This window comes from Colwellia sp. BRX8-7 (assembly GCF_014077275.1).
Taxonomy (GTDB): domain Bacteria; phylum Pseudomonadota; class Gammaproteobacteria; order Enterobacterales; family Alteromonadaceae; genus Colwellia_A.
This window is the reverse complement of the sequence record NZ_JACGVP010000001.1, coordinates 288,357-346,027: the sequence shown is the minus strand read 5'-3', so window position 1 is coordinate 346,027 and position 57,671 is coordinate 288,357. Positions and strand designations below refer to the sequence as shown.

The 57,671-nt window shown below is 37.3% G+C and carries 51 protein-coding genes (1 of these 51 only partly in view); 33 read left to right on the top strand and 18 right to left on the bottom strand.

Translation table 11 applies throughout. The features are described from left to right. Window positions 1-437: 437 nt before the first annotated feature. The gene (locus H4J57_RS01475) at window positions 438-1,166 is read right to left on the bottom strand and encodes a cytochrome b/b6 domain-containing protein (protein ID WP_182241726.1); all 729 of its coding nucleotides are present in this window, start codon (window positions 1,164-1,166) and stop codon (window positions 438-440) included. 355 nt (window positions 1,167-1,521) lie between these two features. On the opposite strand from H4J57_RS01475, the gene H4J57_RS01470 reads away from it, so the two are divergent. From H4J57_RS01470 to H4J57_RS01450, 5 genes are all read left to right on the top strand, one after another. Next, complete coding sequence (locus H4J57_RS01470) at window positions 1,522-1,749, top strand: glutaredoxin family protein (protein WP_070374757.1); 228 nt, start codon at window positions 1,522-1,524, stop codon at window positions 1,747-1,749. 119 nt (window positions 1,750-1,868) lie between these two features. Next, a complete protein-coding gene (locus H4J57_RS01465) occupies window positions 1,869-3,764 on the top strand; it encodes a tetratricopeptide repeat-containing diguanylate cyclase (protein ID WP_182241725.1) in 1,896 nt (631 codons plus the stop codon). A gap of 16 nt (window positions 3,765-3,780) precedes the next feature. Further along, a complete protein-coding gene (locus H4J57_RS01460; RefSeq protein WP_182221119.1) occupies window positions 3,781-4,920 on the top strand; it encodes a hypothetical protein in 1,140 nt (379 codons plus the stop codon). Between the two features lie 18 nt (window positions 4,921-4,938). Beyond that, on the top strand, window positions 4,939-7,062 hold the full coding sequence (ovoA, locus tag H4J57_RS01455; RefSeq protein ID WP_182241724.1) for a 5-histidylcysteine sulfoxide synthase: 2,124 nt from the start codon (window positions 4,939-4,941) through the stop codon (window positions 7,060-7,062). Beyond that, on the top strand, window positions 7,008-8,270 hold the full coding sequence (locus H4J57_RS01450; protein WP_182241723.1) for a pyridoxal phosphate-dependent aminotransferase: 1,263 nt from the start codon (window positions 7,008-7,010) through the stop codon (window positions 8,268-8,270). The genes ovoA and H4J57_RS01450 overlap by 55 nt, the downstream gene beginning before the upstream one ends. Window positions 8,271-8,499: 229 nt before the next feature. Here the strand turns inward: H4J57_RS01450 and trhA are convergent, their stop codons facing one another. Both trhA and H4J57_RS01440 read right to left on the bottom strand, forming a co-directional pair. Further along, the gene (trhA, locus tag H4J57_RS01445) at window positions 8,500-9,135 is read right to left on the bottom strand and encodes a PAQR family membrane homeostasis protein TrhA (RefSeq protein WP_182213353.1); all 636 of its coding nucleotides are present in this window, start codon (window positions 9,133-9,135) and stop codon (window positions 8,500-8,502) included. Between the two features lie 220 nt (window positions 9,136-9,355). Then, the gene (locus tag H4J57_RS01440; RefSeq protein WP_070374752.1) at window positions 9,356-9,574 is read right to left on the bottom strand and encodes an EF-hand domain-containing protein; all 219 of its coding nucleotides are present in this window, start codon (window positions 9,572-9,574) and stop codon (window positions 9,356-9,358) included. Between the two features lie 203 nt (window positions 9,575-9,777). On the opposite strand from H4J57_RS01440, the gene H4J57_RS01435 reads away from it, so the two are divergent. From H4J57_RS01435 to H4J57_RS01420, 4 genes are all read left to right on the top strand, one after another. After that, the gene (locus H4J57_RS01435) at window positions 9,778-10,128 is read left to right on the top strand and encodes a RidA family protein (RefSeq protein ID WP_182213355.1); all 351 of its coding nucleotides are present in this window, start codon (window positions 9,778-9,780) and stop codon (window positions 10,126-10,128) included. A gap of 162 nt (window positions 10,129-10,290) precedes the next feature. After that, window positions 10,291-11,427 (top strand): hypothetical protein, encoded by a 1,137-nt coding sequence (locus H4J57_RS01430; RefSeq protein ID WP_182213357.1) that lies wholly within the window; start codon window positions 10,291-10,293, stop codon window positions 11,425-11,427. Window positions 11,428-11,437: 10 nt separating this feature from the next. Beyond that, the gene (locus tag H4J57_RS01425) at window positions 11,438-11,854 is read left to right on the top strand and encodes a phosphate ABC transporter substrate-binding protein (protein ID WP_259364804.1); all 417 of its coding nucleotides are present in this window, start codon (window positions 11,438-11,440) and stop codon (window positions 11,852-11,854) included. Window positions 11,855-11,950: 96 nt separating this feature from the next. Next, complete coding sequence (locus tag H4J57_RS01420) at window positions 11,951-13,891, top strand: ATP-dependent DNA helicase RecQ (protein WP_182241722.1); 1,941 nt, start codon at window positions 11,951-11,953, stop codon at window positions 13,889-13,891. A 79-nt stretch (window positions 13,892-13,970) separates the two neighbouring features. Here H4J57_RS01420 and H4J57_RS01415 read toward each other — a convergent pair whose 3' ends face one another. Together H4J57_RS01415 and ygfZ are read right to left on the bottom strand one after the other, a co-directional pair. Next, window positions 13,971-14,462 carry a peptidylprolyl isomerase gene (locus H4J57_RS01415; RefSeq protein ID WP_070374747.1) on the bottom strand — a complete coding sequence of 164 codons (492 nt, stop codon included), beginning with the start codon at window positions 14,460-14,462 and terminating at the stop codon, window positions 13,971-13,973. A gap of 36 nt (window positions 14,463-14,498) precedes the next feature. Further along, complete coding sequence (ygfZ, locus tag H4J57_RS01410; RefSeq protein ID WP_182213361.1) at window positions 14,499-15,485, bottom strand: tRNA-modifying protein YgfZ; 987 nt, start codon at window positions 15,483-15,485, stop codon at window positions 14,499-14,501. Between the two features lie 171 nt (window positions 15,486-15,656). On the opposite strand from ygfZ, the gene H4J57_RS01405 reads away from it, so the two are divergent. Next, a complete protein-coding gene (locus H4J57_RS01405) occupies window positions 15,657-15,908 on the top strand; it encodes a succinate dehydrogenase assembly factor 2 (RefSeq protein ID WP_070374745.1) in 252 nt (83 codons plus the stop codon). A 37-nt stretch (window positions 15,909-15,945) separates the two neighbouring features. Beyond that, window positions 15,946-16,242: a hypothetical protein gene (locus H4J57_RS01400; RefSeq protein WP_182213363.1), complete on the top strand. Its 297-nt coding sequence runs from the start codon at window positions 15,946-15,948 to the stop codon at window positions 16,240-16,242. Between the two features lie 39 nt (window positions 16,243-16,281). On the opposite strand, the gene nadB is transcribed toward H4J57_RS01400, so the two are convergent. Continuing rightward, window positions 16,282-17,880, bottom strand: a complete 1,599-nt coding sequence (nadB, locus tag H4J57_RS01395; protein ID WP_182213364.1) for an L-aspartate oxidase — start codon at window positions 17,878-17,880, stop codon at window positions 16,282-16,284. Between the two features lie 237 nt (window positions 17,881-18,117). Here nadB and rpoE point away from each other — a divergent pair, with 237 nt between their 5' ends. From rpoE to H4J57_RS01315, 16 genes are all read left to right on the top strand, one after another. Beyond that, the gene (rpoE, locus tag H4J57_RS01390; protein WP_182213366.1) at window positions 18,118-18,696 is read left to right on the top strand and encodes an RNA polymerase sigma factor RpoE; all 579 of its coding nucleotides are present in this window, start codon (window positions 18,118-18,120) and stop codon (window positions 18,694-18,696) included. A gap of 82 nt (window positions 18,697-18,778) precedes the next feature. Beyond that, on the top strand, window positions 18,779-19,399 hold the full coding sequence (locus H4J57_RS01385; RefSeq protein WP_182213368.1) for a sigma-E factor negative regulatory protein: 621 nt from the start codon (window positions 18,779-18,781) through the stop codon (window positions 19,397-19,399). After that, window positions 19,399-20,361 (top strand): MucB/RseB C-terminal domain-containing protein, encoded by a 963-nt coding sequence (locus H4J57_RS01380; RefSeq protein WP_182213370.1) that lies wholly within the window; start codon window positions 19,399-19,401, stop codon window positions 20,359-20,361. Before H4J57_RS01385 ends, H4J57_RS01380 begins: the two co-directional genes overlap by 1 nt. Beyond that, window positions 20,358-20,867 carry a SoxR reducing system RseC family protein gene (locus H4J57_RS01375; protein ID WP_182213372.1) on the top strand — a complete coding sequence of 170 codons (510 nt, stop codon included), beginning with the start codon at window positions 20,358-20,360 and terminating at the stop codon, window positions 20,865-20,867. The genes H4J57_RS01380 and H4J57_RS01375 overlap by 4 nt, the downstream gene beginning before the upstream one ends. Before the next feature lie 257 nt (window positions 20,868-21,124). Continuing rightward, complete coding sequence (gene lepA, locus H4J57_RS01370) at window positions 21,125-22,915, top strand: translation elongation factor 4 (RefSeq protein ID WP_182213373.1); 1,791 nt, start codon at window positions 21,125-21,127, stop codon at window positions 22,913-22,915. 10 nt (window positions 22,916-22,925) lie between these two features. After that, the gene (lepB, locus tag H4J57_RS01365; protein WP_182229990.1) at window positions 22,926-23,846 is read left to right on the top strand and encodes a signal peptidase I; all 921 of its coding nucleotides are present in this window, start codon (window positions 22,926-22,928) and stop codon (window positions 23,844-23,846) included. Between the two features lie 2 nt (window positions 23,847-23,848). Beyond that, complete coding sequence (gene rnc, locus H4J57_RS01360) at window positions 23,849-24,538, top strand: ribonuclease III (protein ID WP_182213377.1); 690 nt, start codon at window positions 23,849-23,851, stop codon at window positions 24,536-24,538. 17 nt (window positions 24,539-24,555) lie between these two features. Next, window positions 24,556-25,467 carry a GTPase Era gene (gene era, locus H4J57_RS01355; RefSeq protein ID WP_070374735.1) on the top strand — a complete coding sequence of 304 codons (912 nt, stop codon included), beginning with the start codon at window positions 24,556-24,558 and terminating at the stop codon, window positions 25,465-25,467. Window positions 25,468-25,496: 29 nt separating this feature from the next. After that, window positions 25,497-26,183 (top strand): DNA repair protein RecO, encoded by a 687-nt coding sequence (recO, locus tag H4J57_RS01350; RefSeq protein ID WP_182213379.1) that lies wholly within the window; start codon window positions 25,497-25,499, stop codon window positions 26,181-26,183. A gap of 17 nt (window positions 26,184-26,200) precedes the next feature. Continuing rightward, the gene (pdxJ, locus tag H4J57_RS01345) at window positions 26,201-26,932 is read left to right on the top strand and encodes a pyridoxine 5'-phosphate synthase (protein WP_182213381.1); all 732 of its coding nucleotides are present in this window, start codon (window positions 26,201-26,203) and stop codon (window positions 26,930-26,932) included. 124 nt (window positions 26,933-27,056) lie between these two features. Beyond that, window positions 27,057-27,437: a holo-ACP synthase gene (acpS, locus tag H4J57_RS01340; RefSeq protein WP_070374732.1), complete on the top strand. Its 381-nt coding sequence runs from the start codon at window positions 27,057-27,059 to the stop codon at window positions 27,435-27,437. 120 nt (window positions 27,438-27,557) lie between these two features. Beyond that, the gene (locus H4J57_RS01335) at window positions 27,558-27,803 is read left to right on the top strand and encodes a hypothetical protein (RefSeq protein ID WP_182213382.1); all 246 of its coding nucleotides are present in this window, start codon (window positions 27,558-27,560) and stop codon (window positions 27,801-27,803) included. Window positions 27,804-28,117: 314 nt separating this feature from the next. Beyond that, a complete protein-coding gene (acs, locus tag H4J57_RS01330) occupies window positions 28,118-30,064 on the top strand; it encodes an acetate--CoA ligase (RefSeq protein ID WP_182213384.1) in 1,947 nt (648 codons plus the stop codon). Window positions 30,065-30,561: 497 nt separating this feature from the next. Next, window positions 30,562-31,671 (top strand): 3-deoxy-7-phosphoheptulonate synthase, encoded by a 1,110-nt coding sequence (locus H4J57_RS01325; protein ID WP_182213385.1) that lies wholly within the window; start codon window positions 30,562-30,564, stop codon window positions 31,669-31,671. Window positions 31,672-31,702: 31 nt separating this feature from the next. Then, complete coding sequence (tyrA, locus tag H4J57_RS01320; RefSeq protein WP_259366759.1) at window positions 31,703-32,854, top strand: bifunctional chorismate mutase/prephenate dehydrogenase; 1,152 nt, start codon at window positions 31,703-31,705, stop codon at window positions 32,852-32,854. Window positions 32,855-32,928: 74 nt separating this feature from the next. Beyond that, window positions 32,929-33,417, top strand: coding sequence for a thioredoxin family protein (locus H4J57_RS01315; protein WP_182213387.1), 489 nt, complete (start codon window positions 32,929-32,931; stop codon window positions 33,415-33,417). 158 nt (window positions 33,418-33,575) lie between these two features. On the opposite strand, the gene barA is transcribed toward H4J57_RS01315, so the two are convergent. Beyond that, the gene (gene barA, locus H4J57_RS01310; RefSeq protein ID WP_182241721.1) at window positions 33,576-36,401 is read right to left on the bottom strand and encodes a two-component sensor histidine kinase BarA; all 2,826 of its coding nucleotides are present in this window, start codon (window positions 36,399-36,401) and stop codon (window positions 33,576-33,578) included. A 96-nt stretch (window positions 36,402-36,497) separates the two neighbouring features. Here barA and rlmD point away from each other — a divergent pair, with 96 nt between their 5' ends. Genes rlmD through H4J57_RS01290 form a run of 4 tightly spaced genes read left to right on the top strand, consistent with a single transcriptional unit; the run spans window position 36,498 to window position 41,720 of the window. Beyond that, the gene (rlmD, locus tag H4J57_RS01305) at window positions 36,498-37,820 is read left to right on the top strand and encodes a 23S rRNA (uracil(1939)-C(5))-methyltransferase RlmD (protein WP_182213391.1); all 1,323 of its coding nucleotides are present in this window, start codon (window positions 36,498-36,500) and stop codon (window positions 37,818-37,820) included. Between the two features lie 38 nt (window positions 37,821-37,858). Further along, the gene (gene relA / locus H4J57_RS01300) at window positions 37,859-40,066 is read left to right on the top strand and encodes a GTP diphosphokinase (protein WP_182213392.1); all 2,208 of its coding nucleotides are present in this window, start codon (window positions 37,859-37,861) and stop codon (window positions 40,064-40,066) included. Window positions 40,067-40,101: 35 nt separating this feature from the next. Beyond that, window positions 40,102-40,920 carry a nucleoside triphosphate pyrophosphohydrolase gene (mazG, locus tag H4J57_RS01295; RefSeq protein ID WP_182213394.1) on the top strand — a complete coding sequence of 273 codons (819 nt, stop codon included), beginning with the start codon at window positions 40,102-40,104 and terminating at the stop codon, window positions 40,918-40,920. Further along, entirely contained in the window at window positions 40,917-41,720 is an 804-nt protein-coding gene (locus H4J57_RS01290; RefSeq protein ID WP_182221109.1) for an enoyl-CoA hydratase-related protein, read from the top strand. Before mazG ends, H4J57_RS01290 begins: the two co-directional genes overlap by 4 nt. A 113-nt stretch (window positions 41,721-41,833) precedes the next feature. On the opposite strand, the gene H4J57_RS01285 is transcribed toward H4J57_RS01290, so the two are convergent. The 5 genes from H4J57_RS01285 to H4J57_RS01265 all read right to left on the bottom strand — a co-directional run bounded on the left by H4J57_RS01285 (window position 41,834) and on the right by H4J57_RS01265 (window position 45,666). Then, window positions 41,834-42,562 (bottom strand): YebC/PmpR family DNA-binding transcriptional regulator, encoded by a 729-nt coding sequence (locus H4J57_RS01285; RefSeq protein WP_070374723.1) that lies wholly within the window; start codon window positions 42,560-42,562, stop codon window positions 41,834-41,836. A 298-nt stretch (window positions 42,563-42,860) separates the two neighbouring features. Continuing rightward, window positions 42,861-43,790 carry a PDC sensor domain-containing protein gene (locus tag H4J57_RS01280; RefSeq protein ID WP_182213396.1) on the bottom strand — a complete coding sequence of 310 codons (930 nt, stop codon included), beginning with the start codon at window positions 43,788-43,790 and terminating at the stop codon, window positions 42,861-42,863. Window positions 43,791-43,967: 177 nt separating this feature from the next. Beyond that, entirely contained in the window at window positions 43,968-44,105 is a 138-nt protein-coding gene (locus H4J57_RS01275) for a hypothetical protein (RefSeq protein WP_157470871.1), read from the bottom strand. 35 nt (window positions 44,106-44,140) lie between these two features. Further along, window positions 44,141-44,659 (bottom strand): hypothetical protein, encoded by a 519-nt coding sequence (locus tag H4J57_RS01270; RefSeq protein WP_070374721.1) that lies wholly within the window; start codon window positions 44,657-44,659, stop codon window positions 44,141-44,143. Window positions 44,660-44,784: 125 nt separating this feature from the next. Beyond that, complete coding sequence (locus tag H4J57_RS01265; RefSeq protein ID WP_231907471.1) at window positions 44,785-45,666, bottom strand: LysR family transcriptional regulator; 882 nt, start codon at window positions 45,664-45,666, stop codon at window positions 44,785-44,787. 975 nt (window positions 45,667-46,641) lie between these two features. Between H4J57_RS01265 and astB the strand changes: the two genes are divergently transcribed. Then, the gene (gene astB / locus H4J57_RS01260; RefSeq protein WP_182241720.1) at window positions 46,642-47,979 is read left to right on the top strand and encodes an N-succinylarginine dihydrolase; all 1,338 of its coding nucleotides are present in this window, start codon (window positions 46,642-46,644) and stop codon (window positions 47,977-47,979) included. 105 nt (window positions 47,980-48,084) lie between these two features. Here the strand turns inward: astB and glsB are convergent, their stop codons facing one another. From glsB to ltaE, 4 genes are all read right to left on the bottom strand, one after another. Beyond that, the gene (gene glsB, locus H4J57_RS01255; protein ID WP_083277928.1) at window positions 48,085-49,017 is read right to left on the bottom strand and encodes a glutaminase B; all 933 of its coding nucleotides are present in this window, start codon (window positions 49,015-49,017) and stop codon (window positions 48,085-48,087) included. Window positions 49,018-49,496: 479 nt separating this feature from the next. After that, entirely contained in the window at window positions 49,497-51,806 is a 2,310-nt protein-coding gene (locus tag H4J57_RS01250) for an ATP-binding protein (RefSeq protein WP_182241719.1), read from the bottom strand. A gap of 54 nt (window positions 51,807-51,860) precedes the next feature. Further along, on the bottom strand, window positions 51,861-53,123 hold the full coding sequence (locus H4J57_RS01245; RefSeq protein ID WP_182213400.1) for a PotD/PotF family extracellular solute-binding protein: 1,263 nt from the start codon (window positions 53,121-53,123) through the stop codon (window positions 51,861-51,863). A 99-nt stretch (window positions 53,124-53,222) separates the two neighbouring features. Then, window positions 53,223-54,242 (bottom strand): low-specificity L-threonine aldolase, encoded by a 1,020-nt coding sequence (gene ltaE, locus H4J57_RS01240; RefSeq protein ID WP_182241718.1) that lies wholly within the window; start codon window positions 54,240-54,242, stop codon window positions 53,223-53,225. A gap of 268 nt (window positions 54,243-54,510) precedes the next feature. Here ltaE and H4J57_RS01235 point away from each other — a divergent pair, with 268 nt between their 5' ends. After that, window positions 54,511-56,025, top strand: coding sequence for a leucyl aminopeptidase (locus tag H4J57_RS01235; RefSeq protein ID WP_409049402.1), 1,515 nt, complete (start codon window positions 54,511-54,513; stop codon window positions 56,023-56,025). Window positions 56,026-56,144: 119 nt separating this feature from the next. Here the strand turns inward: H4J57_RS01235 and H4J57_RS01230 are convergent, their stop codons facing one another. Further along, window positions 56,145-56,846, bottom strand: coding sequence for a VC0807 family protein (locus tag H4J57_RS01230; RefSeq protein WP_182213403.1), 702 nt, complete (start codon window positions 56,844-56,846; stop codon window positions 56,145-56,147). 137 nt (window positions 56,847-56,983) lie between these two features. After that, a protein-coding gene (locus H4J57_RS01225; RefSeq protein ID WP_182241717.1) for a nitrate reductase crosses the window boundary here: on the bottom strand, window positions 56,984-57,671 show its end. The gene runs 2,003 nt beyond the window's last position; only the last 688 of its 2,691 coding nucleotides appear in the window; the start codon falls outside the window, past its right edge — the gene reads right to left on this strand; the stop codon is at window positions 56,984-56,986.

Sequence of the window (57,671 nt, the reverse complement as noted above, 5' to 3'; positions counted from 1 at the left end):
GTATGTATTTGTCAATAATAGTGAGGCTTTTTTTCAACGTTTTTAGCTTGGTAACTGCGTCAAGCTTATATCGTGATAATATGACCTTGTTTATTGAATTATATAATAAAAATATAGTGTCAAACTTATGGTGATTGATTGTTACATCATTGCCGAGCGCTATATAGCCTTGTTGACTTTTATGGGGGTTGGGTAAAGCTGCCGCAATGGCACGTCCTAAACTTGGCTTTTCGGCAATATATAGTTTCAATAGAATTTCCAAGGGTTCAATACAGACCATTAGAATAAGCTTAGCACAATAACTGTTTTTTTATACAGTGTTTATTCTCGGTGATAGTCAAATTGTTTCATCCGTAACCATATTTTGTTAGGAAGCGACCCACTCATTCACTATGTGGTGAGTAGGCCATTATCACAGCGGTAGGATAAAAGTGGTTTTACTTGTCTTTAGGTAAATATTTAAAGCCGTGGATCATTGAAGAAACAATAGAATGTTTTTCACGTCGTTCAGCAAAAAATACGGCTAAAATATGTAGTGGGATCAACAGCAACAAAAAGTAAAAGCTATAAACGTGAGCAGTTATAAAAGGCTTTCTTACATTGCGCATTTCTTTATAAGCATCTGCATCAACATTTTCTTTACTGTAGGGCTTAATCAAGGCTACTTGGCTTTTATCTTGAGCTATGCTGCTAGCAAAGTATTGCCCAAAAGGAGGATAATAAATGTCAGTACCCGCAATCACTAAACCTGAAACCATTTGAATAGAAAGACTTAACATTAAAGCGCCAACCATAAGTTTCCCCAGTGGACTATGACCTTTAAATGTCTTATTTTTATCTTTTTTGAAATCGGCTAGTTCTTGTTTAAAGACTTTATTAAAAGGCAGTGTTTGTCCCCAACGTTCATATCCTTTACCAATAAAACCAAGAATAATTCTAAAAATTAAATTTGCAGCAAAAACATAACCCACACATACATGTATTGTTTTAAGCAGTATTTTACCTTCTGTTGAGATACCTAGATCCTTACCAAAATAAATAACGCTACCAATAACAATAAGCAAAAGTACTGACAAGACATTCAACCAATGAAATAAACGAATGTTTCTACTCCAAACAAAAGTTTTTACTATAGTGGAAGTGATATTTACTGGGTTATCTTGCATGATGATGACTCTTTTTATTTGTTAACATTTTGCCTGTTATTTTAATAATAACCGAAATATTTATCCGCTTCTAACACTAAGTGATAGTTATTTGGATTAATGGTTACAAGATATCTTAAAGTAGCTGTGTGTCTTTTCAATTAAGCGGCGTTATTTTAGTTTACTGATGATTACCTAGCAGATAATTTAATTTAATTTTCCGCAAGTGTCAGCGTTTTTCAAGATAAGTTCCTGTAAACTAGCCAAACAGCCGTAAAATAATTCTGTGTATTATAGTATGTATTATGGACACCCATTTAATATTTATTCACTTGTTGAAGGAAATGCAGCGAATAAATAACCAAGGAAATTTAGCATGAAGAAAATTGTCTTATATAGTATGAGTAACTGCCCTCATTGTGACACGGCGAAAGCGTACTTAGATAAAAACAACATTGCTTATCGTTTATGTAATGTAAAAACAGCCGCGGGACAAAAAGAGTTTCGCAGAGCAAACTTTAGATCCGTACCGGTAATAAAGATTGGTGAAGAGTATCTGCAAGGATTTAAAGTGGCGGCTTTTAAAGCGCTTTACGAGGATTAATATTGGTTAATATATCGCTGATGATACAATTTTATGGCTTTAACTCGTTTTAAAAAAAGGTCTATGTTAAGGTTGAAATACTTACATGAATTAACAAGATCATTAATTACGGATGTGTAATGAAATTTGATTTTTATCGGTTTTTTTCGGTTGTTGTTATTATCTTTTTTTTTTCCTGTAGTCAATCACAGGCAAATAGTAGTGGCCAATTAGCGGTAGAACAAACCGATGAGCTAAATCGCTTATTGAACATGGATGAAGAAATACGCCAACAACCTCTGCAATCTTATCAACAATTATTAAACGCAGAAAAATCTTTTTCAACTATGCCAAAACTACAACAATCTTGGTGGTTGTTACGTAAAGCTCAAGCAGAAAATTTACTCTATTTTTATGAAGACTTTAATAAGACCATCGCACAAGCCGTAGCGCTTATCGACGACAAAACCCCATTAAAAATTCAAAGTCACCTTTATATTTATCAGGGGTTAATTTATCGTCGCCATGCTCAGTATGCAGATTCTGTACTTATTCTTCGAAAGGCTATGTCTATAGCAAAAAAAAATAATTCAACTTACCTTTTTATCCTTGCTAAACAAGAGCTTGCTTTTACAAAAAGTATCACTGAACTCTTCGAACTGTCATTGAATGAAATGCAAGAAGCTTACTTAGATGCTTATTCACTAAAAGAACACTTTCTAATTGCTGTTATCAATGAAACCTACGGTGCTATTTATGGCTATATGGACGATTATGAAAAATCGATAGAATATTACCAAAAAGCATTAAATACCTATGAACGTTTAAATTATCCAGCTCATGTTTCAGAGGCTATTTACGGCATTGCTATAACCTATCGATATTGGCAAAAATATGATTTGGCGATTCGCTACTTTGAGCTTTATCAAGAAAAAATTGCCTATACCCCTAACACTGAAATTTCTTTTTTTTCAGCGTACGGTTTAGGTATGACACTGGCCGAAAAAGGCGATTGTGTTAAAGCTATCGATGTTATTAATCATGCTCTAACGTTAAATGGCTTGATTGATTATAATGCCGAATTATATAAGCAACAGGTTCACTGTTTTATTATCTTGGGTGAGTTAGAACAAGCGCAGGCATCGTTGACTAAAGCTGAAAACATATTCATGTCTTTACCTGAATTAGTCGGCACTAAGTGGCAATTAGAAGTTATAAAGCTCGGCTCAGAGCTTGCTCACGCAAGAAATAATGACAGTGAAGCTTTTCAATTATCTCGACAGTATTATCAAAAATACAATGAGTTATTGGTCAAAAACTCCAGCACACGATTAACTACAGCGCGCGCTGCGATGGAAAATGAGCGAAAATATGTTGAACAAGCACTTACCCTGCAACGAAAAAAGGTCGCCGCTTTAGAAAATGATTCCTATCATCAACAAAAATTACAGAACCTTTATCTACTGATTTTTATGTTATGTGCCGGCGTGGTTGTCATTATCGTGATAACCATTCAGTATAAAAATAATAAGAAAATGTATGCACTGTCAATTAAAGACCCATTATCAAATTTATATAACCGCCGCTATATTTTTGAGTACTTATCGAACTACCTGAACGATGTCTTAGTCGAAAAAACTGAACTTTCGGTGATTTTATTTGATATTGATGACTTTAAAATGGTCAATGATAAGTTTGGTCATCCTGTTGGTGATAAAGTTATTAAAAAAATAGCTGATCTTTGTCATGATGTCTTTCGTAATGGAGATGTCATTGGCCGTGTTGGCGGAGAAGAATTCTTATGTATTTTACCTCGTACCGACGAAAAGCAATGTAAAGTAATTGCTGAACGTTTTTTAAAAAAAATAAGTCAGCAAGTTTTCCAAGTCGAGCCAAGTTTACAGTTAACCGTAAGTATCGGTATAGCAACCTTGTCTCAACTTAGCCCAACGAGTGAAATGTTATACCTACATGCCGATGCTGCCCTTTACCAGGCAAAGCATAACGGTAAAAATAATGTGGTTATATATCAATAGAAAGCCATTATCTCATATGAATAATACAACACCGTTCGCCGTTCAAGCTATTATATTATTACAGAATTATATAAAACAGCTTGGCTTTACTCCTGTAATTCACTTTGAATTAGAAGGTTGTTATCAGCTCGATAGTAAAATAAAAAGATTTTCACTAGATTATCAAAGAATTAATCGTCAGTTAGCGCATGCAGGAATTGACGGAGAATTAGTGCCAGAGTATTGGTATAGTCAGTGGGAGTATGTTTCTTTATTTAATGGCCAGTCGCCGTTAAAAGAGGCTAATAATTTAAGCCAAGCGTTACACCTTTTACCTCGTTTTTTTGCCGAACAAGGCATAAGTAAAACATTAATCAAACCGGTTGTTTGGTCTGGTGATAAAGGCAAGTTAGCCAGTGGTAGTGGTGATATTTTCACCACAGAAACACGGGCAGTGCATATCCCTAATGCTGTTCAAATGAATATTAGTGCGCTTGATAGTGAAGGTAAAAACATTATTATTGAACGCGGCTTTGGTGAATATTTACAGCAATGCTTTCTTGATACTAGTTTAAATTGTTGTTTGATTTATTTACCTGAAGAAGAAGCTTTTGAGCGACTAGCATTAAAAACTAAATACGGTTTAGCGGCTGAGTTATGTTCACCCGTGGATATTTCAGGCGGACACCAAGGCAGTATTGCCTTGTATAAAGAAGTGGGTAAACATAATCAAGCGATGGGCGAAGAGCCGGTACTTTATAATCACAAAAATGAAGTACTAGTTAAGCGACAAAATTGGCAAAAAACTGCTCGTATCGAGCACAGAATTGGTGCTTCAAGTATGCAATATAATGCTTATTTTAATATTATTTACTCTTTATTGAACTTAATTGACGCGCTTGAAGTATATAAGGTGGATAACTGTCGCAAATTGCTCCGTAAAGAAGTTCATCATCAAAATTTACCTTTTTCATTGTATGATAATACAGAGCAAGAAAAATTGGGCGCAATATCACTATTTGCAAATGATCACTGGTTAAGCGAAAGTTTAAATAAGCTATCGGGTCAATTTATAAATGGTGAGCAAATATCAGGGCAGTTGCAGTTAGGTGACAAATTAAAGCAAATGATTTTAGCGCCGTATCAACAAAAACTTATTCTCACTCATACATCATAATTAATTTAAAAATAAAATATGACTCTTATTAATAATCAAAATATTACCCCGCAGCTTAATGGTTTATCTATAGATGATAAACGCGCCGAGCTAAAAAGCTACTTCCATAATACTTGGACGACTTACGAGTCGTTGTTTGCTTTAATCAACAAAGATGAAGCCTACTATTTACGGCCTGAGACTTTACGCCATCCACTTATCTTTTATTTTGGCCATACGGCTACTTTTTTTATTAATAAATTACTTTTGGGTAAGTACATTAATAAGCGTGTTAATACCAAGTTAGAAGCTGTTTGCGCTGTTGGTGTTGATGAAATGAGCTGGGATGATCTCAACAGTGAGCATTACGACTGGCCTAATGTTGATGAAGTAAGAGAATACCGTCAACAAGTTTTCACTGTGGTTAATAACCTTATTGATACCATGGAAATTAGCTTACCTATCAAACAAGACTCGTTAGCTTGGGTGATATTGATGGGCTGTGAGCATGAACGCATCCATCTTGAGACTTCATCAGTTATTATGCGCATGTTACCGCTAGATTGCTTAACACAGCCATCTGAAGTAGCGGGACAATGGACAAGTTGTGCTCATTTTTCAACGGCTCCAGCGAACGAATTATTACCTGTTACAGAACAATCTATTGTATTAGGGAAAAAGTTAACCGATGAAACTTACGGCTGGGACAACGAATATGGTGAGTTATCTGTTGAGGTTAGTGCCTTTTCAGCTTCTAAATATTTAGTCTCTAATCAAGAGTTTTTAGCTTTTATCGATGCAGGTGGTTACAAAAAACCACATTATTGGAGCGAAGAAGGGCAAAAGTGGCTAAGTTTCACTAAAGCTGAAATGCCGCGTTTTTGGCGAAAAAATAACGATGAATACGTGCAGCGTAACTTACTTAATGAAATGCCTTTACCTTTGAATTGGCCTGCAGAAGTGAACTACTTAGAAGCGAAAGCTTTCTGTCATTGGAAAAGTGAACAAACTCAAAAAAATATTGCTATGCCTACTGAAGCACAGTGGCATTGTCTAATCAATAATGCCAGCGATAATGAAGAACAAGTATTAGGTAATATAAACTTAGCCCGTTACGCTTCTTCATGCCCGATTGATGAATTTTCAACGGGGGATTTTTATGATGTTATTGGCAATGTATGGCAATGGAATGAGTCAGCAATAGATGGTTATGAGGGGTTTAAAGTTCATCCACTTTATGATGATTTTTCTACGCCAACCTTTGATGGTAAACATAACTTAATTAAAGGCGGTTCATGGATTTCTACCGGCAACGAAACCATTCCGTCATCTCGTTATGCTTTTCGTCGTCACTTTACTCAGCATGCTGGTTTTCGTTATGTTGAAAATATCGATGGCAAAATACCATTAACGCCGGTTAATCGATATGAAACTGATCGTGAAGTTTGTCAGCAACTCGAAAGTCATTATGGTGATCAACATTTAAGTGTTGAAAACTATTCACAACAAGTTAGCCAATTATTGCTTAATAAAGTACAAGCTCTGGGCATTAATACCGACAAGTTATTGAACTTAGGTTGTAGTGTTGGACGAACCGCTTTTGAGTTGTCAGAGCATTTTCAGCATATTGATGCGGTAGATTTTTCTGCGCGTTATATTCAATTTGGTGTGCAACTTCAACAACAGAAAACACTCCGTTACACCAACGTTATTTCTGGTGACATACAGAGTTTTCACGAGGTGTCTCTTAAGGCCTTAGCGCTAAACAACAACGCTGACCATATTGTTTTTAGTCAGGGTGATGCGAGCAATTTAAAACCCATTTTTAACGGTTATGATGCGATTTTAGTTGAGCATGCGCTAGAAAAGAGTTATCAACCTAAACAGTTGTTAGCCACACTGTCTAAGCGACTTAATAAACAAGGTTTACTTTTTGTATTAACCGACCATCAATACTCAGCGAAACACACTGAAAAAGAAAACTGGTTGGGTGGGCTTAAAGTCAATGGTGAAAATGTTATTGGCTTTGATGGTTTACAGGAAAAACTAGCAGAAGAGTTTACTTTTTTAGACGCACAGCCATTAACGCGTGTGATTAAGCAAAATCAATGCACTTTCACCGTAACCACCACCGAAATGTCGATTTGGCAGCGGAAAATATAGCAAGGATGAAAAATATTTTACCGGCACATATCGCCTTTGGCCAACAGCTTGCAGAAAATCAAAAGGTCACAATTAAGCACAATTTGAGTAACTCTTGCGGACAGTCGTTGTCCGCAGCACAATTGTGTCTACTCGGTGAAACGAGTCTTGATAATCTACTGGGTGACCAAGCGTTATCCTATGCGTCGATAAGTGGCAGCCATTATTTGCGATCACTTATTGCCGGTTTTCATCAAGACTATAATCATCATCAAGTTGAGTTAACTGCTGACAATGTTCTAACTTTTTGTGGCGCTCAAGAGGCGTTGTCAGCTATTTACCAAACAGTACTTAGCGAAAATGAACGAACGCAAGGTAATACAGTTGAGCAACAAGCAGCGATTGAAATTGTTGTTATTACACCTTGCTATCCCTCTCTAGTGACGATGGCAGAGCAGATGGGGATTAAAGTAAGGTGCCTTACGGTTGATTTTCAACAAAACTGGCAAATTAACCAAGCGGCACTTTTAGCCCTAGTAAACGAAAATACCCGACTAATTGTCTTGAATTCTCCCCATAATCCCAGTGGTAGCATAATAGACACTCAATTTTCGGAGCAAATATTAGCCATTGCAAAACAGTTCAATTGTTACCTTTTAGCCGATGATGTCTCTCAAGCGAGTAACTATAATGATCTTAAATTAGCTCATCGCTATTTAGATTATGATCGCACGATTGTTGTCTCGGTATTATCGAAAAGTTTTGGTTTGGCGGGGCTACGTATTGGTTGGGCAGTGTCTAAGGATAAATCACTGCTAAAAAAATTATTAGCGGTAAAAGCTCAAGGCTCAATTTGTACTTCAATCGTTGATGAAAAGCTGGCAGAGCTTGCTTTAGAAAACCATGTTAAAATCATCAGTAAAAATAATCTTATTATCAAAGATAATATCGCTTTATTTCAGCAGTTTATCGACAAAAACCAGTTGCATTTTAGTTGGTGTCCTCCTCAGGCAGGCTTACTAACATTAGTGAAGTGCCATAGTGATTTACCTATGCTTGAATGGGCTGAGCAACTCGCTGAACAAGCGGGAATATTCGCTTACCCATCATGCCTATTTGGCCTTACTGGGCCATATTTTCGTTTAGGGCTGGGTGCAAAAAACTTTTCAATGATACTGGAATCATTACAAGGGTTTGTTGATAGTCGCTTATCGTTGACTGTGAATTGAAAGTTGGATTGAAAGTTGGATTGAAAGCTTAATTAATTTATTTTTGCTATGAACCTATTAATTAGTAGCCGCATTCCAATTACTAAGAAAGTTGACGATAACTCGAGAATCAAGCCTAAAAGCCTGCAAAGGCCATAGCGTTTTAACGGCTGATCTAGGTATAAATTAATTTACCATCCTCACCAGCAACTATATCTCTGGTTATTTCTTTTGTCAGCCTTATCAGCGCTTATAAGTAGAAGTAAATCATAAAGAAGTGACATGCTGCGCCACCTAAAACAAATAAATGCCAAATAGCATGGTTGAAATGTATACGCTTTTGCACATAAAAAATAACCCCTAAACAATAAATAATACCGCCAAGAGCAAGTAGTGTTAAGGCTTGATTTGATAATTTGTCATTTAGCTGTTCAATAATGGTTATAGATATTAGTCCCATACCTAAGTAGGTGATCAGCGAGGTTTTTTTATAGCGGTGACCAAATTTCATTTTAAAAAACACCCCTAATATAGCCATACTCCAGATAATTGTCAGCATAATAGTACCGAGTTGGTCGTTTAAGGCAACCATCATTAAAGGGGTGTAAGTTCCTGCGATTAACAAGTAAATAGCACAATGGTCGAGTAATTTAAAAAGCTTTTTTTTGTCAGGATCTTGAAAGGCATGGTAAAAAGTTGAAGCGGTGAATAATAAAACCAAACTGGCACCGTAAACGGCATAACTCACTATTTTTACTAATGAGTTATCAGTAAAAGCTGCAGTGAGTAGCATGTAACAAGCCATAACAGACAATATTGCGCCAAGAGCATGAGTCAAGGTGTTGGCTATTTCTTCATTTTTGCTGTAACTAGCTTGGCTTGTCATTTGTTATCCTGTTATTTTTCATTGTTTCTTTAAATTTAATTTCAGTGTACACGTGTAAGCTGAGATTGAATGATAACAGAAAAAACAATTGAAACAAGAGGTCAGACCAATGAATTTAAGGTATAAAAAAAGAGCTTAGTTAAGCTCTTGATTAGATGAAAAATAGTAAAGTTACTTTCTCAACGAATAATTGGAGAAGGGTAAGTTTTAATGAAAAACGCTACAAAGCTAACTCAATCACCATAGCTTTGAGTTCTTCTTTGGAAATTGAATTATTATGATTAACATCAAATTTATTAAAAATACTCTCACACATACGGATGCCTTTATCTTGCAAAAGACAGTCAATTAATTCAACAAATTCACTTCGACTAATCGCACCGTCTTTATCTTCATCAAAAAATTCAAATAGTTCATCAACCCACTGATTAATGTCCATCAGTTATCCTTATTAGTAGTATTGCATCTACTAAATACTTTATCTTTTATTGTGCTATTTGTGAATGATTAATTGCAACATTACGTTAATAAGCGTGATTTATTATCTACTAGCGTAAAGTTTCTCCACAGCACAAGTATCAAAGCTACAATTTCTAGTAAGTAGAGTATATACTTTAACATATTTAATCATGACTAAATAAAATGACTATTATTAGGCAAGAAACAAAAACACGAATGAGCCGCATCGTTAAGCACAATGGTGTTATTTATTTATGTGGGCAAGTTTGTAAAGATGCGAGCCAAGGCATTGAAGAACAAACACGTTCAATGTTAGATAAAGTTGATGAATTACTTGAACAAGCAGGTAGCGACAATAAGCATATTCTATCGGCAACTATTTATATTAAAGATATGAATGATTTTTCAAAAATGAATGAAATTTGGGATAATTGGATCCCTCAGGGATTCGCTCCTGCAAGAGCTTGTGTCAAAGCTTCAATGGCAAGAAACGAATTACTTATTGAAATATCGGTAATAGCGGCCGAAATATAGTTATTTTTTAAACTTGTTCTCTAACATTTTTAATATATTAATCTACACTTCATTAGGTTAGCTTACCTGTAAACTAATCGATTTTAATAAAATATAAGCATGTAAAAATATAAACATGTAAAAACATAAGCACGTAAAAATACAAACTCTAAGGTGGATAATATGAAAAGTAAAATAGCGGTACTAGCGCTTGCTAGTAGCTTTATTTCCTATGCGGCTCAAGCAGATATCAATTTAAGTGGCTTTGCTTCGATAACAGGTGGTATCACTACATCGAGTGATGAAGAGTTGTATGGTTTTAACGATACATTTGACTTTAAAAATGGTTCTCTACTGGCTATTCAAGCATCAAGTAATATAGGTGAAGGCCTTGATATTACTGCACAAATTGTTTCTCGCGGTGAGAATGATTGGGATACTGAATTTGAGTGGGCCTACGTTAGCTATAACGTAAACGATAAATTTAGGGTTTTGGCTGGGCGTCAACGAGCACCTTTCTTTATGTATTCAGACTTTTTAGATGTTTCGTATGCCTACCCGTGGATAACACCACCAAAAGGTGTTTACGATTTAATTTTTAATACTTTTGACGGTCTTAGCGGCATATACAGCAGTACTCTTGGAGAATTTGATACGACTTACCACTTTATTGCGGGTAATAACTCCGATGAAATCGAAGTCTTTGATGAAAAATCATCACCTAACATGGATAATATCTTAGGTGGCGCAGCTACCTTTAATAGAGATTGGCTAACCTTGAGAGCTGCTTATTTTAATGCTGATGTAACAATACCTTCAACAGGGTTAGATGGACTTGCTAATAATTGGAACGCCTTTGGTTACCCTACATTTGCAGACAACACTAGTATTTTTGAAGATAAAGCAACGTTTACTGAACTTGGCTTTCAAATTGACTATGAAGGCATCTTAGTTGTTGGCGAATATACTACGCTTAAAATAGATAATACGTTATTAGGTGAAGAAGAGTCTTATTATGTGATGCTAGGTAAGCGCTTTGATAATTACTTAGTACACGTTACTTACGGTGTTGATGAAGACACTGCGGCGAACGATTTTACTAGCGTTATACCGTCTGGAACTCCTCTTGATGCTTTAAAAGTACCAACACAAGATGTTATAGCGAGTCAAAAAAATGATTCAAGCTATGTTACTGTTGGTTTACGTTGGGATTTTCATAGCTCTGCATCATTAAAGTTTGAATATACCGGTTTTAATGATGACCTTAATGGTGCTAATGATGCTGGTTTATTCCGCACTTCACTTGTTACTGTTTTTTAGGGGATTGATGATGAAATATATAAAAGTCACTGCGATCTTACTTTCAATAGGCTTTAGTTTAACGGCTTCTGCCGATATTGCTGTTATTGTGAATCCGGCTAATTCTAGTGAGCTTACCGACAGAGACATATCTCGGATTTTTTTAGGTAAAAATAAGAAATTTACTAACGGTGCTTCTGTCATGGCAGCCAATTTAAAAGATGAAAGTCCCGCTCGAGAAGAGTTTGAAAGCAAAGTGTTGCAAAAGACTAGCTACCAAGTTAAATCTTATTGGGCTAAGCTAATTTTCTCTGGTAAGGCGAAACCTTTAGCAGAATTTGATAATGATGCCGATGTGTTAAGTTTTGTTGCTGATAACCCTGATGCTATTGGCTATATCGATGCTGCTAATGTCAGTGATAAAGTTAAAGTGATTAAAACCTTTTAAGTAACTCTGTTATTATAAAACGAGTATCAACAGTGATTTTCAATTGACTGTTGGTACTCGTTTTTTTTTAATTCATTTATTTAATAGGTATTTCTTGTGTCATCTCTTGTTAACTCACTCAAGCAAATCTTTGGTTTTGATGCCTTTCGTGATGGACAGCAGCAAACGATTGAACAGCTCCTCAATAGCCAATCTTCTCTCGCTATATTTCCGACTGGCTCAGGTAAATCATTATGCTATCAATTAGCGGCTATAGAACTACCTCACTTAACTATTGTTGTTTCTCCCTTGCTGGCGCTAATGAAAGATCAATTAGCCTTTTTAGCGACGAAAAATATAGCAGCGGCAAGTATCGATTCAACATTAACCCCACAGCAAAATCAGCAAGTCATGGCGGATACGCGTTCAGGTAAAATAAAAATTCTTATGGTGTCGGTTGAGCGTTTTAAAAACGAGCGTTTTCGCCAATTTATTGAGTCAGTAAATGTATCTATGTTGGTTGTTGATGAGGCACATTGTATTTCTGAATGGGGGCATAACTTTCGACCCGATTATTTAAAACTCCCTAACTATCGCCAAGAACTCAACATTCCGCTGGTGCTTTTGTTGACCGCCACAGCGACCAAAAAAGTCAAGCAAGATATGGCCACTAAATTCGCTATCTTACCAGAGCACATCGTACAAACAGGCTTTTATCGTCAAAATTTAGATTTGTCGGTGTTAGCGGTTTCAACAAAAGATAAAAATCAACAATTGCTAACAAGTATCGCTGATCAAACCGGTTGTGGCATTGTATATGTGACTTTACAGCAAAGTGCTGAGTATGTGGCAAACTTTTTGACGCAACAAGGTTTGAATGCGCAACCTTATCACGCCGGATTTATAAGTGAAAAACGACAGAAAATTCAAGAAGATTTCATGTCGGGAAAAGTACAAATCATCGTGGCTACTATTGCTTTTGGCATGGGCATAGATAAAGCAGATATCCGCTTTGTTATTCATTATGACTTACCCAAGTCAATTGAAAATTACAGCCAGGAAATTGGCCGAGCAGGGCGTGATGGTTTAGCATCAAATTGCATTACCTTGGCAAATTTAGATGGGCTAAATACCGTTGAAAATTTTGTTTTTGGTGATACACCCGAACTGAGTGGTATTGAATGTGTTATAAAAAACATTCAACAAGAATGCCAAAATGATCGCTGGGAATTACAAGGTTTATCGCTGTCAAATGCCAGTAATATCCGCCAATTACCCATGAGAACCTTACTTGTTCAGTTAGAGCTGCAAGGTGTTATTAAACCACTATTTTCATATTTTGCCGATTTTAAATATAAATTCACCACCAATAAAGACGAGGTGTTAAATTTATTTGAAGGTGAGCGCAAAGATTTTCTTGCGACTATTTTTAAATACAGCGGTTTTAAAAAAGTATGGGGAGAGCCAGACTTTGATGCACTATTTCAGCATTATGGCTGTGACCGTGGCCGAGTGATTGTGGCTTTGGAATACCTTCAAGAGAAGCAACTGATCACCTTGGAAACAAAAAAAATCACTGAAGTTTTTAGTGTTAACAAAGCCTTGTTGTCAGCTAATATACTTGCTAAGTCACTACATGATTATTTTGTCGAAAAAGAAGAAAAAGAAATAAAACGTATTGCAACACTGGTGCGCTTCTTTGAATTATCCTCTTGCCTAAGTCGAAATTTATCCTTGTACTTTAATGATAAAAACACCCCTGAAAATTGTGGACATTGTTCAGTATGCCGTGGAAACGTTGCTAAGCTAAGTTACTCACAAGAAAGTATTCTGCCAGATGACACTGCGATAGTTGACATGCTAACGGCACTTATTGAACATATGTCGACCAAGCACAAAGGTGTTTTATCTTTAGAAACGATGTGCCGATTTTTAACTGGATTAACCGTGCCGCTTTTTAGCCGTAATAAAATAAAACAGTTATCTGGTTTTGGCTGTTGTGAAAATATTCGCTATCAAGAAGTGCGTGAAAAAGTGATCAGTGTGATGAATATTTAGCGGCAAATAATTAATAAAAAAGCGAAATATAAGTACTTATATTTCGCTTTTTATTTTTCAAACTCAGTTTATATGAGGATTAGTCGTGGTTGTGACCACAACCCCCTTCACCATGGACATGTCCATGTTTCAATTCATCTTCTGTGGCATCACGGACTTCTAAAATTTCTACATCAAACTTTAAATCAATGCCTGCCAAAGGGTGATTTCCGTCAACGGTTATTTCATCATCAGTGACATCAATAACAATAACTGTTTGCTCACCATCATCAGTCGTTGCACGTAATTGTGAACCAACCGCAAGATCTTCAACACTTTCGAACATACTTTTTGGTACGGTTTGTACAAACTCATCGTGGCGATCGCCATAAGCATTTTCAGCGCTAACTGCGACTTCGAATTTATCATCAACAACATGATCTGTTAAAGCATCTTCTAAGCCCGGAATGAGATAACCTGTACCGTGAATGATAGATAAAGGGCTGTGATCATAAGAGCTGTCGATGAGTGTATCTTCGCTGTCGGATACGGCATAGTGTAAAACGACAACTTTGTTTTCTGAAATTTTCATGATATGTCCTAAATTTTAAATAAATGTAACTCGCGACTATTCCGCTAAGTTATAAGGCAATTCTACTAAGCTTAATGCTGAGTTTTCGTGGTTTTTAATCCGTAAGTTTGTGGTGCTATCGATATCGCTGGCTAAAACAGCCTGCAGATAATAAATGCCATCATCACTAATATAGCTCGCTAAGATGTCACCAGCTTTACGCCAGTTTGCACCTAGCTGTTGCTCAATAATATCACCTGCTTGCAAGGTTATTAACTCATTATTTGCTGATTTACTCTTTAACGAAAATAAAGCACGTTTGTTTTTTCCTAAATACTGCATTCGAGCAACAGTCTCTTGTCCTAAGTAACAGCCTTTAGTAAAGCTTATGCCGTGAATTGCTTGTAAATTCAACATTTGTGGCACATAAGAAGCAACTGTTTCTGGTGCTAGTAAAGGAAAACCTTCATTAATTTCGATTAAATTCCACAGCGCTTGAGAATAAGTGACTAAGGCAAAGTCATTAATAATTTTTTCAGCAGCCTTCGCCTCATCAATTATAAGATAACGTTTTAATTTTCCCGCGAGGTAGACAATAGTGGTACTACCGACTTGTAAAACCGGTGTTAAACTATTAGGTAATTCAACAAACTGTTGATGGAGTATTTCTGTTGCCTTTTTTCCTGCAACCGCATAAAAAGCTAAATCTGTGGCTTGTTCAATGGTTACTTTGGCAAATACGCCAAATTTCTTCAGTTCGGCTAATGATTGGCTAATACTGGTTTTAGGTTGTAAAAGTAAATGAATATTTTGACGATTTATCAATCTAAACACTGAAAAAACTTTACCTTTAGCGTCGCAATGACCACCCAATAATAAGTTATTATCTGTCAGTATATTTACATCGCAAGTCACTTGTCCTTGTAGGTATTTACTTTGTTCTGCTCCATGTACAGCAATTGCACCATATTCAGCTAAACTAATGATACAAGCATCAGGAAGGTTATCGTAACTAGGTAAAGTATTTTCAACAGAGATTGTCATAATTAAATTGGCATTTTTGTTTTATTGATATGTTAAATAATGAGGACTTTCTTGTGAAATTCAAGGTGTATATGATATTCGTTAGTTTATTTTTCTAGATCTGATAAACAATATTGTAATGGCAAATGACTTTGTTAGAATAAGCCTAAATTTTATTTTACTGGGTGTTACATGTCTTTAACTGATAATAAACCGCGTTTAAGATGGGCTTGCCGTCGTGGAATGCTCGAATTAGATATACTTTTTATGCCTTTCGTTGAAGAGGCTTATGATTTGCTCTCAGAAAAAGAGAAGCTAGTTTTTGAACGTTTACTGGAAGAGCAAGATCCGGAATTATTTGCTTGGTTTATGGGGCATCAAGTTTGTGAAGACAAAGAACTCAACGCCATGGTGCAACTTATCCTTAAACGAGTTAAAGTTTAATATAGTTGTTGAGCATACGCATAATAAATTTAATTTTATGCGAATGTTCTATACTGAACCTAACAGTTTTACTCTTGATATAATGGGTGAATGCCAGTTTTCGGCTAAAGGTAAAAGACAGTTAAGCGCGTCTAGTCGTATTGGTTTTTGGGGGTGTTGGTTGGTCTTTGAAGATAATTTACCAGCACAAGTTACCTGGCTGAAAAATAATTTTTTAAAAAACTGTCTCGCGCAACTGAATTTACCCAGCTACTTTATTTTAAAAACGAGTTTGTCTGCTAAACATTATTCAAGGTTATGCCGTGTTATCGTCAAGTTAAATAACCCAACTTAGGGTGATTAAACCTTTGATAACTCAGCATAACACTTATTATTAAGGACGTAGAATAGTTGGGGTTGCTACCTGACTTAATTCAGGATAATCAAGCGTGTAGTGCAAACCACGGCTTTCTTTACGTTCCATCGCACATCTAATAATTAATTCAGCTACTTGTACTAAGTTTCTTAATTCTAGTAAATTATTACTGACTCGAAAATTTTGATAGTAATCTTCTATTTCTCTTTGCAACAATTCAACACGGTGCAGCGCTCTTTCTAAACGTTTTGTTGTTCTGACAATACCGACATAGTCCCACATAAATAATCGCAGTTCATGCCAGTTATGTTGTATAACAACTTCTTCATCAGAATTTGTAACGCGACTTTCATCCCAAGCGGGTAACGCAACAATACTCTGTTGACGGTCAATTTTTTGTTCTATGTCTAATGCCGCTGCGCGAGCAAACACTAGGCATTCTAATAACGAATTACTCGCCATACGATTAGCGCCATGTAAACCGGTATAAGCGACTTCGCCAATAGCATACAAGCTCTCGATATCTGTTTTACCTTGCTTATTAATCATGACACCACCACAAGTGTAATGGGCAGCAGGTACAACGGGCATAGGTTGTTTGGTAATATCGATGCCTAAAGATTGAGTTTTTTCATAGATATTAGGGAAGTGTTGCTTAATAAAATCAGCAGGTTTGTGGCTGATATCTAAATACATACAATCAGCGCCGAGGCGTTTCATTTCAAAATCAATAGCGCGGGCAACAATATCTCGAGGTGCAAGTTCGGCGCGTTCATCGAAGCTTGGCATAAATCGACTGCCGTCAGGGCGACGTAAAATAGCCCCTTCGCCGCGTAATGCTTCCGTTAACAAAAAATTTCCTGCATCAGGATGGAATAAACATGTCGGATGAAATTGGTTAAACTCCATATTAGCGACACGGCATCCTGCTCGCCACGCCATTGCTATACCATCACCGCTGGCAACATCAGGATTTGAAGTATATTGGTAGACCTTACTTGCACCACCCGTCGCTAAAATGGTTTTACGGGCAAATATACGTTCAACGCATTCGCTATTTCGGTTCCAGATGTAGGCGCCAATGCAGCGCTTTTGCTGGTTATTGGTATCGTTTGGTTGTTCACAGACTAAATCAACCGCATTGTAGCGTTCAAAGATTCGAATACGGGGATGATTTTTAACTTGGTCGACTAACGTGGTTTGAATGGCTTGACCTGTGGCGTCAGCAGAATGAAGAATTCTGCGATGGCTATGACCACCTTCACGGGTTAGATGGTAACGTAACTCACCTTTTTCATCTTCTTCTTGATCAAAGTCAACACCTTGGCCAATTAGCCATTCCAAACATGCTCGCGCATTTTCAGCGGTAAATTGCACTATTTCTTGGTCACACAAGCCTGCACCAGCAATTAAAGTGTCATTTACATGAGCAGCAACACTGTCATTCTCATCAAAAACAGCAGCGACACCCCCTTGGGCGTAAAAGGTTGAACCTTCATTAACCAAGGATTTGCTGAGTACAACGATATCGGCATTATTTGCTAAATGTAAAGCAAGCGTTAAACCCGCGGCACCGCTACCAATAATTAATACGTCACAGTTGTGTTGTTTGTTCATAAAGTTATGATTTTAATGTATTCTACATATAGCAGGAATCTTAACGGTTATTCACCTGTGGTAACAGATAAAATGGGCTGTATTTAGAAATAAACACGAAATTTGGATAGTTTTATGATTTATTTTAATTTTTTTCGAACTTTTTCAAACTAGTGTAGTCCTACTTGATGTGTTTACCATGAGCCAAATGTTGAACCGGATTTTAGAAGTAAGTAATAATTAGGAGTATTGGCTCAGATGAGCGAAATAAACGTTGACCAAAAATTGGTTGAACGAGTACAACGCGGAGATAAAAATGCTTTTAACCTTCTGGTGACAAAGTATCAGCATAAAGTAGCAAATTTAGTGTCGCGTTATGTAAAAAATCACAGTGATGTACCCGATATAGTTCAAGAAGCATTTATTAAGGCATACAGAGCTTTACCTAATTTTAGAGGGGATAGTGCTTTTTATACTTGGCTTTATCGTATAGCCGTTAATTGCGCAAAGAACCATATGGTGGCGAGTAATCGAAAACCACCGGGCTCTGATATAGAAGTAGAAGATGCTGAAATTTATGATTCAGGTGAAGCTTTGCGAGAAAATGCTTCTCCTGAAAAGTTATTATTAACCAATGAAATCAAAAAAGTTATTTTTGATACCATTGAACAACTACCCAATGATTTGCGAACGGCAATTAACCTTCGAGAGTTAGAAGGGTTAAGTTACGAAGAAATAGCACATATTATGGATTGTCCTGTTGGGACTGTCCGTTCGAGAATATTTAGAGCTCGAGACGCGGTAGATAAAAAAATTAGGCCATTATTACAAAACTAGCTATTAAGAGTAGATTTTTGGTATAGAAGATAAAATTAATTTAATTCACACGAATGTAAGTGTTAATTTTTAAGGTGTATATATGAGTGAAGGTAAGTTTGAAACAGTGTCATCTTGTGTTGATAATTTTCAACATAATGATAAAACGTTTGATGATATTATCAACGATGAACATTTGTCGACTACTTGGGATCGTTATCATTTAATTGGAGATGTTTTACGTAATGACACTCCTGATGTTTTACAACTTGATTTATCTGCTGAAATAGCAAAAGCGATTGCCGCTGAGCCGACCGTTTTGGCACCGAAAACGACTAATGTTTTCATGCTTAAGTTAAAAAATAAAGTGGTCGAGTTTGCTAAACCCTTTGGCCAATTAGCGATTGCTGCTTCAGCCGCAGGTTTAATGGTTTTAGGTGTACAAAGTAATGTTGCACAAAATAATGAAACTATTTTACCTAGCCAAATAGTAAAAACTATTCCTATGGCAGGTTTCGCTGAACCGGTAAGCTTGAACTTTCAAGAACCAGACAGAGCTTCACAAAAGCAAGCTTTTATTGATCAACAACGTCGTTTTCATGCTTTGCTGTCTGATCACCAACAACAAATTAAATTAGGTTCACTGACGGTTGATACCACAAATACAGACAATGAAAGTGAAACAACTAGCATTGACAACAAAAAGGCAAATAAAAGTAATTAATGAAATTCTTAAGTTATGTTTTACTGCTGTTAAGCATCAGCTTTTCCGCGGTTGGTGAAGAAAGTGAGTCAGCAAAAGTTTGGCTCGAACGTTTATCTAGCGCATTAAATAAACTTAATTTTAGTACGTCTTTTGTTGTTGTAAAAAATAATCAAGCTCAGCCATATCACTGGTTTCATGGTGTCGATGAAAGTGGTAAAGAACTTGAGATACTTTCTTTACTCAATGGACCGCGTCGCGATATTTTGCGCAAAGGCAACGTAGTTAGCTATATCGAACCTGAACTGCCTCCTTATTCAGTAACTTCTCAACAAATTAGTGGTCCTATTCCTGCTATTTTAGCGGGAGATATTTCTCGATTAGAAAATATTTATGATTTTATTTCTGTTGGCCGAAGTCGTGTATTAGGCCGACCTGCACAATTGATCAGAATAGAAGCAAAAAATACCCACCGTTATGCCTATTGGCTTTGGTTAGACCAACAATCAAGTATGCTATTAAAGTTGTCTATTGTGACGAAACAAGGCCAACAATTAGAGCAAATTCAGTTTACGCATCTTGAAATCACAGAAAAACCTTCAGAAAGTGTCTTACAGTTAAATGAGACTGAACTTCCTGTGCTAGTTGATATTCCTGAAGAATACCAACAGCAAGAACTGCAATGGGATGTTAACTGGTTGCCAGAGGGCTTTACGCAAATTAACGCTAATCGACATAAAATATCACTAACAAAACAACCGGTTGAATTTATGCTGTTGAGTGATGGCTTAGTCGATATTTCAATTTATGTTAATGGTAGTCAAGAAAAACAACGCAATGCGGACTTTGTTATGGATGGAGCTACTTTGGTGTTAAACCAAGTGAGTGATGGTATTGAAGTGAGCATTGTCGGAAAAATACCGTTTAAAACAGCGAAAGCTATTGCCGACGCTATCACGATAAAGCCACCTCAAAAACCATGATTGAAGAAAACGCTACGGTTGTTGCCATAGAATTAACGGCGGATAAAAATGCCGGTCTAACCGCTATGCATAAAGTGACCGTGGAAAGCCAAATCAAATCAAGCTGCAGTGGCTGTAAACAGGTTGATAACTGTGGCAGTGGTCAAGTGGCTAAAGCTTTTCCACAAGCCAAACTTAGCTTAGAATTAGAAACTGAATTAGCAGTAAAAGTTGGTGACACTGTGGTCTTGGGTTTATCAGACAAGCATTTACTATTAACCGCTTGGCAAGTTTATCTATGGCCATTGTTAGGGCTAGTCATCGCGTCAGTATTTGGCCAATGGTTGGTTGAAAATAGCATATTTAGCCACGAGTTATTTGCGATAGCGTTAGGTGTATTGGGCGGATACATAGGTTTTTCGCTCGCGAGGCACCAACAAAAACGTGGTAAATATTGTAATTTGTTAATCCCAAAAATTCTCCGTATACATAACTCGATGATCAATATTGTCGAAATTACTGATTAAAATTTTTGCGACTGATTCTGTGTCCAGTACAAGTCTTTAAAGTAGACGCTTCTGCGTAATAAATATTAGCCATTAAAGAACTATTATTTGCTACTAATGCCTAGTAATTTACCTATTTTAGACTTGCTTAAACCTCTATCTCGAAGTAGAACGGCTATATACACAAGTTAACACAACATAAAGATAGCCCCAGCGCGCTAAATTCGCTAAAATCTCACCCTATTGAATTAACCACAGCATTATTTGAACTTCCATTTATGAAAAATATACGTAACTTTTCAATTATCGCCCATATCGATCATGGTAAATCTACACTTTCTGATCGCTTGATCCAACATTGTGGTGGCTTACAAGAACGTGAAATGGAAGCACAAGTCCTAGATTCTATGGACATTGAGCGCGAGCGCGGCATCACGATCAAAGCGCAAAGTGTTACGCTTGATTACCTAGCCAAAGATGGTGAGACGTATCAGCTTAACTTTATCGATACGCCGGGTCATGTTGATTTTTCTTATGAAGTTTCGCGTTCACTTGCTTCTTGTGAGGGTGCCTTGCTTGTTGTGGATGCCGGACAAGGGGTTGAAGCACAAACCGTTGCTAACTGTTATACCGCCCTTGAAATGGATCTAGAAGTTATCCCAATTTTAAATAAAATTGATTTACCTCAAGCGGATCCGGATCGCGTCAGCGAAGAAATTGAAGATATCATTGGTATTGATGCGACAGGCGCAGTGCAGTGTTCTGCAAAAACTGGCTTAGGTATCGAAGATGTTTTAGAAACTATCGTTGCCAATATCCCGGCACCAACTGGCGATCCTACGGGTAACTTACAAGCCTTGATCATTGATTCTTGGTTTGATAATTACCAAGGCGTTGTTTCATTAGTGCGTGTGATGAATGGCGAAGTGAAAAAAGGCGATAAAATGGTGGTCATGTCGACAGGACAAGTTCACCAAATTGATAAAGTCGGAATATTCACACCAAAACAAAAAGAAACGGGTATTTTAAGAACCGGTGAAGTTGGTTTTATTATTGCTGGTATTAAAGAAATACATGGCGCGCCAGTGGGCGACACTATTACCATTCATAAAAAAGAAGCTGCGAAAGCGCTTGCCGGTTTCAAAAAAGTTCAACCGCAAGTTTATGCTGGGATTTTCCCAATAAGTTCTGATGACTACGAAAATTTCCGTGATGCGTTGAACAAATTAAGCTTAAACGATGCTTCTTTGTTTTTTGAGCCAGAAAACTCATCTGCGCTTGGCTTTGGCTTTCGTATTGGTTTCCTTGGTATGTTGCATATGGAGATTGTTCAAGAGCGTTTAGCACGTGAATATGACCTTGACCTTATTACAACAGCCCCTACGGTTAACTATGAAATTGCTTGTACCAACGGTGACGTTATATCTATTGATAACCCTGGCGATTTACCAGCTATTAACAGTATTGACGAAATTCGTGAACCTATCGTTGAAGCCAATATCTTAGTACCCCAAGAACACTTAGGTAATGTTATTACTTTATGTATTGAAAAACGTGGTGTGCAAAAAGATATTATTTATCACGGAAAACAAGTAGCAGTAAGATATGAGCTACCTATGGCTGAAGTGGTCATGGACTTTTTTGATAAGTTAAAGTCAACGAGTCGTGGTTATGCTTCACTAGATTATAACTTTATCCGCTTCGAAGCTGCCGACATGGTGCGCGTTGATGTGATGATAAATGGCGATCGCGTTGATGCTTTAGCAATGATAACCCACAGAGGTAACTCGGTTGCACGTGGCCGTATGCTCGTCGATAAATTAAAAGAACTTATTCATCGTCAAATGTTTGATATTGCTATTCAAGCGGCGATTGGTAATAACGTTATTGCTCGTACTACCGTTAAGCAATTACGAAAAAATGTTACCGCAAAATGTTATGGTGGTGATATTTCTCGTAAGAAAAAACTACTTCAAAAACAAAAAGATGGTAAAAAACGTATGAAGCAAGTTGGTAACGTTGAAGTACCGCAAGAAGCGTTTTTAGCTGTACTTAAATTAGAAAGTTAGTAGGGAAGTTATGGCTGTTTATTTTTCAATCTTTCTCGTTATTATTACTAGTATCACTGGCATTGTTTGGTTAGCTGATAAGTTTTATTTAGCGCCGCAACGTAAATTAAAATTAGCTGACGCTCAAGCCCAATGTCAAGAAGTTTTGCCAGCTGAGGTTATCGCTCAATTAGTAGAGCCTTCAGCAATTGTTGATACGTCGGTACAAATATTTCCGGTTATCGCTTTTGTTTTGATTTTACGTTCTTTTTTATGGGAACCGTTTCAAATACCTTCGGGCTCTATGATGCCGACATTACTTGATGGCGATTTTATTTTAGTCAATAAATTCGTTTATGGATTACGCGATCCAGTTGCACGTAATAAATTTATTGAGATCGGGCTACCAGAACGTGGCGATGTGGTGGTATTTAAATATCCACAAGACCCAAAGATTGATTATATTAAGCGTGTTATTGGTTTGCCTGGCGATAGAATTATTTATCGTAACAAATCCATATATATCAAGCCTGCTTGTCAAGAAAGTGACGTTAAATGCCCAGACTTTGAGCAAGTAATCAACACCTTTAAAAAAGAAGATGAGTCACCTGACGGTTCATATGGCTTGAGTCGTTACACAGCTGATATGCCAAACAAGACACATGATATTTTAATGGATAATCAAATACTGCCACGCACGCAGCATTTTTATCAACAGAAAAATACCCAACGCGATGAGTTCTTTGTACCTGAAGGTCATTATTATGTGATGGGTGATAACCGTGACAATAGTCTTGATGGACGCTTTTGGGGATTCGTACCCGAAGAAAATCTTGTTGGCGAAGCCGTAGCAATTTGGATGAGTTTTGATTTTGATCGTGACGAAGATAGTTTTTTACCAAAGTGGATACCGACTAATGTCAGGTTTTCACGTTTGGGTGGAATAAACTAATCGTGAAAAGCTCAGCAGTCGCACTAACTAGACTCAGTAAAAAGTTAGGATACACCTTTAATGATAATGACTTATTGCTTCAAGCATTAACACACCGAAGTGCTAAAGGAACTCATAACGAACGTTTAGAGTTTCTTGGCGACTCCATTCTTGGTTTTGTCATTGCTGAAGTACTTTATCAGCAATTTCCTTCTCATGACGAAGGAGATTTAACACGCATGCGTTCGAGCCTTGTGCGAGGTGTTACCTTAGCTGAAATTGGCCGAGGCTTTAATTTAGGCGATTACTTAATTTTAGGCCCAGGTGAATTAAAAAGTGGGGGACATCGTCGAGATTCAATTTTAGAAGATGCCGTTGAAGCGATTATCGGTGCTGTTTATTTAGATTCAGATAACGACACGACTAAAGCATTAGTGCTTAGCTGGTTTGCTGAACGACTAGACATTATTAAACCCGGTAACGAACAAAAAGATCCTAAAACACGTTTACAAGAATATTTACAAGCACGTAAAATTGCTTTACCACTTTATGAAGTCATTCACACCAGTGGTCAGTCTCATAATCAACAGTTTACTGTGCGATGTACAACCAAGGTGATAAACACCGAAGTGGTCACTAAAGGCACTAGCCGTCGTAAAGCCGAACAAGCCGCAGCGCAACAAGTACTCGCGCTCATTTTTGATAAAAAATAACTCAGCGAAATATTATCATGACAAGTGAAAATAAACATTGTGGCTTAATTGCTATTGTCGGTCGTCCTAATGTTGGTAAATCAACATTGCTTAACAGCTTGTTAGGTCAAAAAATTAGTATCACCTCACGCAAGCCACAAACGACACGCCATCGTATTTTAGGAATTTTAACAGAAGAAAATAAACAAGCGGTATTAGTTGATACTCCTGGTTTGCATTCTGATGAGAAACGCGCGATTAATCGCTTAATGAATCGTGCTGCAAGTAGTTCAATAGCAGAAGTTGAATTAGTGGTTTTCTTGGTTGAAGGAACACATTGGACAACTGATGATGAACTTGTGCTTAGCAAGATAAAAAAATCTGGCGCACGTTGTATCTTAGTGATTAATAAAATCGATAATGTCCAAGATAAGGAATCATTATTACCTCACTTGCAGAAATTAGGCGAGAAGCACAACTTTAGTGATATCGTACCTATCTCTGCAGCGAAAGGCGATAACGTTGATACCATTCGTCAACTTTGTCTTAGTTCACTGCCTGAAGGTGATTTCTGGTTCCCAGATGATTATGTTACTGACCGTTCAAGTCGTTTTATGGCTTCTGAAATTATTCGTGAAAAACTTATTCGTTTCACCGGTGATGAATTGCCTTATTCAACAACGGTTGAAGTTGAACAATTTAAAATGGACGAAAAGGGTATCATCCATATTAATGCGCTAATTTTAGTTGAACGAAAAAGTCAAAAGCGTATGGTTATAGGTAATGGTGGAGAGCGACTTAAAACAATTGGTCAAGAAGCTCGTCGTGATATGGAAGCGCTTTTTGAACAGAAAGTGTTTCTTGAAACTTGGGTGAAAGTGAAATCTGGCTGGGCTGATGATGAACGTGCACTGCGTAGTTTAGGCTATGGGGATGAATATTCAGGTTAGACTTCGAACCGTCTACTGGACTAAAAATAATGGAAGAATTTGAGCAAAGTGCTTTTTTATTGCATTCACGACCCTATCGTGAAAATCAAATATTGCTTGAATTCTTAACCGCTCAACAAGGAAAAGTGTCTGCTATTTCTTATTTAGGTAAGTCCTTAAAATCTAATAAAAAAGCTTTATTACAACCTTTCTCTCCACTAAAAATTGTTTTGAAAGGTCAAGGCAGCCTCAAGTATTTACAACGTGTCGAACCCGAAAGAAAATCCTACCAGCTCAGTGGTAATTACCTCTACAGTGGCTTTTACCTTAATGAGTTACAAGTGCGTCTACTGGGTGAACATATCCCTTATGACGAACTTTTTTGTCAATATCAACAAAGCATTGAACAATTATCGGAACAACGTTCAATTGAATTTATATTGAGAAATTTTGAAAATAGATTACTAGAAGAATTAGGGTTAACTATTGATTATTCGCCGATATTTTCAGAAAATAATAATCGTTATCATTATTTCCCTGAACAAGGTTTTGTCCCGATAATAAGCAAGCAGGTACAGACTGGTTATAATGCTGAGCATTTAAAAGCGATAGCCGAAGAAGATTTATCATCTAAAGACGTAATGCAAACGTATAAAGTGCTGATGCGGCAAATTATTAATCATTTACTTGATGGTAAACCACTAAATAGCCGGAAATTATTTACAAAAAATTCATAAATTTAAGAGATATAAAAATGAGCGAACTATTATTAGGCGTTAATGTTGACCATATTGCTACCTTACGAGAAGCAAGGGGCACAAATTATCCTGATCCAGTCTATGCTGCATCAGTAGCAGAGCACGCTGGAGCCGATGGCATTACCGTCCATTTACGTGAAGACCGCCGTCATATTCAAGACCGTGATATCTATGTACTAAAGCAAACATTGCATACCCGAATGAATTTTGAAATGGCGGTTACTGATGAAATGTTGGCCATAGCCTGTGAGGTTAAACCGGTATTTTGTTGTCTAGTCCCTGAAAAACGTGAAGAATTGACGACTGAAGGCGGCTTAGACGTTGTTGGTAATTTTGATAAAATTAGCCGTGCAGTTTCACAACTAACTGCAGCAGGTATAGAAACAAGTTTATTTATTGATGCTGATAAAAGCCAAATTGATGCTGCTATTGCAAGTAAAGCTCCTTATATTGAAATTCATACCGGCCATTACGCTGATGCAAAAAATGAACAAGATCAAAAAATTGAATTGATCCGTTTAATTGAAGGCATTAAATATGCGCATGCCAATGGTTTGAAAGTTAATGCTGGGCACGGCTTAAATTACTTTAATGTTAAACCTATTGCGGCAATTGAAGAGATAATCGAACTCAACATTGGTCATGCTATTATTGCTCGAGCGGTGATTGACGGATTAGACAAGGCTATTCGCGATATGAAACAGCTAATGAGAGAAGCGCGTAGTTAACTTTTAGAGCACAGCGCTTAGACCCTACCCGGCAGAGCTAATAAAGTTCTGCCTTATTTAACGAAGTGAAGCTAAATTAAATGTTAAGACAACATTTATCTAGCGCTTAAAAAAGTGATTCATTATGTCTGTAGTTGGCATCGGTACTGATATTATTGAAATAAGCCGTATAGAAAAAATGGCGATTAAGGTGCGAGACCGATTAGCGCTTCGTGTGTTAACGCCAATAGAATATGAAAAATACCAATCGTTAAAAACCCCTGCATTATATTTAGCCAAGCGCTGGGCAGGAAAAGAAGCCGCATCTAAAGCGCTTGGTACCGGCATAGCCAATGGGGTTTCATTTCAAAATTTTGAAATAAAATCATTAGCTTCTGGTCAGCCACAACTACTACTAAGTGGTCGTGCAGCAGAGCTAGCAACTGAATTAGGGGCTGAAAACTGGCACATTTCGCTCTCTGACGAAGCATTATATGCTACCGCGTTCGTAGTACTTTCTCGCTAGTTAACGCAATAATAAAATCTTTGTTGGTAAAATCTGTTCTATACTTACGTTAGGCACCGCTGTTTATCTGGGCTATATTGATACAATGACGTTAGTATTTATTTAACGGGTGGGTAAGTTATGCAACAACAAAAGCAACCTTTCAATGAGAGAAGGCACGAATCTCCTGAGCATTCAGTTTGGTGGGAGAAGCTGACACTCGCTCAAAAATTTTCAGCAGGTAGTCTTGGTAAGTTTGGCTATGAATTGCTTTTTATACGTAATAATAATGGACGTAGCATTGCTGTATTATCAAATAATAGTGGTACTGTTATCATTACCGAAGATGGTGAAATTGACGGTTCACCCGATATCACTATTCGTTAACGTATCTATTTAAAGACTCCTTAGTCCGCCAATAGCAATTTATTTTGCTTTTTTTAAACCCAATAATGACAGCGTTGTCATTATTGGGTTTCAATGTTAATCTTATTAGTAGACAATTATCTTTTTTCATTTTAATGGAAATTTAATAAGGCGTATTCGACTTTAGTTGAGTAGTCGCACTAATTAACTTCCTATATGATGTTGTCACTGTTTTAAAAATAACCTCAAAATCTATTAGTGCTTAGATGAATATCAATAGCATTTAAGCAATAATCAACTTGATATAATATCAAGTCAGCAATGAAGGACTCAACATGAAAGAATTGAAAAGCTGTTATCCAGTTTTAGAACAAGCTAAAGCACACACTCATATTGATAGTGCAACATACGATGCGATGTACAAGCAATCGATTGAACAACCTGATGTATTTTGGGGTGAGCAAGCTGAAAAATTTCTTGATTGGTATAAACCTTGGGACAGTGTCAGTGATGTTGACTTGAAAACGGCTGATATTAAATGGTTTTCTGGTGGTAAATTAAATGTAAGTTATAACTGTATTGATCGTCACTTAGCTACTAAAGCCAATGATACTGCTATCATTTGGGAAGGCGATGATCCCAGCGACGACAAAAAAATTACTTATCAAGAATTACATGATCATGTTTGTCGTTTAGCGAACTTATTAAAAGCACGTGGTGTTAAAAAAGGTGATCGTGTTTGTATCTATATGCCGATGATCCCTGAAGTGGGTTATGCCATGTTAGCCTGTGCTCGAATTGGCGCGGTACATTCTGTTGTCTTTGGTGGTTTCTCAACTGAAGCTATACGCTCACGAGTTGCTGATGCTGATTGCCAAGTTGTTATCACTTCTGATGAAAGCTTACGTGGCGGTCGTGTTATTCCACTGAAAGTGAACGTTGATGAAGCTGTTGCCGAATGTCCCAATGTACATACGGTTATTGTTGTTGCTCGCACCGGTGGTGATGTTGCATGGAATGACAAAATAGACATCAGTTATGAAGAAGAAGTTGCCAAGCAATCAGCCGTTTGTGAACCAGAGGTCATGGATGCAGAAGATCCATTGTTCATTCTCTATACATCAGGTTCAACAGGCACACCAAAAGGTGTTTTACATACCTGTGGTGGTTATTCGCTCTATGCCGCGATGACTCATAAATATGTTTTTGACTATAAAGATGGCGAAATTTATTGGTGTACAGCAGATGCAGGTTGGATCACCGGTCACTCTTATATTTTCTATGGCCCGTTAGCTAACGGTGCAACTACACTAGTATTTGAAGGGGTACCTACTTACCCGGATGCTGGACGTTTCTGGCAAATATGTGAAAAACATAAAGTTAATATTTTTTATACTGCACCTACTGCGATAAGAGCCTTGATGAGTATTGGCGACGATTTAGTCCATCAATCAGATCTTTCATCGTTGCGTTTACTCGGTACGGTTGGCGAGCCTATTAACCCTGAAGCTTGGCATTGGTATTATGAAGTGGTTGGCAAGTCTAACTGTCCTATTGTCGATACTTGGTGGCAAACAGAAACGGGGGGTATTTTAATTACTTCATTACCCGGTGCTGTTGATATGAAACCAGGTGCAGCAGGTAAACCCTTTTTTGGTGTTCAGCCAGCACTGTTTGATAAAGAAGGTAATACACTTGCAGGTGCCGACCAAGGTTTGTTAATGATAACGGGTAGTTGGCCTGGGCAGTTACGTACAGTTTATGGCGATCATGATCGTTTTTATCAAACCTATTTAAGCCAATATCCTGGTAATTATTTTACTGGAGATGGTGCACGTCGTGATGAAGACGGATTTTATTGGATCACCGGGCGTGTTGATGATGTCCTTAATGTTTCGGGCCATCGTTTAGGTACTGCTGAGATCGAAAGTGCTTTAGTGCTTCATCCTGCTGTAGCTGAAGCTGCTGTTGTTGGTTATCCGCATGAAATTAAAGGCCAAGGTGTTTATGCTTATGTGACTTTAATGGCTAGTGCCAGTGAATCACCAGAGTTACTGAAAGAATTAACTGAGTTTGTTGCTAAAGAGTTAGGCCGTTTTGCAAAACCTGATTATATTCAGTATGCACCTGGCTTGCCAAAAACACGTTCTGGTAAAATAATGCGTCGCATCTTACGTAAAATTGCTGAAAACGATATTGATACCTTAGGGGATACATCGACCTTGGCAGATCCTAGCGTTGTAGAGAACTTAATAAGTAATCGAATTGTTCACGCTAGTTAGTCACTAACAAGCACTTAATTAAAAGCGCCTTAGGGCGCTTTTAATGTTTTTATTGGCGGGAAAATGGCTTGAATACGTGCACTGATCTCGTCAATAGAACATGCTGCGAAAGGCCATGCTCGACTCACCCTTGGACGCTTCGCCCTGCATTATAAATAGCCGCAGTTGTGAACAGTTACCTTCTTTGCCGTCTCGGTAAATGCTCCTACGTTACTCTACTTCCTATGTCCATTTAGTCACGGCAGCACGTTATACCGTTCACCCTGAACATAACCTAGAATAAAAACACTAAAACTACTGTACCTTCAAAAAAAACCCCTGTAAGATATTGTGTACAAACAGAGTAAATAATTCTTTACGATATAGCGATTAGCGGAACTATTATGAAAAACCAACAACATCGATATTATTACTAGCCCTTCTTTTGCTAAGTCACACTTAGTTCTTTTGTTCTATATTTACTTTAATAAACAATCTTGCGATAAATGGAAAATACAATGTCTAACTCATTACCGAACGTTCAACCTAGTAAAGGTCCTCACATAAAAACCCTTAACGATATTCATGTCAATTCAGAAGATGTATTAATAACGCCTGATCAATTAAGAGATGAACTCCCCTTGTCAGAAAGTGGACGTAATTTCGTTAAAGCTGCCCGCAAGGTGATCGCTGACATTATTCATAAAAAAGATCATCGCTTACTCGTTATTTCAGGTCCTTGTTCTGTGCATGATCTCGAGGCCGCTAAAGAATATGCCCAAAAGTTAAAAGCCTTACATGATAAGCATCAAGACAGCCTTTATATTGTTATGCGTGTTTACTTTGAAAAGCCTCGCACCACCGTTGGATGGAAAGGTTTAATAAACGATCCTCATATGGATGGTACCTTTGATGTTGAAACCGGTTTGCGTAAAGCTCGAGAATTATTGATTTACTTAACTGATTTAGGTTTGCCATTAGCCACCGAAGCGCTTGACCCCATTAGCCCACAATACTTGGCTGAACTTTTTAGCTGGTCGGCGATTGGTGCCAGAACAACTGAGTCGCAAACACATAGAGAAATGGCGTCAGGTCTTTCTATGCCTATTGGTTTTAAAAATGGCACCAATGGTAGCCTAGATGTAGCTATTAATGCTTTGCAGTCAGCAGCGTCTTCACATCGCTTTATGGGGATAAACCGTCAAGGACAAGTATCATTGATTAAAACTTCTGGAAACCCTGATGGTCATGTTATTTTACGTGGTGGTAAGAAACCTAATTATGATGCTGCTAATGTTGCGTTATGTGAGAAAGAATTGAGTGTACAAGGTTTAGAGCCTGGTATTGTTATCGATTGTTCGCACGGTAATTCAAATAAAGATTACCGTCGCCAGCCATTGGTGGCAGAAAATGTATTTGACCAAATAATTGAAGGTAATAAATCAATTATTGGTATAATGTTAGAAAGTCATATAAATGCAGGTAACCAAAGCACTAATGGCCCGAAAGAGTCATTAAAGTATGGTGTTTCAGTCACTGATGCGTGTATTGATTTTAATGATACGGCACTTTTATTAGCAAATGCGACCGATAAACTTAATGGTGTTTTAAAGAAGCGTTTATCTTAAATCAGTATGAAGGCGAGTACGCGAAACGTAAATGAGTAAATTAATGGATAAGAAAAGTATTGCTCCTCAGTTAACCGCATTGAGAAATGAGATTGATGAGATAGATACTCAATTAGTCGAGCTATTAGCCAAGCGCCGCAGAGTTACCACTAAAGTGGGAGAGCTAAAAAGCCGAGTTGGTATGCCAATTTATGCGCCTGACCGAGAAGCTCAATTACTGACTATGCGACGTCAACAGGCGATGGAGGCAGGCGTGTCTCCAGAATTAATTGAAGATATTTTAAGACGGCTAATGAGTGACTCTTACATCAGTCAAGATGCGAGTGGCTATCAATGTGTCAATACAGAGAGTGGTAAAATAGTTGTTATCGGTGGTAACGGACAGTTAGGTAAAGTGTTTGTTGATTTATTTGAGCGCTCTGGTTATCAGGTAGCCGTTCTTGAACAAGATGACTGGCCAAATAGTGACAATATCCTTGCCCAAGCCGGTGTCGTTATTGTTGCTGTACCTATTCGCTTAACATCAATGATCATTCAAAAGCTTTCTTGTTTACCCAAAGCATGCATTTTAGCTGATGTGACTAGCGTAAAAGAAATGCCACTTTATGAAATGATGAAAGTTCATCAAGGACCGGTTGTTGGTTTACACCCAATGTTTGGACCTGATGTGTCAGGGTTAATCAAACAAACAATTATTACTTGCGAAGGGCGTTTACCCGAGCAATATAATTGGTTGCTGAAACAATTTCAGGTTTGGGGAGCAAAGATTTATCCCGTCGATGCGTCGGCGCACGATCAAGCAATGTCTATGGTTCAAGTTATGAGACATTTTTCAACAATTGCTTACGGTTATCACTTAATGACTGAAGGGGCTGACATTTCTCAACTTGTTGAAATGAGTTCGCCTATTTATCGTTTAGAGTTAATTATGGTTGGTCGTTTATTTGCTCAAGATCCTGTGCTTTATACTGATATCATTTTTTCAAATCAAGATAATGTCGCGATGATGAAACGTTTCGCTTATCGGTTTCTAGAGTTGTTAGAAGATGTTGAAATGGGTGATAAAGATGCTTTTGTTACCATGTTTAGCCAAGTCTCCGATTGGTTTGGTGATTATGCTGATATCTTTTTACAAGAAAGCAAAGTCATGTTATTAAAAGCTAACGAATTAAAAAAACATTAAACATTACCGTGCTACTAAAAAATTGCTAAACAGCTAGGTTGCAGTCGCACGGATATAACATAAGCAGAGTCGCAATGATAAAAGTCCTACTCACAGTATTCACTATAGCTTTTTGCCATCTATTGTCATTATCAGTTCACGCGGAGGATAATAATGGCTTTGCCTTAGGTGTGATCAGTGAAGCTAGATTGTTGAGTGACTTTAGTGCTTTTAATAAAAACTTCAATGAGTCTTTAATTACTGAGCAAGAAAAAGAAATTGTTGCGCAGTGGCCTGAATCGTTAAAAATAGACATTTATTTTGCGACTTGGTGTCATGACAGTGAACGTGAAGTGCCTAAACTACTTAAATTACTGCAAGGCAATAAGCAAATTAGTGCCACACTTATTGCACTCGATTACCAAAAAGAAGACCCACAGCAATTAGCCAAAGAAAATAATGTCAAATACACGCCAACTATCGTTGTTTATCGAGATGAAAGTAAAACCGAAGAGCTGGGGCGAATTATTGAAAGGCCCAATACTAGTTTAGTTGCCGATATTAATCAGCTGTTACTTGATTAGCCTTTGAATATTCATAGCCTTTCAGGTCCTGCTATCAGCTTTAACCTGGTCACCTTTACCGAAGCGCTAACGCCTATATTTAACCTTAAGTAAGTCATTGAGCCAATAACCCTAGCGGTGTCACTTTTTTTTAAAGCTAAATAATCATCAAATAATTATTAGTGCTCAATGTTAGGCTTTTTATTAAAAACTTCTGGTGCTTGATTAATGACATTATCAATGTGTTCAAAGAATTCAAAAAATTCAGGTTCTAAGTCATCGATAGTGACACCACTTTTCAGTTCTGTTTCTATCTGATGAACAACACGTCCTAGGCTGGGTACACCCGAGTAACAGCAAGCACCGTTAAGCTTATGAATAAGTACTTTTAATTGCTCAACATCTTGCGAGGTCAATGCTTCAGAAATATTCAGTTTTGTTTCAGGCAGGCTTTGCACTAAACCTTTAAACATCTCTTTGGCAAGTTCTTCTTTATTGCCTGCTCGTTTTAATGCTAAAGGCCAGTCAATTACTTGATGGTTTCGTCGGTGCATAATCGTTGCGTTGTTAGTATCAAAAGCTTGTTGATTTAAATCTGTGTTATCGATATTTTTATTTTTCATTGTTTTAATATTTTGTGGCTGTGTTAAATCACAATATTCATAAATACAGTGACGTAACATAGCTTCGTCAATAGGCTTAGTCATATAAGAGTCAAAGCCCAGTTTCAACAGTTTATCTTTTTCTTCTTTAAGGGCATGGGCGGTTACTGCGATCACGGGAGTATTGTCATTAAAAGTGATTGCTTTAATGCTTTTTAGCGCGGAGATGCCATCCATTATCGGCATTTGAATATCCATGAATATCATTGCAAATTTTTCATGTTTACAAATATCTACCGCTTCTTGGCCATTGACGACAGTAGTAACCTCATTGACTTGTTCGAGTAAAAGTTCATTAATAAGCTTTAAATTGGCTTCATTATCGTCAACCGCCAAAATTTTAACTGGAATTTTATTGTCTTCTGACGTTGATCTCACGATATCTAGCAGGTGATTTCTCGGTAACAGTACCTTATTTAATCGCTCTGGCGTAATGGGTTTACTTAAACAGCTTTTCGCTCCACAAGCGATCAATGCTTCCTGTAAATTTGGCGAGTTACTGTTAATCGCTAAATGAATTTGAGTCACGTTTTTTGAGAGTGTGACGATAAGCTCTTTTAGCTCAACTAATGCTGTCGGCGTTATATCATGACTTATTAGAGCAAAATCAAAATGTACCTTTTCATTCAATAAATCGTTAACTTGTACTAAGTTTTGGACCGGATGAACAGCCAAGTTCCAATCGGTAAGAATTTCGCTGGTCGCAATACGGCTATGCGTATGAGGTTCAAAATAAAGAACACTTTTACCTGCTAACTCATGATTATCAAAAATATTATCAATAGAGATAGGATTTACTTCACAACGAAAAGTAAACCAAAATGTTGAACCTTGACCTTGCTCGGTAGAAAAACCCATATTGCCGTTCATTTCAGTGACTAAGCGTTGAGAAATAACTAAGCCTAATCCTGTGCCACCATAAAGTCGCGTAACACTTTTATCAGCTTGACCAAAAGCCTCAAAAATAGTTTTCTGTTGCTCATGGTTCATACCAATACCAGTATCTTTAATTGTTACTTTTAAAACCGCAATATTATTTTCAATGCGTTCGCTGTCGACATCAATATCAACAGAACCTTTGTCAGTGAATTTCATGGCGTTGCTGGTCAGGTTGATCAATACCTGCTTAATTCGCATAGCATCACCAATGAGAGCATCAGGTAATTGCGGATTAACACGTAAAGATAACTCAATATTTTTCTTATGAGATGTTGGCGCAAGCAATGTTAATGTTTCCTCGACCGCTGCTCGCATCGAGAAAGGAATGTTTTCGATAACCATTTTTCCAGCGTCTAATTTTGAAAAATCTAAAATATCATTAATAATGGCTAACAAGTTAGCTGAGGATCGCTCTATGGTTTGTAAATAATCGCGCTGGGTAATAGTCAGCGGTGTCTTTAATACCTGGCGAGTAAAACCAATAACACCATTAAGTGGTGTGCGCAGTTCGTGACTCATATTGGCTAAAAATTCTGATTTAACTTTATTCGCTTCTTGTGCTTTTCGTTTAGCGATATCAAGTTCAACGTTTTGTATTTCAAATTGCTCTAAACTTTCTCGTAAATCGGTCGTGGCTTGATCTATGCTGCCTTGCATTTCTTCTTGGTAATCACCTAATGATTGTGCCATCGCATTGACACCGTTTTTCAAAAAGTTTAATTCACCAATTAATTGTCCTGTGACTCGACTCTCTAGTTTTCCTTCTCTAATACGATCAACGGCAAGTACCATAGCGTCTATTGGACGCGTAAAGTTTTTAATCAATCGATAAGAGAAAAATGCACTAAAAACACTGCCAAGCAAGACAATAAGAAAAGAAAATAGCATCTGGTCTTGTTGTTTTAAACGTATATTACTGCTGTCAATCTGCATAGCAATATAGCCAATATTATCTTGAGACATTGAGCGAGTTGCCTCATTTATCAAAGTTTCATTAATAATAGGACTATGAAAAATAAAATCATCACCATTTTTAGAGAAAATAGTGCTGTTGGGAATAACTTGCCCTGCTTTTAGACGTAATAAATTGGCGTCACCGTGGTAAGAGCTGGTGACAAAAACTTGGTTATCTTTAGTAAAAACAGCAATACTTTTGATAATTGATGATTGACTGCGATGGGTGAAATTCATCAGATTACGCAGTTGAACACGATCTTTGTTTAACATACCTAAAGAGCTAGCAATTGCTAGGGGTTCAATAATACTTTGAGAGCGCTGCGTTAAAAACGTATTTAATTCCTCATAACGGCTATATGAAAAATAGCTAGCTATCGAGAAAGCGATCAAAGTGGTTGGCACTATGGTAAGTAAAATTACCCAATCTTTCAGACTTATTTTATGCATTATCTGCTGAACTTTAGTGTAAAATCATGACATTGAATAACCTTATCATGGCATATCGTCATATAAATTTATAGCACTTAACAGGTATATTTCGTTATGGCGAATTTTTTTAAAGCAACAGCTAAAAAACAAGAACTAGGTCAAGAAGTTAGTATCAAGGTTACTCGTCTTGATATTAACGGCTGTGGCGTAGGTTTACACAATAAAAAGCCTATATTTATTGATGGTGCTTTACCTGATGAAGTTGTAAAAGTGAAGGTTATTGAACAAAAAAACAAATATAGTCGTGGCAAGTTAATTGACGTATCCGTTGCTAATAAACGGCGTGTTGCCGCTAAGTGCCAGCACTTTCTCAGTTGTGGCGGCTGTGATTTACAGCATTTAGCCATTAGTACTCAGCTTGATTTTAAGCAGCAGAAGGTCAGTGATTTATTTTCGCGAAGCAACCACGAGCAGTCACTTCCTTGGCAAGCGCCTATCGTCAGCCAGCCTTGGCATTATCGCCGCAAGGCGCGTATTGGTGTGCAGTATAATAAAGCAGGCCAAGCCATTATTGGTTTTAGACAACGGGGCAGCAATCAGCTGATTAATATTAAAAGTTGCCCTGTACTTATCGAGCCGGTAAATAATATCTTTTTACCCTTAAGAACATTACTAAAAAAATTATCAGGTAAAAATGCTATCGGTCATATTGAAGTTATTGCCACAGAAAAAGTGACGGTAGTCGTGCGCCAGTTAGAGCCGCTGACCAAGCAAGATAAAAGTCACTGGCAAGCATTCAGTGATGATTTTTCTTGTGATGTTCTCTTTGACTTAGGTAAAGAGGTAGTAACGCTCGATAAAGCGACTTTAACTAGTTTGCACTATAGTTTAGCTGACAATATTGTTATTTCTTTTAGTAGCGACAACTTTATTCAGGTTAACCACCAAGTTAATAAAAGCATGATAAATCAAGCCATTCAATGGTTAAACTTGACCGAGCAAGATATTGTTTTAGATTTATTTTGTGGTTTAGGTAATTTTAGCTTACCAATAGCTAAAAAAGTTGCGCAAGTTGTAGGTATTGAAGGTGTTGAACTTATGGTCAGCAACGCGCATAAAAACGCTTTGCAAAATGGTTTAAGTAATTGTGAGTTTTATCAAGCTGACTTAAATAGTCATTGGAAAGAGGAAGCTTGGGCAAATAAAAAATATACTAAGCTGCTATTAGATCCCGCGCGTGCTGGCGCTTATCAAGCGTTACAACAATTAGTACATTTAAATATTAATAGCGTGCTATATGTCAGTTGTGATCCGGCAACCTTAGCCAAAGATAGTGAATTATTGCTAGCACAGGGTTATCGCATTGAAAAAATATCCTTAATGGATATGTTTTCTCAAACAAAGCATATTGAGACTATGGTATTGTTTGTGAAGTAGACATTCATTTTTTTTCTAAAATTTAGTAGGTTATTTTTATGGTTTCGGTACGTAAATCTCATCAAATATCGGAAATAAATTTTGAGCAATGGTTAAGTTCATTGGAGCTTAGTGAACAAAAAAATCAAGCACTTGAAAAGCTTTGGCAGCAAGTCAGTGATTTTTATGTTGACCAGCAAGAATGCCAGACTAAGTCTTTAGAGATGGTTGAGATCCTCGCCAGTTTGAATTTAGATCGCGATTCTTTATGTGCTGCATTTTTACTGCCGTTATATGAATACCAATGCATATCATTAGAATATATAGAAGAAAACTTTTCTAAGAAAATTCTAAATTTATGTAATGGCGTTAGCCAAATGCAAGCGATAAAGACATTACAGCAAGGCCAGTCTAATCAAGTGTCGGCCAATCAAGTTGATAATATTCGTAAGATGTTAGTTGCCATGGTTGACGATGTTCGTGCTGTTGTTATTAAACTTGCCGAGCGAGTCTGTTACTTAAGGCTGGTAAAAAATGCCGATGAAGAAACGCGAGTTTTAGCTGCCAAAGAAACCGCCAATATTTATGCACCTCTCGCTAATAGACTAGGCATTGGTCAATTAAAATGGGAGCTTGAAGATATTTCCTTTCGCTACCTTCATCCCAAGGTGTACAAAAATATAGCCCAACAATTAGATGAAAAACGCTTAGACCGTGAACAATATATGGCTAATTTTGTGAGTAATCTTAGTGGGCAATTACAAGATTTAAATATTGCCGGTGAAGTGTATGGTCGGCCCAAGCATATTTTTAGCATTTGGAAAAAAATGCAGCAAAAATCGCTTGGTTTTGAACAACTTTTTGATGTTAGAGCCGTGAGGGTTGTTGTTGATAAACTTCAAGATTGTTATGGCGCATTAGGTATAGTTCATACCAGTTGGCAGCATTTACCTAACGAATTTGATGATTATGTCGCCACACCAAAACCTAATGGTTATCAATCGATTCATACGGTTGTATTAGGTCCAGAAGGCAAATCAGTAGAAGTACAAATAAGAACTCAGCAAATGCACGATGATGCAGAAATGGGTGTTGCGGCTCATTGGCGTTATAAAGAAGGCAGCACTGGCAGTAAGAACACGGATAAAAAAACTGGTTTTGATGAAAAAGTTAGCTGGCTAAGAAAAATTTTACAATGGCAAGATGACGTCAGCGAAAGTGGCGATTTACTCGATGAATTACGTAGTCAGGTCTTTGAAGACCGTATTTATGTATTTACACCTAACGGCGATGTTATTGATTTACCTGCTGGCTCTACACCTTTAGATTTTGCTTACTATATTCATTCAAATGTAGGTCATTGTTGCATCGGCGCGAAAGTCTCTGGACGGATTGTACCTTTTACTTACCGCTTAAAAACAGGCGATCAAGTCGAAGTGTTAACCAGTAAAACACCTAATCCAAGTCGTGATTGGTTAAACCCTAATCTGCATTATACCCATGCACCTAGAACACGGTCAAAAATTCAACATTTTTTTAGATTACTCGACCGTGATAAACATATTGCCATAGGTAAAGAACAGTTAGAGACAGAATTATCTAAAATCGATTTGACCGAGACTGATTTAATGTCAGCGAGTAGGCGCTTTAATATAAAATCGATTGATGATTTATATGCAGCTATTGGCTCAGGTAATGCCCGTTTAATGCAAGTGATTAATCATTTGCAATATCATGACGAGAAAAACAAACCACCGGTAGATCTTGACCCACAAAGTTTGGTCAAACCTCAACAGGCACAACAAAAATCTCAAACCGATGCTAATGGCATTACGGTATCGGGTGTCGGTAATTTATTAACGCATATGGCAAAATGTTGTCATCCGGTGCCAGGCGATGATATTGCTGGCTTTATTACTCAGGGACGGGGTATCTCGGTGCATCGCAATGATTGTGACCAATTAGCGAATTCGTTAGTTCAGCAACCTGAACGAGAAGTAGAAGTACAATGGGGTGAGCAGAATCAACAGAGCTATCTAGCAACAGTGAAAGTTATAGCGAGTGACCGTCAAGGTTTAGTGCGTGATATTTCTACGATTGTTTCCAATGAACGGGTCAGTATTGTTGGCATGGAAAGCCGTTCTGATCCAAGCAAGCAAACAGTCGCTATGTTGTTAAATATTGAAATTCCAAATAATGAAATATTAGGACGTTTAATTGGCAAATTACTTCAACTTGATGATGTATTAGAAGTTAAGCGACTCTAGTTGTATTTTATCTACCTTATGGAAAATGTATTAATATGTTAACTGAACAAGCCTCAATGAATAAGCTACGTTGGATCATGACCGAGTTACGCGACCCTAAAACAGGGTGCCCGTGGGATATCAAGCAAGACTTTGCTTCGATAGTACCGCATACCATTGAAGAAGCCTACGAAGTTGCTGATGCGGTCATTGACGCTGTTGAACAGCAAGACTTCTCAGAATTAGAAAAAGAATTAGGTGACTTGTTATTTCAGATTGTTTTCTATAGTCAGCTCGGGCAAGAACAAAAACAATTTGATTTTGACAGTGTCGTCGCGGCCATTTGTGAGAAACTCATTCGTCGACACCCTCATGTCTTTGGCGATAAAAATCTAACATCTGATGCAGAGATTAATGCCAATTGGGAAAATGAAAAAGCGCAAGAAAGACAACAAAAAAACCTCAACGAACACATCAGTATTTTAGCCGATATTCCGCGAAATTTACCCGCACTTTCTCAAGCCGCTAAAATTCAAAAACGCTGCGCACATGCTGGTTTTGACTGGCATAACATTGAAGATGTCTTTGCTAAGGTTGTCGAAGAAGTCGAAGAAGTTCATCTTGAAATTGAGCAAAATAATCCGCAAGCGCTCGCTGAAGAATTAGGTGACTTAATGTTTGCCGTTGTCAATCTTTGTCGCCATGCCAAACAAGACCCTGAGCAGTTATTACGCCAAGCAAATCAGAAATTTACAAAACGGTTTCATGGTGTTGAAAAACAAGTGGCAAGCTCTGGCGTAGAATTTGAACAACATTCGCTAGAAAAACTTGAAGAATATTGGCAACAAGTCAAACTTGATGAGAAACAACGATGAAAGAAAATCTTCCCCAATTAGCCGACTGTCTACTCGCACTAGATAATAATATTGCTACGCTAACCTTTAATCGCCATGACGTACGTAATGCGCTAACAAGTACCGCAATTGCTGATGATATTGTTACCACCGTCGAGTGGGTTAATAAAACGGCTGATGTGGCTGTGCTGATTATTACCGGTGCCGGCTCTGCGTTTTCATCGGGGGGAAATATTAAAGATATGGCTGAACGTGGTGGTGATTTTGCTGGTGATGTACAAGAACTTGAAGCTCGTTATCGTCAAGGAATTCAGCGCATTCCACTAGCATTACATAAATGTGAAGTCCCTATTATTGCTGCTGTTAATGGTGCAGCAATCGGTGCCGGTTTCGATGTTGCTAATATGTGTGATATCCGAATAGCCTCAACAAAAGCTAAGTTTGGCGAAACATTTGCTAATTTAGGTCTTATTCCAGGGGATGGTGGTGCATGGTTTATGCAGCGAGTTATTGGTTATCAAAAAGCCGCGGAGTTAACTTTTACAGGCAGAATAATTAATGCCGATGAAGCGAAAGAAATGGGGGTGGTGTTAAATGTTGTTGATGCTGAGTGTTTAATGGATAACGTTATGGCTTTAGCAAATGATATTGCCAGTAAACCAACGGCGGCAATGCGTTTAACTAAGCGGTTAATGAAAATGGCACAACGTACCGACTTACCAGACTTTCTTGATATTTGTGCGGTATTTCAAGGAATGTGTCATAACAACCCTGAGCATTTAGACGCGGTAAACGTGATGATGGAAAAGCTGGCTAAATAAAGGAGCGTTCCCCTTTAACACCGATGTGAACAGCATATAAGGTTGATACATATTGATATAGTAGAAAACAGGATGTCTGATAACAGACATCCTGGACTTAATACTGTTGCAAATTACGACTCTGCAATATCGGCATTATGATAAACGTTTTGTACATCATCACAATCATCTAACATAGCGATAAATTTCTCGAAATTTGCTGTGTCATCTTCACCGGTAATTTCAGTGTAGGTTTGCGGTACCCAAGTGATTTCTTCAACTTCTAAATCAAACTCTGGCATTGAATTAGCAAATTCAGTTTTTATTTTGAAAAACTCAGTATGTGGTGCATAAACAGTAATGATACCGTCTTCAAGTTCAACATCTGTTACATCAATGTCAGCCATCATTAAGGTTTCTAATACAGTTTCATCATCTTCGCCTTGAAAAGCAAAGACAGCTTGATGATTAAACATATGAGAAACGGTGCCCGATGAACCAATTTTAGAATAGGTCTTGGTAAAACATTGGCGAACATCTTTAATCGTTCTATTACCGTTATCCGTTAAACAATCAATAATAACCATACAGTTACCTGGACCAAAACCTTCATACCTTGCGGCAACAAAATCTTCGCCTCCAGCGCCTGATGCTTTCTTTATTGCATTTTCAATGACGTGAGTAGGTACTTGATCTTTTTTAGCTCTATCGATTAAGCCACGTAGTGTTAGGTTACCATCTGGGTCAACACCGCCTTCTTTGGCACTTACATAAATTGCTTTACCGTATTTTGAATAAACTTTAGTTTTTGCGCCTGCTGTTTTCGCCATTGATAATTTGCGATTTTGGTATGCTCTGCCCATCTGAATGCATCTCGTCGTTCTTAATAAATTGATGGGCTAGATTCTACCCGCTGAAGTCAATTTTGACTAGCCTGTAGTGAATTAATCATCGATATTTTTATTTTGAACGCCATTAAATCATAGCTAAGGGACTTGAACTCTTGGTTAATTAGTGGAGCAAAATATTGCTAAAGATAAACTGACATGATTTTAGTAAAACCTTAAATAACTTCTGTCAGTAATAACAGTGAATATTGTCAGCCATTTAAATGAAATAGACACTAAGGTAATCTTTTTTTATTATCTTCATTGGAAAGTGTTATTTTTTTAGTAGTGTTTCTGCTTTTGCGCCAAGGTAAACATATAGGCCTAAACCAACAAGTAGGCCAACTGAAGTAGCCATCATAGCAACAGCATTAACTAAATATTCAGGGGAGCCAAGTACTGACTTAAACATTAGCAATAAAGCTTCTATTGAAACGGCAATTAAGATAGTGGCAATAAATCGAGTTATTGTTCGTCTTGTTGAACTATGGCGTAATATATCTTTTTGCATTAACACTTCTTCTTCTATCGTTGTTTTGCCTAAGTCGAAAATGGCCAGTGCTAAGGTCAGAAAAATAATAATACCAAAAGGTTTTATTTGTAGATCTTCAGGGGTTGGTGAGAGTAATAAATTAACTATTTCGCTACCGGCAGAATATAAAAGAATACCGACAATAAAGAATAGTCCAACGACAATACATGAATAGACACTGACGAAAAAAGGATGGAATTTTTTTCTTTTTACATCCCCCATTAAAAATTCAATGGCTTGAGCTAAGTTAATATCAATCACCAATACACCAATAACATCACCATTTTTATTAGCATATTTCATTGATGTAGAAATACATAGATTATGGCTAGAGGTTGATAAATAAGGCTCAGTAACAATGATGGTATTATTTTTATCTGCCTTTATATAATAGGGGCGATAAGAGCGGTCTATCCCAAGGCCTTCGGCAATACTTTTATTTATATTATTCTTCTTAGAAATATTTTTACTACTTTGAACGCCATCGCTATCTAAAGTGAACATCAACTCAATAAAAGGGTAATGTTTAGTTAGCCAGAGCATTGAAGTTTGTAGCAGGGTTTCGTCTTTAAAAAAGTTTTCATCAAAGGCTCCTGCGACGATTGACGCCATAAGTTCATGAATAGCATTGTGATATTCATGATATCTATCTATTACACTTATATAATTCATTAAACTCTACTTTGATGATAAATATTATTTAGGGGGGAGTAGCAAGTTGAATAGGGTTAACCTACAGGTGTTTATATTATGAATAAGCTGGGTGAGAAAGTAGCAACGCCATTGATATCCTGAAATATTTAGCGATTTTTGCTTGCGCTGCTACCGTTTATTAAATAAGCCATTCATTTACCTTGGTTGTCGAATTTCGTTAAAATTTTGGCTATTCTCTGTTTCTTCAATATCCCACTGACTCACAGATAAGTGCTTGATGTTAATGAGTAAACTGGTAAAAGATGAAATACTATTTAGCATGCGTTTGATCATGATATATCTCCTGAAATCTAGTGTTAAGTTATTGATTAATCTGCAATCAGTGGTGAGGTTTCTGAAAGTGATGCCAATCGATATGCTTTTTGCTTGATAATTTTTAAGTTACCTAACGTAATTGTGTTTTCATCAATTAATATCGCTTGGTTTAAATCAGCTAGGGCACCGCTAATATCATTGTTTTTGTACCTTGAAATACCACGATTACTGTAACTTAATGACTTAAGGTAAAGTCCAATGGTGTTATTTAAGTTCATGGCTTCAATACTGTCGATTGCTGCGGTACATGCTAACTCTGACTGTTCTGCATTATCAGCTTGCAAATAGGCAACACATAAACTCATATGGCTGTTATACGAACTTTCATCTTGATGGCGTTTGGTGAGTTTCTTAATGCTTTTATTAAAATTGCCTTTAACAATATCTTGAGTACCTCTGGCATCTTTAACTACCGCAACTTTTAATGCGGTGTCACTTTCAAAAGCTGATACAGGGTTACTTACTAGTAAAGTTATCAATAATGGGGTTAATAAAGCTAATGTAGTTTTCATTTTTTTTCTCTCTATTTAAAAGCGCATCCGGTTGATGCAGGTCTACTATAGAAATTTTCATTTCTCGAGACAAACGATTAAAATCGACGTATTGAGTGAATAAATTTCATCTATCATTGGCATCGTTATTCGTTATTATTGGCGAAGGTTTCTTTAACCCAGTCAGCAAATAAAGTTAGCTCAGTTTTATTTTCCATATTTTCATGTTGGATCAAATAGTATTTGTCATTGGTATTGAGTTCTTCATCGAAGAGTTTTACTAATAACTGTTCAGTAAACCATGTTTTACTGATCGGAAGAGGCACTAATGCTATGCCCATTCCTTGTTGAGCCGCTCGTGCAACGCCAAACATACTGTCAAACTGTATAATTTGTTTTGGATCAAAATCATTAATATTGACGTTGTCGGCCCATTGATGCCATGACCAAGGACGAGAGCGGTGTAAAATCAGTGGGGTATTTCTTAATGCCGAAGTCCCCATGCTTTTAAGTTTTTTATAAAGTTTTTTATTACAAGCTGGGGTATAACGCACAGGGAATAATTCATGAACAATACTCGCATTTGGCTTGCCATTCGCCAATACTATCGATAAATCAGCAATTTGTGAGGGTTCACTGCCTGATTTTATCGTTTCTAATTGTAAGTTTATTTCTGGATTTTTTTCAGACCATGTACTTAACTGGGGAATAAATAACTCACTGGCAAAAAACTCAGGCAAACTAATGACAATAGTTTTATTTTGTTGATTATGAGTGAACTCCGAAATTGTTGATTCAAGCTGATGAATTATCGGTTGAATAGATTGATAAAACTGTTTCCCTGAACTGGTTAGCTCTATTGAACGTGTTCCTCTTTTAAAGAGGTCAAAACCTAATTGTTCCTCTAGCTGTTTTATTTGATGGCTAACCGCTGAAGGTGTTAAAAACAATTGTGCGGCAGCATGTTTGAAGCTTAAACATTTTGAAGCCACGCAGAATGACCGTAAACCACGGATGGGTGTTTGAATAGGCATGTGAGTAAAATAAATTGATGAAGACAAATAGTAATAGCAATAGTTATACCGAAGTGTAACTAGTTGATATTATTATTAATACTGATTTTATAAGGTGGCCGTTTTTTTTGGTTTGCACCATATTGGTTCATTTGCACTATAAGAACAATCTGCTTATAGAATTATAAGCAGAAAAAAAGGACATCAATGATGTCCTTAAATGTAGCAGTTTAGCAATACAAACAGGTGTTTTTAAAGAATCTATAAATTATTATTAGAGCGACTCAACAAACAACTGCATCGTAAATTTATTTATTAGGCACAGCAAACGAGATAAATTCATTCGATGGATCAATATTTTTCACCTATAAAATTAAATGGGAATAAATCATGCTATTAAAAAGGTATTTTTTACCAATCAACATAGTGTAATCAAGGGCGTTGTAAAATTATTAGCAAGTGTCAGTATTCAGTATAATTGAGATCAATAATGCTCATTCGTTAGAAATTTATTCGCTAGGCACAGTAAGTAAGATCCATTTTATAAAAGTCAGCTTATTTAATCGCCTAGCTAAAAAAAAGCTAAAAAAAAAGGACATCAAATGATGTCCTTAAAATGAAACAATTTAACAATATAAGCAGTACTATTAAAGAATCGGGGAAGATTCAAAATACAAATGCATCGTAAATAGATTCGTCAGTCAGAGCAAACGAGATAAATTCATCTGATAGGTTAACTTTTTTCATCTATCAATTTTTATACAATTAATAAGTGTTTTCGGGCTTATAGCCCTTATGGTATTTATAACTTACGCGCTTTATTTACATTATAGATTGTTGCAGGTTATGTTCAGTTAATGACGCTATGACTACTGATAAATTAAACGTTAATATAAAGTTTTTATATATTGATGATCAATATTTTGATTGGTACGTATTTTACTATGGTGTTAAAAAAATTAAAAAAATGATTTAAAGGTCGAGGTAATAATGAAAAGTTTCGAAGTGAATTTTGATGGTTTAGTGGGCCCAACCCATAATTATGCGGGTCTTTCTGAGGGGAATGTTGCCTCATTATCAAATACTAATAACAGCTCAAACCCTAAAGAAGCAGCCTTGCAAGGTTTAAAGAAAATGAAAGCATTGCATGATATGGGGTTAAAGCAAGGCGTATTTGCTCCTCAAGAACGTCCTGACCTCTATACGCTTAAAAGATTGGGCTTTCACGGCAGCGATGCGCAAATATTGTCAGCAGCTTATAAAGCTTCGCCAACACTACTCGCCGCTTGTTGTTCTGCATCAACGATGTGGACAGCCAATGCAGCAACCGTTTCACCATCAGCGGATACGGTTGATAAAAAGGTCCATTTTACCTCAGCTAATTTAGCGAATAAGTTTCATCGTTCACTCGAACCTGAAACGACCAGTAAAATCCTTAAAGCTATGTTCAACGATGATAAGTATTTTCAGCATCATCAGCACCTTAACGATAATGAACACTTTGGTGATGAAGGGGCTGCTAACCATACGCGATTATGTGAAGGTTATGGAGATGCTGGTATAGAGATCTTTACTTATGGTCGTTATGCTTTTAATCGAAATAAACCAGCACCCGTTAAGTTTCCTGCTCGTCAAACGTTGGAGGCGAGTCAGGCGATCGCAAGATTACATGGCCTTTCTGAAGATAAAGCTGTTTTTGTTCAACAAAACCCCGATATTATCGATCAAGGTGTTTTTCATAATGACGTGATTGCCGTCGGTAACCAGAATGTTTTTCTTTACCATGAGCAAGCATATTTAAATACGGCAAAATTCAAAGCCGAAGTCACTCGAAAGTATAACGGCGATAAACTGCACTTTCTTGAAGTTTCAACCGAGCAAGTGTCGATTGAAGCAGCGGTTAATACGTATTTATTTAATACTCAAATTGTCACATTAGCTGATAATTCTATGGCTATTATTGCCCCGATGCATTGTCGGGAAAATAGTCAGGTTAATCATTACCTACAAACATTAATTGCTGGTGATAACCCAATAAATCATGTTGAGTTTTTTGATGTCAATGAAAGTATGAAAAATGGTGGTGGTCCGGCATGTTTACGCCTAAGAGTTGCGCTCACCGAGCAAGAGTTACTTGGGGTTAATCCTGACTGCTTGCTAACACCAGCATTATATAACCGATTAGTGACTTGGGTTAATCGTCATTATCGCGACAAATTAGTCATAGATGATTTACGAGACCCACAATTAATTATTGAGTCACGCACGGCATTAGATGAACTTTCACAAATCTTATCTTTAGGTGCAGTTTATCGTTTTCAACAATAATTATATACTTGCACAATAAGTGACTTTGAGCAGCCGTTTTTAACTAGAAACGTGCTGCTTTTAGTTAACCTAGGTATTTAATACACAAATAGCTAATGCCAGCGATTAATGGTAAATAGACAAGCCTAATTCTTCTGCAATACCTTCTACTAACTTCATACCAACAACAGAATTACCAAAACTGTTTAACGGTGGGCTCCATGTACAGATCACGCCATAATTTGGCACGATAGCAATTAAACCACCACCCACACCACTTTTAGCTGGTAAACCGACAGAAAAAGCGAACTCACCAGATTGATCATACATACCACTGGTTGATAATATTGCATTAACGCGATGTGCATCTTTTGGACTACAAATAACCCGTTTCGTTAATGGGTCGACACCTTTGTTGGCTAAAAATAGTAAACTTTGCGCGAGCTGCTCGCAACTCATGCTAATTGAACACTGAGTAAAATAATGGCTGAGTACATCTGGAATTTCGGCTTCAATATTACCAAAGCTTTTCATTAAGTAGGCTAGGGCAGCATTACGATTACCATGGGTGAATTCAGATTGATAAACTTCAAGGTCAACGCGAATGTCTTCATTGTTTGCTAGCTTCCTAACAAAGCCTAAAAAAGCCAACTTACTTGCTGAGTAATGACTGGTTAATACGTCAGCCACTAATAAAGCACCCGCATTTATTACCGGATTTCTGGGGATACCTTTTTCCCACTCCAACTGAATAATAGAATTGAAAGGTTGACCTGAAGGCTCCATTCTTACGCGTTGCCACAAAGAATCACCTAGGCGATTCATCGCCATCACTAAACCAAATATTTTTGAAATACTTTGAATAGAAAATGCGTGCTGATAATCACCGGCGCCAACTGTTTTTCCGTCAATGGTCGCGACAGCGATGCCGGCAAAGTCGGCTTTTACACTAGCAAGAGCAGGAATATAATCGGCTACAGCACCCTCGACAAAGCTATCACGGTAAGAAAGCAGTAATGCGTTTAGCTTACCTTGTAAGTCAACTATGTTGTTTTTCATATAACGGCTCGATGTTAAAAGTGCAGAGGCGCTATTATGCACAAAATAAATCTGAGATGTTGCCTTAAAGAGACTTATTTAACGCTTTGACCTTAAATAAGTACTCAACAATTAATGAGCTAATCATGCACTTTAGCTTTTTCTTGAGTTTATAAAATATCAATAATCATCGATCATGGGCACAAGATTATTCATCTGTGCAATTTGCAAAAAGATTCATAATGCAATGGAAATTTAAGGAGGAATAAGTGGTGTAAAAATAATAGAAAAATTATTTTTCACAATTTATTGGTTTTAATGGCCTTAGTGATATTAACCGTATTGAAATATCCTTTGCCGGTACTAAGCCAATACCCACGGCGTACCTGAACCGTCAACATGGAGTATTTTGCTTCAGGCCTTGTCGTCTTAGTCACACGCCGATTTAACTTTTAGTATTGATGATTTTTATCGCATCATTAATACTAAAAGCCCTATTTTTATGATGTTTTATTATTTTTATTCATCCAAAACCTAAGTTTTTGCTGGAGTTTATTGATATCAATGGGTTTAGCCAGGTAGTCGTTCATACCGGCACTTAAACACCTTTCTTTATCTCCTTTCATCGCATTGGCAGTCATAGCGATAATCGGAATATCTTGGTGCGCTTTCCCTGCCTCTCCGGCTCGAATAGCTTTAGTTGTTTGATAGCCATCCATTTCAGGCATCTGACAGTCCATCAAAATTAAATCGTAACTAGACGAGTTTAGTTTTTCTAGCGCGTGAATACCATTTACGGCTATGTCGGCGCTTAACGTTAATTTGGTTAGAATTTTAGTGGCAACAATTTGATTTATTCTGTTGTCTTCCACCAAAAGTATTTTGTTAAAGGATAAGTTAACCGGGTTAATTGCGATGTCTGGCTCAGTACTGTCAGTAATATCATTTTCTGGTTTTTGATAAACTAAATAAAAGGAAAAGCAGCTACCTTTATTTAAGGTGCTTTTTATATCTATATCTCCGGACATAAGTTCACATAACTGTTTTACAATCGTTAAACCTAAACCTGTACCGCCATATTTTCGAGTGGTTGAATTATCAGCTTGAGAAAATGGAGTGAAAATATTCTGCTGCTGTTCTTCTGAAAGGCCTATACCTGTGTCACTGACTTTACACGAGAAGTTAAGTTGTTCTTTATTTATTTCTGTCAGTTCAACTTCAAGGTCAATAGTGCCTTGTTCGGTAAACTTAATGGCATTACTTAGCAGATTAATCAGTATTTGTTTAAGTCTTGTAGGATCGCCAATAACGGTCTTTTGTGAAAGTGACATCGATCGAATGTTAAGTACTAATGATTTTTTTTCAGCAAGTGCATTCATTATTATGACGACTTCGTTAATAATATCAGTGACATTAAAATGAATACTTTCTATTGCTAGTTTTCCTGATTCAATTTTAGAGTAGTCTAAAATACTATTAATTAAGGTCAACAATGATTCAGAGCTCGAATTTACCAGATTAATATATTCTTTTTGTTCATCGTTTAGTGGCGTGTTAGATAATAAACTCAGCATACCCACCACACCATTCATTGGTGTTCTAATTTCGTGACTCATATTTGCTAAAAACATGCTTTTTGCTTTAGTTGCCTGTTCAGCCCTTTTTTGTGATAGAACCAGCTGTTGATTTAATTGTTGTGACTGAAGTAATAAATCATTGGTTTGTTTGTTTTTTAATTTAAATATAGTCGCCGATTTCATTAGATGACCTATCTCATCTTTGCGATTAACGTTAAGTTCAAGCTTTTCATTAATTATTTTATTTTCAGCAAGTGCATTAAATACTTGAGTTACTTTTTCTATTGGAAATATAAGCCTTTTCAAAATATAGACAGTAATAAGACTGGTCAGGAAAATACCAAGAATAAACATAATATTGCCACGAATAACAGACTCTTCAACTAGGGTGTTCAGCTGAGCGTTACTTGAATCAAGATGGGTTAAAGCAACTTCACTTAAATTTTTTGCTAAATATAAAAATTCGTTAGCAGAGCCAGACATAACCACATTGACTAAGTAATTATAATTTCGGGTTACTTGCGTCAACAAATTAAAGTCACTAGATAAAGCGGCTAATGCTGAAGTAAAACCATCGATATTGAGTGGCGCTGCGGTACTTTCTACTTGGCTAAAAATAGACTGAAAGTTGGTAATATTCTCAGTATTAGGTCGTATAAAATATTGATAAGCCGAAAGTTGTAGGGCCGAAGTCAGATCTGCAAGTCTCTTGGTTGTTACATGAGTCGTTTGAATAGATTGGTTAAGATGAATACTATTAGAGACCTCATCGGTGATGGTATTTAGATGGCTTAGGTGAGTTACTATGGTTTTATTAAATAATTCACTTTTTTTATCGATGAGTAAGACAACCGAATCAAAGTTTTCTCGATAAGCTTTTAAGTGATCACGCATACTCTCTATCGCGACTTGCTGATCGGTGCCAATGTTATTTTTTTCGATAAAGAGTGAGGTTATAGCTAATTTCCCTGTTACCGAACTCATCATGTCATTTAATCGCTGTAACACTGAAGATGCTTGGTTTTCTTTATAAATAAGCACATTGCGCTGTAAATCTAAAACATCTTTCTCTAATGCTTTAACCTGAACGACTCCATCAACTATTTCTTGATTAGAGGCTAAGCCCGTTACTAATCGTTTTTGGTTCTGATACGAAACAGTCTCCTGGCCGATAAAAAGTAAAATAATGAGGGCGAGCGAAAGCATCAATTGTGTTTTTAAACTTCGAAACATTACTGGCACCCTTGAGTTTGAATGCTTATTATATTGGCATAAAAATTTGATTGTTTAAGCATTAATAAATTCATACCACTTTTGCAGGCTATAGTCATAGGTTGGCATAACAGTATTCCAAACAGCAACATTGCTAAATCGTTTTTCATAACTGCCCCCGCGACGAATATTTCCTTTATAAACAGATACTTTATTATCAGTACCTTTTAAGTCGATCGCGGCGGGTTTTCCGTCATACCAGTAATCCCACTCTTGCGGAGAAAGGTAGCGAGCAGTACGCTCAGGGTTTGAAATATAATAGCCTTGTCTGGCAATGTAAGCACCTGGCCAACCAGACAGCCACCAATTCATATAATCATAGGCTGCGTCTTTTACCTTGCCAGTTGTCGCCTTAGATAAACACATGACTCCGTGCCAACCGCGATAACCCTCTTTAGGTGCTGCGTAAGTTACCGGTACATTCATCCCGTTTAGTGATGCTACAGCAGGAGAAAACATGCTTTCTATCACCACACGACCCGATTTCATAAATTGAATCGACTCAGGCACCGAAGTCCATAAACCACTGAAGTGACCTGCTTGTTTCAAGCCTATTAATATACCAAAAAGTTTGTCTAATTCTGGCTTGGTCATGGCGCCAATATTATTAAATGACATTAGATTCTTAGCTTGTGCGGCGAGAGCTAAGTCAAAAAGACCTATGGTCGGCGCATTGATAATACCGACACGGCCACTGTATTTTTCATCTAATAACCAGCCCCAACTTTCAGTCTCGTAAGGTATGCCTTTTTTAATAAAGTCAGTGTTGTAGCCAAAAGAGTCAACATTATGCACATAGGGTAAGAAACTTAAATCGTTGGTATGGTTTTCGCCTAATTGATTGTTTTTTTGTACGTGTAATATTTTATAAGGTGCATCGCCGTCGCCGAGTTTCGCCGACTGCGTTATTTTTCCTGTTTTACTTAGGTTATTAATTTCATCCCAATGGGTTATTCTTCTTTTGTCTATCGATTGAATAGCACCAGAGCGCCAAAGCACATTAATACTGTTTGACCATTGCTCATAGAGATCAAATGACTGAGGAAACATTGACGCTTTTTGTAAAACTGCAGCGCTACCTTTAGGCTCAAATATCAAATTTATCCCTAGGTCTTCCATCGCTTTTTGTCGTAATTCTTCTTGTAATGTTACATGCGTACCCAAAATGCGTAAGGTCACCTTATTGCGCGCAAATACATAGGGCGCTTTGGCAATGGCTATGGTTGCCGCGCCGCCTAAGGCTATTTTCTTAATCACGCTTCTACGAGACTTATCCATTTGATTTTTCGCATATAATTTATTTGATATATCGAGTATAGATAATTAATCAAAATAATCTATTACGAATAGCACAATATTTACTTTTTAGTTAAAAATTTAAGCTAAGCTCGTTAAGTGATTTTTTACCGCTGTAATAAAGCTATTAATATCTGCTTTACTAATATCTAAGTGAGTTACCAAACGCATGTTTTCGCTGGGGGATATTAGAATTTTTTTTGTTTTTAGCGCGTTAGCCATCGCATTAATATCGATAGAACTGTCGACTTTTACAAAGACCATATTAGTGGTGACTTGCTCTACATTAACAGTAAACCCGCTTATTTTATTAAGTTGCTCTGCCAAGTAATAAGCATTTTCGTGGTCAACTTTAAGTTTTTCAACATTTTCGGTTAACGCTATTTTAGCTGCTGCACAGAGAATACCGGCTTGACGCATTCCGCCACCCAGCACTTTTCGCCATCTTCTTGCCTGCTTGATGATTTGCGTTGAACCTAGCAATAATGAGCCAATTGGTGCGCCTAAGCCTTTAGATAAACAAATCGACATGCTATCAAAATATTGGGCTATTTCAGTGATATCTACGTCTAATGCGGTCGCAGCGTTGTATACGCGCGCGCCATCTAAATGCAAGCTTAATTGATGCTTATTAACAAACTCGCGCAGTTCTGCTAAATAGTGTAACGGCAGTACTTTACCATTTATGGTATTTTCAATGCTAACCAGTTTTGTGTGAGCAAAATGCGAATCATCGGGTTTAATCGCTTGGGCAAGCTTAGTTAAGCAAAGGGTGCCATCTTTCTCATTTTCTATCGGTTGCGGTTGAATTGAACCTAATACTGCCGCGCCACCACCTTCAAATTTGTAGTTGTGGGCTTGTTGGCCACACAAATACTCGTCGCCTCGCTGACAGTGTGCCATTAAGGCGAGTAGATTTGCTTGTGTCCCTGAGCTACAAAAGAGTGCAGCATCAAAGCCATGACGTTTGGCAGACCATTGCTCTAATTCGTTTACGGTTGGGTCGTCACCATAAACATCATCACCAACCTCTGCCTGTGACATTGCATTACGCATTTTCAAGGAGGGTCTTGTTACGGTGTCAGAGCGAAAATCAATCATGTTAAATCCAAATCAAATATTAATAGCAAGAAAGTATAAACGGTTATGCCGTCCTAAATATAGGTAATTAACATCATTTTAAAAATGACATACATTGATAATGTTTTTTATTAAATACCAGATAAAAATCAATCATATTAATCTTTAATTGATCGCTATAAAATCCTATTTTATATGAATATTTTCCTTGGAATAGTCATTGAACTAATATGACTTTATTGTCGTATATCTTAATATTATTCTTATTATCCATTAAATAGAGGTTTTTATGTTGTTAAAACGTACCACCATCTCAGTTGTTTTAGGCGCTATGCTTGCTAGCACGACGGTATTGGCAGAAACAATAACTTTTGCAGATTCTGTTTCAACGGTTGCAGATACCTTAGTTATCTTTCACACAAAAGAGGGGAAAAATAGTGATTTCTCTGCATTCGATAAGGAAAGTCAAGGTCACTTAAGTAGAGCTGTGAAAGCAGAAGATTTCAGCAGTGAGTACGGTAGCTTTTTACAAATTGTTGCACCTTATGGTTTACATTATGAGCGTGTGTTAATTGTTGGAACAGGCCCACAAGCACAACTGAGTAAAGATAAGTTGACCGCTTTGGGCGGTAACTTATTGGCTAAGTTAGACACTAAATTAACTCAGGTTATTAAAGTATCAACTGATGATTTAGTGTCTAGCAATACTGCCGCATCTTTATTGGCACATGGTGTAAGTTTACGTGCTCATCGTTTTGAGCAGTACCACAATGAAAAGCGTAGTGAAAAAACGTTTATGTTTGATGTTGAAAATGGCAAGCAAGCTCAAGCAGCGTATGCCCCATTAGCTAATATCGAGCAAGGTGTCTTTTTAGCGCGAGATTTAACCAGTGAAGTACCGACAGAGATGACACCTGTTGCTTTTGCTAATGCGGCAAAAGAGTTAAAAAAACTCGGTGTTGAAATAAAAGTGTTAACGCCTAAACAGATTAAAAAATTAGGTATGGGAGCACTTGAGGCTGTTGGCCGTGGTAGTAAAGAAGGGTCACGTTTAGTTGTTGCCCATTATCAAGGCAACGATGAAGCACCGATCGCTTTAGTGGGAAAAGGTATTACCTTTGACTCTGGTGGCTATAGTATTAAAACCGGCGCATCTATTGCCCGAATGAAGTCGGATATGGCCGGTGCAGCTGCAGCGTTAGGGACTATTAAGGGACTTGCTTTAAATAAAGCTAAAGTGAATGTTGTTGCTGTCATGGGGATGGCAGCTAATATGGTCTCTCAATTTTCTATAGCACCTGGTGATGTCGTTAAAACAGCAGAAGGGCTAACGGTTGAGGTGGTTAATACAGATGCAGAAGGGCGCTTGGTTTTATCTGATGCACTCTGGTATGCGCGTCAATACTACAAGCCAGAAATCATGATAGATTTAGCCACTTTAACGGGCTCAAAAGTTAGAGCATTAGGTGATCGTTATGCTGGTTTATTCTCAGATGACGAAGCGTTAGTTACCGAATTAACCTTTGCAGGTAAACAAGTGAATGAAAATTTATGGCGATTACCGCTAGGGTATAAAGATATGCTTGAAACGGACATTGCTGATTTAAAGAATACCGGTTCAGGTGGGCCAGGTGCAACCACAGCAGCTAGTTTTCTCCAGCACTTTGTTGGCGATGTTCGATGGGCTCATCTTGATATTGCCGGTAATGCGCTTAGCAGTAAAGCAAAAGATGAAGTACCCACCGGCGGTACAGGCTTTGGGGTGAGGTTATTGTCTGAATGGTTAATGACTAAAGAAAAATAGTACAGGATTATTAACTGAGCAATACAAAAATTGACTTTATTGAAAATAGACGGAGTAGGTCGAGGGTTAGCCACTTACATCCGTCTATAATTAATTGGTAGTTAATCGGTAATTAGGGGTTATTTCTCACCGTTTAATATTTTTTCTAACGTTAAATCTGTTAATTTCATGGTGCTTTTTACCACATAGAACATAATTGCAATTAGCATCACCATTGAAGGTACGGCAATCACGGGATAACTTAACAGTGTCATTTCGCCAAGTTGCTCATTAAACTCTACTGTGCCAGCGGGGCTAATAACAATCCATTTAGCTAATAGGTAATTCATCGTGGCAGAAAAAACAAAGGTTGAAGCTAAAAGATGATTTGCCCACTGAATTCTTGCTTTAAACTGATCAGTTTTGTTTTTGCTTGCTAGCGTTTGATAGATTAAATCTAAATTAAATAACAGTGGATTTAATAATATTTTAGCAATTAAGGGTTTTCCCCAAAAACCAGATATCAGCACAACTATGCCGATAACAGATGGAATGGCAGCTTCTTTGATAGCGAGCCATTCAACGTCCAGTTCAAATAAACCTATGCCACCCGTTAACAAGGTACTGAAAAATCCTAATAAGGAAATAAAATTCATCGACTTGTTTTTAATGAAATCATACAAGCCATAACCGAGTGGAAACAATAAGGCAAAAATTAAGGCCGGTACAGTGCCTAAATACTCATCTGTCGAAAGTTTCATTAAAATAATCGATGGAATAGCAATATTATATAGGAGTTCTAAAAAGGTATTCGGGCGTTTAACAGGTGTTTGAATTGGCATTATATTTCATATTTAGGCACAACTGACCATCGCCAGTTTATTTAAGTCTGCCGACATTTTATCTAATAATAGCTAAAATGTCATATTATAATCTGATAGTGCTCACAAGCTTTACATTTACTGACAAGCGCTATCCATTATTCTCCCCAAGTGCTGTTAATTAATGTGGCTTTATCGATGTGATGTTCACTAAGTAATGCAGCTAATTCTGATTTACATGAACCACAGTTTGTGCCACATTTTAACCCCTCTCCTAATTGTTCAACAGAACTACAGCCGCCTTTAATTGCGCCTACAATGTCTTTTTCACCAATATTAAAACAGCTGCAAATTTGTTTACCTTTGGAGAACTCTTCACTTGAAGTCCCTGCGAGTAAAGATTTAATATTAGCTTCGCTTAGAGATGACTGACCAAAAGCATAATTAAGCCATGCGCTTTCAATACGGGGCTGTGTTGTTGACACATAACACAAGAAAACTAATTTATTGGCTTGTAAGCAAATAATATAAGAGGTGCCTGCTTGGCTAAATTGGTGCCACTCACCAGATATATGGCTGCTTGTTTGACACCAATTTAAAAGGTCACTTTCAAGTTCAATATTAGCAAATTGATAACTAAGGCCATAATGGGTGCGTGCTTTATTCCAAAAGTCATTACTCATTTGGCATTGCACGATAAATTCTTCGCTAAGATGAAGTTGACCAAACTGGACAAAATCTGTTTTGCTTAATGCGATCGCGCCATGCTTCATTTCAGGTTGACCAGAAAACGGGTCGGTAATGCTCTCATATAAGTTGTTAACATTTGCGCTAGACGCAAATTGC

Coding starts and splice junctions, on each gene's coding strand:
- H4J57_RS01460 (WP_182221119.1), top strand. CDS start 3,781: ATGAATAATACAACACCGTTCGCCGTTCAAGCTATTATATTATTACAG.
- H4J57_RS01405 (WP_070374745.1), top strand. CDS start 15,657: ATGTCTTTAACTGATAATAAACCGCGTTTAAGATGGGCTTGCCGTCGT.
- ltaE (WP_182241718.1), bottom strand. CDS start 54,242: ATGATTGATTTTCGCTCTGACACCGTAACAAGACCCTCCTTGAAAATG.
- H4J57_RS01465 (WP_182241725.1), top strand. CDS start 1,869: ATGAAATTTGATTTTTATCGGTTTTTTTCGGTTGTTGTTATTATCTTT.
- H4J57_RS01430 (WP_182213357.1), top strand. CDS start 10,291: ATGAAAAGTAAAATAGCGGTACTAGCGCTTGCTAGTAGCTTTATTTCC.
- nadB (WP_182213364.1), bottom strand. CDS start 17,880: ATGAACAAACAACACAACTGTGACGTATTAATTATTGGTAGCGGTGCC.
- H4J57_RS01275 (WP_157470871.1), bottom strand. CDS start 44,105: ATGATCAAACGCATGCTAAATAGTATTTCATCTTTTACCAGTTTACTC.
- H4J57_RS01415 (WP_070374747.1), bottom strand. CDS start 14,462: ATGAAAATTTCAGAAAACAAAGTTGTCGTTTTACACTATGCCGTATCC.
- H4J57_RS01475 (WP_182241726.1), bottom strand. CDS start 1,166: ATGCAAGATAACCCAGTAAATATCACTTCCACTATAGTAAAAACTTTT.
- H4J57_RS01325 (WP_182213385.1), top strand. CDS start 30,562: ATGTCTAACTCATTACCGAACGTTCAACCTAGTAAAGGTCCTCACATA.
- H4J57_RS01335 (WP_182213382.1), top strand. CDS start 27,558: ATGCAACAACAAAAGCAACCTTTCAATGAGAGAAGGCACGAATCTCCT.
- H4J57_RS01385 (WP_182213368.1), top strand. CDS start 18,779: ATGAGTGAAGGTAAGTTTGAAACAGTGTCATCTTGTGTTGATAATTTT.
- H4J57_RS01400 (WP_182213363.1), top strand. CDS start 15,946: ATGCGAATGTTCTATACTGAACCTAACAGTTTTACTCTTGATATAATG.
- lepA (WP_182213373.1), top strand. CDS start 21,125: ATGAAAAATATACGTAACTTTTCAATTATCGCCCATATCGATCATGGT.
- acs (WP_182213384.1), top strand. CDS start 28,118: ATGAAAGAATTGAAAAGCTGTTATCCAGTTTTAGAACAAGCTAAAGCA.
- H4J57_RS01450 (WP_182241723.1), top strand. CDS start 7,008: ATGCACTTTCACCGTAACCACCACCGAAATGTCGATTTGGCAGCGGAA.
- H4J57_RS01290 (WP_182221109.1), top strand. CDS start 40,917: ATGAAAGAAAATCTTCCCCAATTAGCCGACTGTCTACTCGCACTAGAT.
- H4J57_RS01315 (WP_182213387.1), top strand. CDS start 32,929: ATGATAAAAGTCCTACTCACAGTATTCACTATAGCTTTTTGCCATCTA.
- H4J57_RS01375 (WP_182213372.1), top strand. CDS start 20,358: ATGATTGAAGAAAACGCTACGGTTGTTGCCATAGAATTAACGGCGGAT.
- lepB (WP_182229990.1), top strand. CDS start 22,926: ATGGCTGTTTATTTTTCAATCTTTCTCGTTATTATTACTAGTATCACT.
- H4J57_RS01230 (WP_182213403.1), bottom strand. CDS start 56,846: ATGCCAATTCAAACACCTGTTAAACGCCCGAATACCTTTTTAGAACTC.
- pdxJ (WP_182213381.1), top strand. CDS start 26,201: ATGAGCGAACTATTATTAGGCGTTAATGTTGACCATATTGCTACCTTA.
- era (WP_070374735.1), top strand. CDS start 24,556: ATGACAAGTGAAAATAAACATTGTGGCTTAATTGCTATTGTCGGTCGT.
- rlmD (WP_182213391.1), top strand. CDS start 36,498: ATGGCGAATTTTTTTAAAGCAACAGCTAAAAAACAAGAACTAGGTCAA.
- H4J57_RS01280 (WP_182213396.1), bottom strand. CDS start 43,790: ATGAATTATATAAGTGTAATAGATAGATATCATGAATATCACAATGCT.
- H4J57_RS01285 (WP_070374723.1), bottom strand. CDS start 42,562: ATGGGCAGAGCATACCAAAATCGCAAATTATCAATGGCGAAAACAGCA.
- recO (WP_182213379.1), top strand. CDS start 25,497: ATGGAAGAATTTGAGCAAAGTGCTTTTTTATTGCATTCACGACCCTAT.
- relA (WP_182213392.1), top strand. CDS start 37,859: ATGGTTTCGGTACGTAAATCTCATCAAATATCGGAAATAAATTTTGAG.
- barA (WP_182241721.1), bottom strand. CDS start 36,401: ATGCATAAAATAAGTCTGAAAGATTGGGTAATTTTACTTACCATAGTG.
- H4J57_RS01250 (WP_182241719.1), bottom strand. CDS start 51,806: ATGTTTCGAAGTTTAAAAACACAATTGATGCTTTCGCTCGCCCTCATT.
- H4J57_RS01440 (WP_070374752.1), bottom strand. CDS start 9,574: ATGGACATTAATCAGTGGGTTGATGAACTATTTGAATTTTTTGATGAA.
- H4J57_RS01435 (WP_182213355.1), top strand. CDS start 9,778: ATGACTATTATTAGGCAAGAAACAAAAACACGAATGAGCCGCATCGTT.
- H4J57_RS01235 (WP_409049402.1), top strand. CDS start 54,511: ATGTTGTTAAAACGTACCACCATCTCAGTTGTTTTAGGCGCTATGCTT.
- glsB (WP_083277928.1), bottom strand. CDS start 49,017: ATGAAAAACAACATAGTTGACTTACAAGGTAAGCTAAACGCATTACTG.
- acpS (WP_070374732.1), top strand. CDS start 27,057: ATGTCTGTAGTTGGCATCGGTACTGATATTATTGAAATAAGCCGTATA.
- H4J57_RS01425 (WP_259364804.1), top strand. CDS start 11,438: ATGAAATATATAAAAGTCACTGCGATCTTACTTTCAATAGGCTTTAGT.
- rpoE (WP_182213366.1), top strand. CDS start 18,118: ATGAGCGAAATAAACGTTGACCAAAAATTGGTTGAACGAGTACAACGC.
- tyrA (WP_259366759.1), top strand. CDS start 31,703: ATGAGTAAATTAATGGATAAGAAAAGTATTGCTCCTCAGTTAACCGCA.
- astB (WP_182241720.1), top strand. CDS start 46,642: ATGAAAAGTTTCGAAGTGAATTTTGATGGTTTAGTGGGCCCAACCCAT.
- ovoA (WP_182241724.1), top strand. CDS start 4,939: ATGACTCTTATTAATAATCAAAATATTACCCCGCAGCTTAATGGTTTA.
- ygfZ (WP_182213361.1), bottom strand. CDS start 15,485: ATGACAATCTCTGTTGAAAATACTTTACCTAGTTACGATAACCTTCCT.
- H4J57_RS01470 (WP_070374757.1), top strand. CDS start 1,522: ATGAAGAAAATTGTCTTATATAGTATGAGTAACTGCCCTCATTGTGAC.
- trhA (WP_182213353.1), bottom strand. CDS start 9,135: ATGACAAGCCAAGCTAGTTACAGCAAAAATGAAGAAATAGCCAACACC.
- mazG (WP_182213394.1), top strand. CDS start 40,102: ATGTTAACTGAACAAGCCTCAATGAATAAGCTACGTTGGATCATGACC.
- H4J57_RS01380 (WP_182213370.1), top strand. CDS start 19,399: ATGAAATTCTTAAGTTATGTTTTACTGCTGTTAAGCATCAGCTTTTCC.
- H4J57_RS01245 (WP_182213400.1), bottom strand. CDS start 53,123: ATGGATAAGTCTCGTAGAAGCGTGATTAAGAAAATAGCCTTAGGCGGC.
- H4J57_RS01270 (WP_070374721.1), bottom strand. CDS start 44,659: ATGAAAACTACATTAGCTTTATTAACCCCATTATTGATAACTTTACTA.